This is a genomic window from Rhodopseudomonas sp. P1, assembly GCF_039642825.1.
GTDB lineage: Bacteria > Pseudomonadota > Alphaproteobacteria > Rhizobiales > Xanthobacteraceae > Rhodopseudomonas > Rhodopseudomonas palustris_H.
This window is the reverse complement of the sequence record NZ_CP088006.1, coordinates 2386824-2442950: the sequence shown is the minus strand read 5'-3', so window position 1 is coordinate 2442950 and position 56127 is coordinate 2386824. Positions and strand designations below refer to the sequence as shown.

The following is a 56127-nucleotide window of genomic DNA, read 5'->3' as shown; positions in this document are numbered from 1 at the left end:
GGGTGGGCTCGGCCGCGTCGCGCGGCTGCTGCCGGCCGAACTGCTCGGCTACCTGACGGCGATCCTGCCCCTCGCCTATCTCGGCGCCGACCTGATGGCGGAGCTGCCGGCCGCAGCTGTGATCGTGAAGGTCGCCGCGGCTGCCTGGGTGATGCTGCTGGCGGTGCGGCTGTGGCACCTGAATCCGTCCGGCGCGACCGGCGCCATCACGGCGCGGCGGGTCTATCTGACGACGTTGCTGAACCCCAAGGCGCTGATCTTCGCCCTGGTGCTGCTGCCTACGCCGAGTGAACCCGACTTTGCCGCCAGGCTGATGATGTTCTGCATGATGGTCTTCGCGGTGGCGCTGCTGTGGGGCTTTGCCGGCACCATGACGCAGATCGGCGCCGGCGGCGACGGCCGCCTGAGGCTGACGCAGCGGATCGCTTCGCTATGGCTGGCGCTGGTGTCGCTGTCGCTGATCGCCGGCGCGCTCACCACCGTCTGAACCGCCAGCTGCGTCCTCGCGCGAACTACACCGGCCCGAGCACGCCGTCTTCGCGCATCATTTCGACCAGCATGCCCTCGCGCAGACCGCGATCGGCGACGCGCAGCCGCGGCAGCGGGAACGCCGCGCGGACCGCATCGAGGATGGCGCAGCCAGCCAGCACCAGATCGGCCCGCTCATTACCGATGCAATGGTTATGGGCGCGGTCGTGATAACTCATGCTGCGCAGCTTCTCGACCGTGGCGCTGAGTTCGGCGTCGCTCATCCAGATGCCATCGACCCGCCGCCGGTCGTAGCGGATCAAGTCGAGATACAGACCAGCCAGCGTCGTCACCGTGCCCGAGGTACCGAGCAGGTGCATCCGGTCGAGATCGCCGCCATGCTGTGCGGCGAACGGCGCCACATGCTTGGCAACCTCGGCGACCATCGACGTGTAGGTCTCCGGCGTCACCACCCTGCCACCGAACGCTTCGGCCAGCGTGACGACGCCGAGCGGCACCGACATCCAGGCCTGAATTCGCGGCGGCACGTCGGGCCGATCCGGATCGCGGGCAATCCGCACCAATTCGCTGGAGCCGCCGCCGATATCGAACAGGATGGCACCGCGGCCGTTCGGATCGAGCAAGGGCGAGCAACCGGTCGCGGCGAGGCGCGCTTCGGTTTCGCGGCCGATGATCTCGAGCCGGATGCCGGTGGCGTGCGCGACCCTGTCACAAAACTCGTCGGCATTGCTGGCGGCGCGGCAGGCTTCGGTTGCAATCAGCCGCTGCCGCTTGGCTTTGCGTGCATCGATCTTCTCGCGGCACACCGCGAGCGCCGAAATCGCCCGCCCGATCGCCGCCTCGCTGATCCGGCCGGTGGTGGCAACGCCCTCACCGAGCCGGATGATCCGCGAGAACGAGTCGATCACGCGAAATCCATCGCCCGCCGGCCGCGCGATCAGCAGCCGGCAGTTATTGGTGCCGAGGTCGAGCGCGGCGTAAACGCCGTCGCCGTGGGACGCGGTGGCGTGCTCCTCCTCGGCGATCTCAACGATCGCGTGCGGATCCTCGCCAGGCAGCGAGCCCGGGCGAAGCCGCGTTTCGTCGTCCATCAAATTCGTCTTTCCGCGGCCGTGCACGGCCGACGTCGAAATCATCATTCACGGAAAGTTTAGCAGCGCACCGCCCCGGCGCAACCCACCTGCGGGCGAAGCATGCGGTTTCGTGCGTTGTGGCGTGTGGGCGGCTGCGCTATCCGTTGGGACTATCAGCACTGACATTCCCCGCGCAAAAACGCCGCCCCACGCGGCCTTTCCCCGTCCCGCGCGCCTCTCAAGCCGGAACTCAGCCTCATGCAGGACCGCCCCGCCAACGCGTCGCTCGACACCTCCCTCGCGCTGCACAAATTCGGCGTGGGCCAGCCGGTCCGGCGCAAGGAGGACGAGACGCTGCTGCGCGGCAAGGGCCGCTACACCGACGACTGCAATCTGCCGGGGCAGTTTTACGCCGTGATGGTGCGCAGTCCGCATCCGCACGGCATCATCCGCGGCATCGGCACCGAGGCCGCCAAGGCAATGCCCGGCGTTTGCGCGATCTACACCGGCGCCGACCTCGCCGTCGCCGGCTACGCGCCGTTCAGTTCCGGCCTGCCGCTCAAGAGCCGCGACGGCACGCCGCTGAAGCAAACCCATCACGGCGCGCTGGCCACCGACAAGGTGCGCTTCGTCGGCGAGCCCGTCGCGTTTGTGGTCGCCAAGACGCTGGCGCAGGCGCGCGATGCCGCCGAAGCGGTCGAACTCGACATCGACCCGCTCCCCGCCGTCACCGATGCAGAAGCCGCGATGCAGACAGGCGCGCCGCAGCTCTACGATCACATCGAGAACAACGTCGCGCTCGACTATCACTTCGGCGACACCGCGGCCGTGAACGCAGCCTTCGCCGCGGCCGCGCATGTCACCACGCTGGATATCGAGAACACCCGCGTTGCCGCCGTGCCGATGGAGCCGCGGGTCGGGCTCGCTTCCTACGATCAGCAAAACGGCCGCTACACCATCCAGCTGCCAACCCAGGGCGTCTCCGGCAACCGCAATACGCTGGCCAAACTGCTCGGCGTGCCGACCGACAAGGTGCGGGTGCTGACCGGCCAGGTCGGGGGCTCATTCGGGATGAAGAACATCTCTTACCCCGAGTACATCTGCATTCTGCACGCCGCCAAGGCACTCGGTCGCCCGGTGAAGTGGACCGACGAGCGTTCGACCAGCTTTCTGTCCGACAGCCAGGGCCGCGGCCAGCAGATCCGCGCCGAACTGGCGCTGGATGCCGGCGGACGCTTCCTGGCGATCCGCCTGTCCGGCAGTGGCAATCTCGGCGCCTATATCACCGGCGTCGCGCCGCTGCCGCTGTCGCTCAACACCGGCAAGAACATCGGCAGCGTGTACCGGACGCCGTTGCTCAGCGTCGATATCAAGTGCGTGGTCACCAACGTCACGCTGATGGGCGCCTATCGCGGCGCCGGCCGGCCCGAAGCCAACTACTTCCTGGAGCGGCTAATCGATCGCGCCGCCGACGAGATGGGGATCGACCGCCTCACCTTGCGCAAGCGCAACTTCATCAAGCCGACGCAGATGCCGTTCACCGCCTGCTCCGGCGTCACCTATGACAGCGGCGATTTCGCCGGCGTGTTCGGACAGGCGCTGGAACAGTCCGACTATGACGGCTTCGCCAAGCGCAAGAAGGACGCGCGCAAGGCCGGCAAGCTGCGCGGCATCGCGGTCGGCTCGTATCTCGAAGTGACGGCGCCGCCGAACCCCGAACTCGGCAAGATCGTGTTCGAAGAAGGCGGCACGGTGCGGCTGATCACCGGCACGCTCGACTACGGCCAAGGCCATGCGACGCCGTTCGCGCAGGTGCTCAGCACGTTTCTCGGCGTGCCGTTCGAACGCATCCGGCTCGAGCAGGGCGACAGCGATATCGTCCACACCGGCAACGGCACCGGCGGATCGCGTTCGATCACCGCCAGCGGCATGGCAATCGTCGAGGCGTCGCAGAAGGTGATCGCCAAGGGCAAGAGCGCCGCCGCGCATCTCTTGGAAACCGCCGAAGCCGACATCGAATTTGCCGACGGCCGCTTCACCGTCGCCGGCACCGACCGCAGCATCGGCATCATGGACCTGGCGCAGCGGCTGCGCGGCGCCGAGCTGCCGGACGGCGTCCCCTCCTCGCTCGACGTCGATCACACCACCGAAGGCGTCCCCTCCGCCTTCCCCAACGGCTGCCATGTCGCCGAGGTCGAGATCGATCCGGACACCGGCGTCACCCGCGTGGTGCGCTACACCGCGGTCAACGATTTCGGCACCGTGGTCAATCCAATGATCGTCGCCGGTCAGCTCCATGGCGGCGTCGCCCAAGGCATCGGCCAGGCGCTGATGGAGAAGATCTCGTACAACGCCGACGGCCAGCCGATCACCGGCTCGCTGCAGGACTACGCGTTGCCGCGCGCCGAGGACATCCCGCTGATGACGGTCGGCGACCACCCGGTGCCGGCCAAGACCAATCCGCTCGGCACCAAGGGCTGCGGCGAAGCCGGCTGCGCCGGCTCGCTTGCGACCATCGTCAACGCCACGCTCGATGCGCTGAAGGATTACGGCGTGACGACGCTCGACATGCCGCTGACGCCGGAGAAGGTCTGGCGGGCGATCCATGAGGCGAAAGCGAAAACGGCGGCGTAGGCGCCGCCGCTGCCATCGGCATTTTTGTCGGGCGAGCCTCGCTACGAAGCGTCATGCGCGGGCTCGACCCGCCTGCGCGGCCGTAGCCGCTCCGGCGCGGCGAAGGCCCGCGCATCCATCGCGCGCGTAGCGCGCAACTGACAGCACTTATCGAAGAAGATGGGTCGCCGGGTCGAGCCCGGCGACCACGTCTGTTGTGCTGCGAGGACGCTGCCTCGTCGTCAGGATTTTGCTCTCTACTCCGCCTTCACCAGCGGGCAGCCGCCGTCTTTCAGCGGGCGGAAGGCCTGGTCGCCGGGGACTTCGGCGAGGACTTTGTAGTAGTCCCACGGCGCCTTTGATTCTTCCGGCTTCTTGACCTCGAACAGGAACATCGAGTGCACCATGCGGCCGTCTTCGCGGAGGAAGCCGTTGTCGGTGAAGGCGTCGCGCACCGGCAGTTCGCGCATCTTCGCCAGCACCGTCTTGGTATCCTTGCTGTTCGCTGCCTTCACCGCCTTCAAATAGTGCAGTGTCGCGCTGTAGGTCGCAGCCTGGTTCATCGTCGGCATCCGCTTCATGCGTTCGAAGTACTTCTTGCCGAACTCGCGGGTGCGGTCATTGAGGTCCCAATAATACGCCTCGGTGATGATCAGGCCGTTGGCCATCTTCAGACCCAGGCTATGGATGTCGGAGATGAACATCACGATGCCGGCGAGCTTCTGGCCGCCGGTGACGATGCCGAACTCCGCCGCCTGCTTGATGGTGTTGATGGTGTCGCCGCCGCCATTGGCCATGCCGATGATCTTGGCCTTCGACGACTGCGCCTGCAGCAGGAACGAGGAGAAGTCGGCGTTGTTCAGGGGATGCCGCGCGCTGCCGAGCACCTTGCCGCCCGCCGCCTTCACCACCTCGCCGGTGTCGCGTTCGATCGAATGGCCGAACAGATAGTCCGCGGTGATGAAGAACCAGGTGTCGCCGCCGTTCTTGACGATCGCCGACCCGACGGTGTGGGCGTTCGAATAGGTGTCGTAGGTCCAGTGCGCAGTATAGGGCGAGCACGATTTGCCGGTGATGTCCGACGACGCCGCGTCGGTGACGATCATGATCTTCTCGAACTTCTTCGACATTTCCATCGCGGCAAGCGCGGTGGCCGAGGTCGGCAGGTCGACGATCATGTCGACGTTTTCGTTCTCGTACCATTTGCGCGCCAGCGACGCGGCGATGTCGGGCTTGTTCTGCACGTCCGCCGAGATGAACTCGATCGGCTTGCCGAACATCGTGCCGCCCATTTCCTCGATCGCCATCTTGGCGGCTTCGACGTTGCCCTGGCCTCCGATGTCGGAATACACCGACTGGAAGTCGCCGAGCAGACCGATCTTGAGCGGAGCCTGTTGCTGCGCGAAGGCGGGTACGCCGAGCAGCAGCGGCGCGGCCAGCATCATCGCCGCCGCCCGTTGAACGAGTGTCATGTTTCCTCCGGATGATTTTTTGATTTGTTATCAGTTCGGCCGTATCGCCGGCTCCCGCGCATGAATGGATGTGCCCCCGCCCTCCTGGTTGCTGTGATCGTCGGCAAGCATTCTCGCCGCACTCGCCTGCAAGGCGAGAGGGGCAGAACGTCGCATGACGTCGCCCGCCATCCGCCTGACGGAATAACGTCTGCTACGCGGCCGCCTGCTGCCGCGGGGCGAAGATCGCGACGTGGTGACAATGCGCCACCGGCCGGTCACCATTCGCCACGATCAGCGCGTCGAATTCGGCGAAGCGGTGGCCCTTCTTGTCGTAGTTGGCGACCACCCTGGCCCGCGCGGTGAGCACGTCGTCGCCGCGCGCCGCGGCGAGCAACTGCATCTTCGATCCGACATGGATCCACGGCCCGAGCACGACATTGTCGACCAGCACGCGGTTCATGATCCGCTGCAGCGTGCCGGGATGGATCAAGTCATCGCTTTGGTAGATCGGGTCGGTCTCGCGGATCTCGTCGAGATACGCGCGGAGCTTCGCCCCGCCCCAGCTCACCGGTGCGGTGCCGAACCAGTGGCCTTCGGGAAACGACTCCGCACCGACCGGCGGCCGGGTCGTCGCCGCGGCGGTCTTCGGATAGACGGACAGATCGACCGCTGGCGCCTGCGCCGGCAGTGATGCGCTGCCGGTGGCACAGAGCTCGCCGCGGCTCTCGACCGCGAGCGTGATGGCTTCGCCCTGCTGCTCGCCCGTCACCGTCGCGGTCTCGCCGTCGTACACCGGCTTGACGAACCGCGCCTCGATCAGCCCGCGCTCGAGGAAGTCCCGGCCCCAGCGGGCGACCGGCAGATGCATCATATAGGCCATCACCTCGACCCCCGGCACCAGGCCGCCGGTGAAGCCGAAGCGGCGGGCCACGGTGTCGTCGTGCATCTTGTTTTCGGATTGTTTGGCGGTGTTGAAGGCGCTGACGCGCCAGGGCGCAAGCGATGCGGCCATGGTGTCTCCCGGTTGGCCCGATCTTGTTGGCGATCGTTGCCGGCGATGCTACGCCACTGCGCCGGCAACGCAAGGCCGCCCAGAGAACCGCACACCGCCCGATGACCGACGCCCTCACCCGCATCTATGTCGACGCCGACGCCTGTCCGGTGAAGGACGAGGTGTACAAGGTGGCGGAGCGTCACCATCTTCCGGTGACGGTGGTGGCCGGCGGCTTCATCCGGGTGCCGCAGCATCCGCTGATCGAGCGCGTCGCCGCCGGTTCCGGCATGGATGCGGCCGACGACTGGATTGCGGAGCGGATCAAACCGGGCGATATCGTCATCACCGCGGACATTCCGCTGGCGAGCCGCTGCGTCAAAGCGGGCGCCACCGCGATCGCTCCGAACGGCAAGCCGTTCACCGAGGAGTCGATCGGCATGACGCTGGCGGTGCGCAATCTGATGACCGATCTGCGCTCGACCGGCGAGATCACCGGCGGCCCGCGCGCGTTTTCGCCGCGCGACCGCTCCACCTTTCTTTCGGCGCTCGACAGCGCGATCCGCAGGATCGCGCGCCGCAGGGCCGCTCCGACCTGATGGACCGACCATGGCGCCGCCGCTGATCCAACTGAAAGACATCGCGCTGACCTTCGGCGGCGCCGCGCTGTTCGACGGCGTCGAGCTCGCCGTCTCCGCCGGCGACCGGCTGTGCCTGATCGGCCGCAACGGCTCGGGCAAGTCGACGCTTTTGAAGATCGTCGCCGGCCTGATCGAGCCCGACCGCGGCAGCCGCTTCGTGCAGCCCGGCGCCACCGTGCGCTATCTGCCGCAGGAGCCGGATTTCGACGGCTTCGCCACCACGCTGGCTTATGTCGAGGCCGGGCTCGCGCCGGGCGACGATCACTATCAGGCCGCCTATCTGCTCGAGCAGCTCGGCCTGCACGGCGACGAGAACCCGGCCAACCTCTCCGGCGGCGAAGCCCGGCGCGCGGCGCTGGCGCGAATTCTCGCACCCGATCCCGATATCCTGCTGCTCGACGAGCCGACCAACCATCTCGACCTGACCACGATCGAATGGCTGGAAAACGATCTCGCCCAGCGCAGATGCGCGATCGTGATGATCAGCCACGATCGCCGCTTCCTCACCAACCTGTCGCGCGCCACTGCCTGGCTCGACCGGGGCGTGATCCGCCAGATCGACCGCGGCTTCTCGCAGTTCGAAAGCTGGCGCGACGACGTGCTGGCGGAAGAAGAACGCGATCAGCACAAGCTCGACCGCAAGATCGTGATGGAAGAGCATTGGCTGCGCTACGGCGTCTCCGGCCGCCGCAAGCGCAACGTCAAGCGGCTCGCCGGGCTGCACGAATTGCGCGCCCAGCGCCGCGACTATCGCGGCCCAACTGGCGCCGCCTCGCTCGCCGCTGCGGAAGCCGACAAGTCCGGCAAGCTGGTGATCGAAGCCAAGTCGATCAACAAGGCCTGGGGCGACCGGCCGATCGTCGATGCGTTCTCGATCCGGATCAATCGCGGCGACCGCGTCGGCATCGTCGGCCCGAACGGCGCCGGCAAGACCACGCTGATCAGCCTGCTGACCGGCGCGCTGGCCCCGGACAGCGGCACGGTGCGGCTCGGCACCAATCTGGAGGTCGCTACGCTCGACCAGAGCCGCGACAGCCTGGATCCGAAATCGACGCTCAGCGACGCGCTGACCGGCGGCCGCGGCGACCAGGTGATGGTCGGCGGCAAGCCGCGCCACGTGATCGGCTACATGAAGGACTTCCTGTTCACTCAGGAACAGGCCCGCACCCCGCTGGAGGCGCTGTCCGGCGGCGAACGCGGCCGGCTGATGCTGGCGCGCTCGCTGGCGAAACCGTCGAACCTGTTGGTGCTCGACGAGCCGACCAACGACCTCGACCTCGAAACCCTCGACGTGCTCGAGGAGATGCTCGGCGACTACGACGGCACAGTGATCCTGATCAGCCACGACCGCGACTTCCTCGACCGCGTCGTCACCTCGGTGATCGCGCCGGACGGCGGCGGCAAATGGATCGAATATGCCGGCGGCTATTCCGACATGCTGGCGCAGCGCGGTGCCGACCTGACCCGGCAGCCGGCCAAGGCCGCCGCGGCCGAGCCGACGGCCGCGAAGGCGGCGCCCTCGCCCGCCGCCGCGCCTGCGCCGAAGCGCAAGCTGAGCTTCAACGAGAAGCACGCGCTGGAGACGCTGCCGAAGACCATCGCCAAGCTGGAAGCCGAGATCGCGAGCTTGCAGAAGCAGCTCGACGATCCGCAGCTCTATGCCAAGGACCGCGCCAAGTTCGACAAGGTCTCGGCCGCGATGGCCAAGGCGCACGACGAGCTGCACGCCGCCGAGCAGCGCTGGCTCGAGCTGGAGATGCTGCGCGAAGAGATCGAAAGCGCCTGACCGGGCCTCTTCCGAAGCTTTGAACGGTACTTAATCACCGCACCGACCGAGCGGTTGACTCTGCACGTGCTTGAGTTTATATCTACATCTGTAGATATTAGCCATGACAGCCGCTCCGACCCCTCCCCCTCGCCCACGTGGCCGCCGCCCCTCCGGGGCGCCGAGCGGCCGCGCCGCCCTGCTCACCGCCGCGACTCGCGCCTTCGCCGAACTCGGCTTTGCGCGCGCGGATCTGCGCAGCATCGCCAAAGCCGCTGACGTCGACACCGGGCTGATCCGGATCCATTTCGGCGACAAGGCCGCGCTGTGGCTCGCCTGCCTCGACGCGGTGACCCAGGAGGCCGCGCCGATCATGGCGGTGATGACAAGGCTCTCCACCGAAACCGATCGCCCGGCCTACGACCGGTTGCGCGAGGCGATCGAGACCTTCGTGGCCTTCGGCATCGCCCATCCGGAAGTCCGCCAATTCGTCGCGCAGCACGCCGCTGAAACGCCGGAGCGCGCCGCGCTGCTGATCGATCGGCTCGCCCGGCCCGCTTATCTGTCGATCCGCGACCTGGTGCAGGCCGGCATCGATTGCGGCGTGGTGCGGACGCCGCATCCGGCGCTGTTCTTCCTGCTGCTCAGCAATTCGGTGCATCAGCCGCACTCGGTGCCGGTGCTGCTCAACGAGATCGCGCCGGACATCGCCCCCGCCGAAGCGCCATCCCTGCTGGCGCGCAGCATCGTCGCGACCTTTCTGCATTCCCCCACCTCGTGAAGGACCAGACCATGACTGCTTCAGCCGATCATTCCGCTCGCCGCTTCAGGTTCCGCATCGCCTCGCTCGCGGCCGCAGCGCTGTGCGCGACCGTGACGGTGAACGCGGCCTCGGCGCAGGGTACACCGGAGGAACGCCGCGCCTGCAGGCCCGACGTGGTGCGGCTGTGCCGCTCCAAAATTCCCGATGTGCCGGCCATCACCGCCTGCCTGATCGCCAAGCGCACCCAGCTCAGCCAGGCCTGCTCGCTGGTGATGTTCCCGAACCGCCACAGCGACGCGACGCATAGCCGGGCGAACCGTCCGGTCGTGACGCAATAACCACGCGGCGTCAGGCGCGTTGCAGCCAGCGCAGCGCGCCGCGGCCGGCCATCACGCCGGTCGCAAAGCAGGCCGTGAGCAGATAGCCGCCGGTCGGCGCTTCCCAGTCGAGCATCTCGCCAGCGGCGAACACGCCGGGCAGTTTGCACAGCATGTAGTCCGCGTCGATCTCACCGAGCGCAATGCCGCCCGCGCTCGAGATCGCCTTGGCGATCGGCGCGGTGGCAACTAAGCGCACCGGCACGGCGTTGATCAGCGCGGCGAGCTGATCGGCCGGCAGCGTCGCCAGCGCAACGCCCGTTCCATGCGCGGCTTCCTGCAGCAGACCGATGCCGGCCGGCGACAGCCCCGCGGCTTTGCGCAAATACGTCGACAGCGACTGCTTGCCCCTCGGCTTCGCTAATCGCGCCGCGAGATCAGCCGCGGTGAGATCTGGCCGCAGCGCGATCGACAGCTTCGCTTCGCCGTGCGCCAGGATCGCATCGCGCAACACTGCCGAGATCGCATAGATCGCGCCGCCTTCGATGCCGTCGCGGGTGATCACCGCCTCGCCGCGTACGGCGCGTGCGCCGAACGACAACGCGACGTTCTTCAGCGGCGCGCCCTGATACTTGTCCGCGAACAGCGCCGACCACTGCGCGACGAAGCCGCAATTCGCTGGCCCGAGCGGCGCAATCGTGACGCCTCTGGCGGCGAGCAGATCGCTCCAGCTTCCATCCGAACCGAGCCGCGGCCAGCTGGCGCCGCCGAGCGCCAGCACCATCGCCCGCACCGCGATGCTGCGCGGGCCGTCCGGTGTGTCGAACGACAGCCGCCCCTCGCCGTCCCAGCCGGTCCAGCGATGCTTCAAGCGGAGCTGCACGCCCTGCGCATCGAGCCGGCGCAGCCAGGCGCGCAGCAACGGCGAGGCCTTCATCGCCACCGGAAACACCCGCCCGCTGGAGCCGACGAAGGTCGGCTGCCCGAGATCATCGGCCCAGGCGCGCAGTTGCTCGGGGCCGAACGCCTCGATCGCCGGGGTCAGGTGAGCCTGCGCGGCACCGTAGCGCGCCAGGAAGTCCGGTAGTGCTTCGCTGTGCGTGAGGTTGAGGCCGCCGCGCCCGGCCAGCAGAAACTTCCGCGCCGGTGCACCCATGCCGTCGAACACGATGACACGCATGCCGCCAAGCGCGAGCTGCTCGGCCGCCATCAGCCCGGCCGGCCCGGCGCCGATCACGGCGGCGTCGATGTCGAGAATGTCAGCCACCACGGCTGCCTGCGATGAAAATCATCCGGCGCTTATACACGAACCGGGATCGGCGTAGAGATTCCGGGTTCACGCCTTCGGCGTGGCCCGGAATGACTCGTGGAGAGATAATGCGTCATTCCGGGGCGCTCGCGCTCAGCGAGCGAACCCGGAATCCGGAGCTGTTCTGCGACTCAAACCGAGCCGCAGCCCCTTACATCTTGATGCCGAGCCTCGCCGCGGCCTGCGCCACGTACTTCTGCGTCTGCTGGAACGCACCTTCGAGCGCCTGGGCCTTGGAGTCGTCGCAGATCTCGGCGAAGTGCGCCGCGATCGCGTCGGGGGTCCATTCGGACTCCGGCAGGTTGATGCCCTCGGTCTCGATGATCTTGATCTGCGCGAACGAGCCGGCGCCGGCGCCGAGCGTGGTGCGGGTCGGCGCGTTCTCGCTGAGCAGGAACAGCACCGCGGGCGTAATCGCCTCCGGCTTCATCAGCTGCAGCGCCTGCGGCGGCAGCAGTTCCTCGGTCATGCGGGTCGCCGCGGTCGGCGACACGGTGTTGACGCGGATGTCGGTCTTGCGGCCTTCCTGCGCCAGCACGTTCATCAGCCCGACGATGCCGGCCTTCGCGGCGCCGTAGTTGGCCTGGCCGAAATTGCCGAACATGCCCGACGACGAGGTGGTCAGCACGATGCGGCCGTAGTTGCGCTCCTTCATGCCGTCCCACACCGCCTTGCAGCAGTAGAACGTGCCGGCCAGATGCACGTCGATCACCTTCTGGAAATCGCTCAGCTCCATTTTGCCGAACGACTTGTCGCGCAGGATGCCGGCGTTGGCGACCAGCAGGTCGACGCTGCCCCACTCCTTGGTCGCCTTGGCGACCATCGCCTGGACCTGTTCGTAGTTCGACACGTCGGCGCCGTCGGCCATCGCGGTGCCGCCGGCCTTCTTGATCTCCTCGACCACGGTCTCGGCGGCGGTCATCGAACCGCCGGTGCCGTCACGCGCGCCGCCGAAATCGTTCACCACCACCTTGGCGCCGAGCGCCGCGAGACCCAGCGCATGCGCGCGGCCGAGACCGTTGCCCGCGCCGGTGACGATGGCGACGCGTCCGTCGAACCTGATAGCCATGTGTGTTGCTTCCCCGGATTATTGTTCGAAGTAGATCAGGCCGAGCCAGTCAGCCACGAGGGCCGAGCGCTTCTCGCCCTCGATTTCGACGTTGACGCTGGTACGCGACAACAATTCGCCAGGCTTGCGCACAGTAGCTTCCGCCAGCATGAAGCGGCCGCGCACGCGCGATCCCGCCTTCACCGGCGAGATGAAGCGCAGCCGGTCGAAGCCGTAGTTGACGCCCATGGTGACGCCCTTGATCCTCGGCATCGCCTCGTAGGAGAACACGCTCAGCATCGACAGCGTCAGGAAGCCGTGAGCGATCGTGGTGCCGAACGGCGTATCGCGCGCGGCGCGCTCGGGATCGACGTGGATGTACTGCCAATCCTCGGTGCAGTCGGCGAACTGATCGATCCGCGTCTGATCGAGCACATGCCATTCCGACACGCCGATCTCGGTGCCGACGAGCTTGATATAGGCGTCGAGTTCCAGTTCAGTGCTCATTCCAACCTCGTTGTTCCGCGCTGCACATTCCACATCGCGAAACCCGCGCCAAGCGAAATCTTCGCTTGCCGCGGGTAGGTGAAAATTCCGTATTACGGGAGCAGCGCGACCCGGCCGATCGCCTTGCGGTCGATCAGCAAACGCATCGCCGGTGCCCATTCCGACAGCGGCAAGCGATGCGACACGTTGGGCCGAAGCACGCCGTTGGCGGCAAGCTCGAGCAGCTTGGCGGTGCGCTGCTCGCCGCGCGCCGGATCGCGCCGCACCGCCTCGCCGGCACGGACGCCGATCACGCTCGCGCCCTTCATCAGGATCAGATTGGTGCGCGCGAGCCCAATGCCGCCGGTAAAGCCGACCACCAGCAGCCGCGCGCCCCAATTGATACAGCGCACGCTGTCTTCGAAGATCTGGCCGCCGACCGGATCGAACACCACGTCGGCACCGCGGCCCTCGGTGATGCGCTTCACCGCATCCTTGAACGGTTCGGCGCCGTAGAGGATGCCGTGGTCGGCGCCGCGCTGCCGCGCCACCGCGAGCTTCTCTTCGCTCGACGCCGCCGCGATCACGGTGGCGCCGAGATACTTGCCGACCTCAACCGCCGCGAGCCCGACGCCGCCGCCGGCGCCATGCACCAGCAGAACTTCGCCGGGCTGCAGCTGGCCGCGTTCGACCAGCCCGTGCCAGGCGGTGCCGTGGCCGGCCAGATAAGTCGCAGCTTCGGCGAAATCGAAATTCGCCGGCGCCGGCGTGAGCTGCGAGGCCGCAGCCACCACCTCTTGGGCATAGGCGCCGAACCGAAGCTTGACGATCACCCGATCGCCGAGCTTCACGTTTGCAACATCAGCGCCGAGTTCGATGATCTCGCCGGCCGCTTCCATGCCGGGAATGAACGGCAGCTCCGGCTTGAGCTGATACTCACCGGCGCACATCAGGATGTCGGGGAAGTTGATGCCGGCGGCGCGGATCGCAACCCGCACGTCGCCGGGCTTCAAGTCCTTGCGTTCGATCTCTTCCAGCCGCAGCGACTCGGGAGGTCCGAGTTCGCGGCACACCACAGCCTTCGGCATCAGGCGGCACCCGCCTTGCGGCGCACCAGCGCCTCGCGCACCAGTGGCAGCCGGTCGTTACCAAAATACATATCGGTCTTGTCCACAAAGATGGTCGGCGAGCCGAAGCCGCCGCGTGCCATCACCTCGTCGGTATTGTCCTTAAGCTGGTCCTTGATGCTCTGCTCCCCGATCGCGGCGAAGAATGCCTGCGGGTCGAGGCCGCACCGAGCACAGATGGCGGTCAGCACGTCGTCCTTGGAGATGTCCTGATCGTCGCCCCAGTACGCTTCGAACACCGCGGTCGCAAACGGCACCATCGCGTCGGGCTTGTCGCGCAGCAACCAGAGACAGCCGCGCATCGCCTTGACGCTGTTCACCGGAAACACGCTGGGCGGCATCTTGATCGGAAGGCCCGCCGAGCGCGCCCAATCCGACAGGTCCTTGACCATGTAGCGCGCCTTCAGCGGCACCGGCGTCTTGCGGGATTCGTACACGCTCGGATTGACCGAGTTGAAGATGCCGCCGACCAGGATCGGCCGCCAGATGATCTCCTCGCCCAACTCCTTCGCCAGCGGCTGGATGTTGTGAAAGGCGAGATACGTCCACGGACTGGAGCAGTCGAAGAAGAATTCGAGCATCGGGATTTCCTCCATTGTTGTTATTGATTGTCTCTCAACTCGTCATTCCGGGGCGCTCGCACCAGCGAGCGAACCCGGAATCCATACTCCCTGGCCTCTCGATCAAGCACAGCGCAACCGATGCCCTGCTCAACCGCCAACGCTGCAGCGTATGGATTCCGGGCTCGCGCAGCTTCGCCGCGCGCCCCGGAATGACGAACGCCGAAGCTGTATAAGCGGCGATCACTGCTGCTGCGCGCTCTGCGCCTGGGCGTCCGCATGCGCCGGCTTGTCGACGCCGAACAGCAGTTTGCGGGCCTGCTCGTCCATCGGCTTTTTGTCCTCCTTGCCGAGGGCGAGACCGGCCTGCAGCTTGGGCCGGGCGCGCAACGTCGCGTACCAGCGCTTGATGTTGGGATAGTCGTCGAGCGTCAAGCCCTGCGCCTTGTGGGTCATGATCCAGGGAAAGCAGGCGATGTCGGCGATCGAGTAGTCGCCGGCGATATAGTCGCGATCGGCCAGCCGCTGATCGAGCACGCCGTACAGCCGCTTCGCTTCGCGGCTGTAGCGGTCGATCGCGTACGGAATCTTCTCCGGCGCATACAGCAGGAAGTGGCCGTTCTGCCCGAGCATCGGCCCGAGCCCGGCCATCTGCCACATCAGCCACTGCATCACCTCAAACCGCTCCCGCGTCTCGGTCGGCATCAGCTGCCCGGATTTTTCCGCCAGATAGATCAGGATCGCCCCGCTCTCGAACACCGACAGCGGCGCGCCGCCGCCAGTCGGCGCGTGATCGACAATCGCCGGCATTCGTCCGTTGGGGCTGAGCTTGAGGAATTCCGGCTGGTGCTGATCGCCTCGGCCGAGCTGCATCGGCACCACCTTGTAAGGCAGGCCGCACTCTTCGAGCATGATCGAGATCTTCCAGCCGTTCGGCGTCGGCGCGTAATACAGATCGATCATGGCGGCAGGGTCCTCTTGACGGGTTTGCGTCGATCCTAGCCCGGCTTCGGCCGGCTTGTCACCTCGGTCTCGCACTGCTGTACGCCCCGCCGCGGACGTGGCACAGAGGGCGTCAATCAGGCCCATGTCAGGCTGCAGGGAGAGAACACGATGCTGTTTCCGACCACGATCGCCGGCTCGTTGCCGAAACCGGAATGGCTGGCCGAGCCCAACAAGCTGTGGGCGCCGTGGAAATCGACGGGCGCTGAGCTGCTTCGCGCCAAGCGCGACGCCACCATCCTGGCGCTGAAGCTGCAGGAAGACTCAGGGATCGACATCGTCACCGAGGGCGAACAGGCGCGGCAGCATTTCGTTCACGGCTTCCTCGAAGCCGTCGAGGGCATCGACTTCGCCCACAAGGTCGAAATGGGCATCCGCAACGATCGCTACAAAGCGATGGTGCCGCAGGTGGTGGCGCCGCTGCGGCTGAAGGGCCGCGTTCACGGCTTCGAAGGGCAGATCGCGCGCGCGCATAGCACCCACAAGATCAAGTTCACCCTGCCCGGCCCGATGACGATCATCGACACCATCGCCGATCGCTACTACGGCGACCGCGTCAAGATGGCGTTCGCCTTCGCCGAGCTGCTCAACGAGGAAGCCAAGGCGCTGCAGGCCGACGGCATCGACATGATCCAGTTCGACGAACCGGCGTTCAATGTCTACATGAGCGAGGCTGCCGACTGGGGCGTCAAGGCGCTGGAGCGCGCCGCGCAGGACCTGACCTGCGCCACCGCCGTCCACATCTGCTACGGCTACGGCATCAAGGCCAACACCGATTGGAAGGAAACGCTCGGCGCCGAGTGGCGGCAATACGAGGACATCTTCCCGGCGATCGACGCCAGCTCGATCCAGCAGGTCGCGGTCGAATGCCGCAATTCGAAAGTGCCGCTGGAACTGTTGTCGCTGCTGAAGGGCAAGATCGTCCAGGCTGGCGTCATCGATGTCGCCAGCGACGAGGTCGAGACCGCCGAAGACGTCTGCGCCACGATCGAAGCGGTGATGCAGCACGTGCCGAAGAGCAACATCATCGCCACCACAAACTGCGGCATGGCCCCGATGCGGCGGGAGATCGCCGAGGCAAAGCTATTTGCGCTCGGCGCGGGAGCGGAATTGGCACGGCAGCGGTTTGCGTAGTGAGCTTAACTCGCCGAGCGCAACGCATTATTGCCCGCTCTTTTGTCATTCCGGGGCGCGCGTAGCGCGAACCCGGAATCCATACCCCCAGTGAAAATGTAGCTCGAAGCCCGCGCCGCAGTGCTCAATCACATGCACAGGGGGTATGGATTCCGGGCTCGCTCGCTGCGCGAGCGCCCCGGAATGACGTGGTTAGTTTGTGCGTGCACTTGGATGCAGTGCGGGTTGATAGCCGGCTTCAAGAGCCCTTAGCGTGGATGGTGGCGTGAGGAGGACGAGAAGATCCTGCAAGCCGTCCATCACCACCGCTTCGACCGGCTGATAACCCTGAAACGACCACTGCAGCAGCACGCCCCGCGTGACCAGATAGGCAATGCCGGTGCAGCTACCATCGTGGACGCTGGCATCGTCGTGCTTTCCGTCCACCACCATCGCCCCATCCGGCAACTCGCTCACCGCGCATGCCAGTGGATGCAGTCGCTTGGCTTTGCCGTCGAGCCGTTCGCGATGCAATGTGGCGTCGATCTGTTTGGCGCTGACTTGCTCGAGCCCGTTGCCGCGCGCCCAGGCGGCGGCGAAGGCATTCGCGTCGGTGCGGCGGCAGTAGTAGCAAGGCCGATGCCCGGCCGCGAGCGCGGTCGCCTCGTCGAGAAAGAACAGCTCGGTCCAGCTCCGCGTCGCCATCACGTCGCGGCGGCGGCCGCGGAACTCGCAGGTGCACGTGATCCAAGCGGGACTCGACCAGCGCCTGTTCAGCAGCGTCTTAGTTGCCGGATCATGGATGATGCCGCGATTGCCGGTGAACATTCCGCGGCTCGCCACCGCGACGATCTCGCCGAACGGCGTCACGCGGTTTTGCAGCGGCATGGTCCCTCCGCGCGTCATTGCGAGGAGCAAAGCGAGAAAGCAATCCAGACGGTTCGTGCTCGGAACTGGATTGCTTCGCTTCGCTCGCAATGACGGTGTGTTTGCTTCAACCCGCCCCGTCCTTGAGCGGCGGCTGGAAGCTCAGCCCGGTGTCCCAGGGGAAGAAGATCCAGGTGTCCTGCGACACTTCGGTGATGAAGGTGTCGACCAAGGGACGGCCTTTCGGCTTGGCATAGACCGCCGCGAAATGCGCGTCGGGCAGCATCGACCGCACCATCCGGCCGGTCTTGCCGGTGTCGACCAGGTCGTCGATGATCAGCAGGCCCTTGCCGGTGCCGCCGCCCAGCGTGGCGGTCTGATCGGAGACGCCCTTGAGCACCTGCAGCTCGCCCTGCTTGTCGTGCTCGTAGCTGGCGATGCACACCGTGTCGATCACCCGCAGGCCGAGCTCACGCGCGACGATCGCGGCCGGCACCAGACCGCCGCGGGTGATGGCGATCACCGCATGGAACGGCCCGAGTTCGTTGAGCCGCCAGCTCAGCGCCCGGCAATCACGATGAAACTGATCCCATGACACCGGAAACGGACGCCCTGCCCGCTTCTGTTCACTCGGTTCGCTTTGCGTCATCCACTCACTCCGACTATTCCGTCATTGCGCGCACCCGGATCGGCGTATTGCGCCGTCCTGAGCACCGGCTCAGCGAAACAATCCGGAGCCACGGTGCACGCGGTTCTGGATGGCTTCGTCGTTCCGCTCCTCGCGATGACGGGACCTACTTGTCCTGGTTCACTTTGGGGCCTGCAGGTCCGCCAGCATCTGCTTCACGGCGGCCATCGCCTGCTGCAGCTTTTCCGGATCGCGCGAGCGCACCACCAGATTGGTGTTCGGCTTGCGCTCCTCGTCGAGGAACGGATAGCTGCCGATCATCGTATCCGGATGCGCGGCGGCGATCTCACGCAGCGGGCCGCCGATGTCGCCCTCGCGCGCGTTGGCCTTCACCGTCTCCGACAGCATCCGCACGCCGGACTTCAGCCGCGGCGCCACGATGTCCATCATCGCCTGCATGATCGACGGCACGCCGGCCATGACGATGACGTTGCCGATCTTGAAACCAGGCGCGATGATGGTCGCGCTCTGGATCAGCTCGGCGCCATCCGGGATCCGCGCCATCCGCAGCCGAGCCTCGTTGAGCTCGGCTTCGGAGAACCGTTCGCGGAACCGGGCCACCACCTCGGGGTGATAGCCGATCTCGACGCCGAACGCCTTGGCGACGCAGTCGGCGGTGATGTCGTCATGGGTCGGTCCGATGCCGCCGGTGGTGAACACGTAGGTGTAGCGGCTGCGTAACGCGTCCAGCGCCTCGATGATCGCGGCCTCGTCGTCGGCCACCACGCGAACCTCGCGCAAATCGATCGCGATGTTGGTCAGGTACTCGGCGATGAAGCCGATGTTCTTGTCCTTGGTCCGGCCCGACAGAATCTCGTCGCCGATCACCAGGATACCCGCCGTAACGATCTCGCTCATGAATGCTTCCGTTTCCCCGCTGCTACCTGCCGGCGACAAGCTCTGCCCGTTCCGAAGACGCCTGCCGCTGAATTGAGCAACACGCCGCCTGAATTGCGGGCAACATTGTGAACCCGCGGTCAAAAACCGTCCACTCCTTCCATATCGTGCTGGCCCGGCCCTTGCTACTGCTGTGTTCCATGCTGCACTCTACGCAGCATTGTGGGGAATCAGACTGGTTTCATGGCAGTTGCGTTTGATGAAATGAACGGCCCCGGCGGCGATGTTCGCGCGGCCTATCAGGAATTGTCCCGCTGGCTCGGCGAAACGCCGCCCGAAGCCCTGACCCATCGACGCCAGGAAGCCGAGCTGCTGTTTCGCCGCATCGGCATCACCTTCGCGGTGTATGGCGACGCGGAAGCGCAAGAGCGGCTGATCCCGTTCGACGTCATCCCGCGCATTCTGTCGGCGCAGGAATGGGCGCGGATGGAGCTCGGGCTGAAGCAGCGCGTCCGCGCGCTCAACATGTTCCTGCGCGACATCTATCACGGCCGCGACATCCTGCGCGCCGGCGTGATCCCTGACGACCTGATCTTCCAGAACCCGGTGTTCCGCCCGGAGATGAACGGCCAGGCGGTGCCGCACGACGTCTACGTCCATATCGCCGGCATCGACATCGTCCGGGTCGACGACGAGCATTTCTACGTGCTGGAGGACAATGCGCGGACGCCGTCGGGCGTCTCCTACATGCTGGAAAACCGCGAGATCATGATGCGGCTGTTTCCGGATCTGTTCGCGCGGCACCGCATCGCGCCGGTCGAGCGCTATCCGGACGAACTCCTGACCGCGCTGCGCTCGGTGGCTCCCGCACATTCGTCGTCGGAACCGACCGTGGCGCTGATGACGCCGGGCGTGTTCAATTCCGCCTATTACGAGCACTCGTTCCTCGCCGACAAGCTCGGCATCGAGCTGGTCGAAGGCCGCGACATCGTCGTCAAGAACGACGAGGTGTTCATGCGCACCACCGAAGGGCTGAAACGGGTCGACGTGATCTATCGCCGGGTCGACGACGATTTCATCGATCCTTTGACCTTCCGCCCGGATTCGGTGCTCGGCGTGCCCGGGCTGATGTCGGCCTATCGGGCCGGTAACGTCACGCTCGCCAACGCGGTCGGCACCGGCATCGCCGACGACAAGGCGGTGTACAGCTATATGCCGGACATCGTGAAATTCTATCTGGACGAAGAACCGATCCTGAAGAACGTCCCGACTTGGCGCTGCCGCGAGCCGAGCGACCTGGCCTACGTGCTCGACCATCTGTCCGAGCTGGTGGTCAAGGAAGTCCACGGCTCCGGCGGCTACGGGATGCTGATCGGCCCCACTGCCACCAAGGCGACGATCGAAGCGTTCCGCGAGAAGCTGAAGCGCGAGCCGGAGGGCTTCATCGCCCAACCGACGCTCGCGCTCTCCACCTGCCCCACCTGCACCGAAGCCGGCCTCGCCCCGCGCCACGTCGACCTGCGGCCGTTCGTGCTCACCGGCCGCGACCGCATCACCGTGGTGCCCGGCGGCCTGACCCGCGTCGCGCTGCAGGAAGGCTCGCTGGTGGTGAACTCCAGCCAGGGCGGCGGCACCAAGGACACCTGGGTGCTGGATGAGTAGGTTCGCAACATCGGAGGCGTCATTGCGAGCGAAGCGAAGCAATCCATGGCGCCACGCTCGGCAAGCTGGATTGCTTCGTCGCTCCGCTCCTCGCAATGACGGAATGAGTCATGCTGTCCCGTACCGCTGAAAACCTGTTCTGGCTGTCCCGCTACGTCGAGCGCGCCGAATATCTGGCGCGGACCATCGAGGCGACGCTGCGCGTCACCGCGCTGCCGAACACCTATTCGGGCCAGGGCAACGAATGGGATTCGGCGCTGCTGACCGCCGGCGTCAGCGCCAGCTTCTATGCGCAGTACGACGAGGCCAACGAGCCCAACGTCGTCGAATTCCTGTCGATGTCGACCTCCAACCCGTCCTCGATCCGCAACTGCATCGAAGCGGCGCGGCTGAACGCACGCTCGGTGCGCACCGCGCTGACGGGCGCGATGTGGGACACCATCAACTCGGCCTGGATCGAGCTGCAGGAAAACTGGAGCAAGGGTGCCAAGACCCGCGAGCAGCTGACGCAATTCCTGCGCTTCGTGCAGGAGACCTCGCTGCGGTTCGACGGCTCGGCCTATCGCACCATGCTGCGCAACGATGCCTATTGGTTCTCCCGGCTCGGCGTGCATCTCGAGCGCGCCGACAACACCGCCCGGATTCTCGACGTCAAATATCACCTGCTGCTGCCCGAAGAGGAGCACGTCGGCGGTCCGCTCGACTATTATCAGTGGTCGTCGATCCTGCGCTCGGTGTCGGCACTGACCGCGTATCACTGGGTGTATCGCGAGACGCTGAAGCCGTGGCTGATCGCCGACCTCTTGATCCTCAACGACAGCCTGCCGCGGTCACTCGCTTCGTGCTACGGCAATCTGGTGCGCAACCTCGACCAGATCGGCGTCGCCTATGGCCGCCAGGGCCCCTCCCAGCGCCATGCCCGCGCCATCCGCAACCGGCTGGAACACTCCAACATGGACGACATATTCCAGCGCGGCGTCCACGAATTCATCCAGGAATTCATCGCCGACAACAGCCGGCTCGGCGAAATCGTCGCCAAGCAGTATCTTATCTGATCGAGCACAGGCGCGCGCCCTGCCCGCCGCCGCAACCGGACTCTGGACGCCATGCGCCTGCGCATCACGCACACCACCAACTATCACTATGAGCCGCCCGCCACCGGCGTGATCCAGGTGCTGCGGATCACGCCGAGCAGCCACGACGGGCAGTACGTCGCCGAATGGCAGATCGACATCTCCTCCGACACCCGGCTGGACATGCATTACGACGCGTTCGGCAACATCACCCATGTGCTGACGGTCGGCACCACTGAAGACCTCACCATCACAGCCGAGGGGCTGATCGAGACCTCCGACACCGGCGGCGTGCTGAAGGGCGCCGACGAGCGGTTTCCGCCGCAGCTGTTTCTGCGCCCGACCGAGCTGACCGATCTGGCGCCGCCGATGCAGGCGCTGGCGCGCGAGCTGCGCGGCGACGGCAGCGGCGATACGATCGGCTTCCTGCATGCGCTGATGACGGCGATCAACAAGCACATCACCTTCGACGACGACCCGACCCATTCCGGCACCACGGCGTCCGAAGCCTTCACGCTGCGCCGCGGCGTCTGCCAGGACTACGCGCATGTGTTCATCGCCTGCGCACGCGCCGGCGGCGTGCCGGCCCGGTTCGTCTCCGGACATTTCCTGCGCGCTGACGGCGTGGTGCACCAGCCCGCCGGCCACGCCTGGGCCGAAGCCTATGTGCCGGGTCTGGGCTGGGTCGGATTCGATCCGGCCAACGGCATCTGCACCACCGACGCCCATGCCCGCGTCGCAATCGGCCTCGACTATCTCGGCGCCGCCCCGGTGCGCGGCACCCGCTATGGCGGCGGCCTCGAGACGCTGACGGTGTCGGTGAAGGTCGATCAGGCCGGCCGGCAGTTTCAGTCGCAGTAGCTTACGCCCTTCGGGGGCTGGACCGCCGGCGCGGATGGGCTAGTGTCCCGCAGCCGGCCGCCTTCTGCGCGGCCGCGCTTTCCTTCAGACCGGTGTTCGAGGACGAGATGACCTATTGCTGTGGAGTTCTGGTGCGTGAAGGCCTGGTGATGGTCGCCGACACCCGCACCAATGCCGGACTCGACAACATCTCGACCTTCCGCAAGCTGCATGTCTTCAGCAAACCGGGCGACCGCATCCTGGCGGTGGCGAGCGCCGGCAATCTGTCGATCAGCCAGTCGGTGCTGTCGACCCTCACCGAGGGCCTGGAGAACACCGAGACCGGCGAGCGCGAGACTCTGATCAGCGCCTCAAGCATGTTTCAGGCGGCGCAGCTGATCGGGCGCGCGATCCGCCACGTCAACGCCACCGAGGCGCAGGCGCTCAAGGCGGAAGACATCAACTACGAAGTGTCGTTCCTGTTCGGCGGCCAGATCAAGGGCGAGCGGATGCGCCTGTTCATGATCTACCCGGCCGGCAATTTCATCGAATGCACCATCGACACGCCGTATTTGCAGATCGGCGAGCACAAATACGGCAAGCCGGTGCTCGACCGTGCCATCACCTACGACATCGAACTGTACGAGTCGCTGAAGACCAGCCTGATCTCGATGGATTCGACGATGCGCTCCAATCTCGGCGTCGGCCTGCCGATCGACGTGCTGGTGGTGCGCACCGATGTCTGCGATGCCGATCTCAACCACCGCATCGAGGCGGGCGAGCCGTATTTCCACGACCTCCGCTCGCGCTGGTCCGCCGCCCTTCGCGCCGCCCACAAGAACATCCCGCGCCCGCCCTACAAGGATCAGGCGTGAGGCACCGGGCGCGAGATGATGACCGTCAAGACTGCGACCTGGCGCCGCATGACGCCCGCCGATCTGTCCGCCGTCAACGCGATCGCCGCGGTGGTGCATGCGGCCTATCCTGAAGACGCCGCGGTGTTCGCCGAGCGGCTGGCGCTGCATCCGGGCGGCTGCTTCGTGCTCGAAACGGCTGATGGCCTCGGCGGCTATCTGATCAGCCACCCGTGGCATTTCAAGCAGCCGCCGGCGCTCAACGCGTTACTCGGCCGCATTCCCCAGCCGGCCTCGACCTATTATCTGCACGACATCGCGCTGCTTCCCGAAGCGCGTGGTGGCGGCGCGGCCGCGACCATTCTCTCAACGCTGGAACAGCATGCCGTCGAGACTGCGGACAACATCTCGCTGGTCGCTGTTGGCGGCACCGTTCGGTTTTGGCAGCGACTGGGCTTCGAACCAATCGACAGCAAAGAGCTCTCCCAAAAGCTCGCCAGCTACGGCGCCGACGCACGCTACATGGGTCGTCCAGCCAAACTCGGATGAATCGCGGGTCTTCTTGATACTAAGGAGCAACCGCGGTCGAAGGGGATGCAGGTCGATCGAGACCGAGCACAGCGGTCGTTCCGTACAGCTCGCGAATGCGCATCTTTGGAACAGTCAGCAAAGACATTCCAGCCTGATTAACTCTCCTTTTCATTCGTATTGGCGATCATTTTCAATTCGACTTACCTCAATGATAGGTTGTCGGCCGACATCACAAGCATACTGAGTTGCGACAATACCTTGAGAGACGTGAGAATGACCAACGGCGAACGGCTGGAAATCGTGCAGACGGAAGAGCGCCTGCAGGAAATCGGCCCCGCCTGGGAGGCGCTGTGGGAACACACCGGCGCCGTCGTATTTCAGAGCCACGCTTGGATCGCAGCTTGGTGGGGTGCGCTTCCCGATCGGGAACGGCGGAGCCTGTTTATCGTCCTTGCGTGGCGCGGCGACACTCTAGAGGCCGTCCTGCCGCTTGCGATCTGTCGCCAGCATGGCGTCCGCGTCCTCGAATGGGCCGCCAAGGACTATTCCGACTACTGCGATGCCCTTCTGCGCCCAACCGCCGACCCGTCGGTGCTCGAACGGATGTGGGACTACAGCCACGCGCACGGCGGCTTCGATGCTGTTTACCTCGGCCATCTCCTGCCAACGGCTGCAGTGCGGACACTCGCCAACGATAAATCTGGATATCGCCGCGCGCTGCGCCCGCACTATCGGCAAGCCACCAGTCTCCGCGTCGTCGGCCCATGGGCCAGCAGTCAGGCGTGGTTCGATGCGCAGTCCGGAAATGCGCGTCGAAACTATCGCCGCTCGCTGAAAAGCCTGTCGGAAGGTGCAAAAGTCGAATTCCGCCTGCTGTCGCCCGAGGAGCCGATTGGCCCTGCGGTGCGGCGCTGTGCCGACCTGAAGCGTGCCTGGTGCGAGCGGAACGGTCTGGTGGCGCCGCTGTTCGATGAGGGCTCGCCGATGCTGGAGACGCTTGCGCAAGTGCTCGCCGACAAAGGACTGCTTCGGGTGTTCGTGCTTGAGCGAGACGGCGTGATCGTCGCCATGACGATCAATCTGATGCAGCACGATACGATGATGGCTTACGTTACGACGTACGACGCCGCCTTCGATCGCAGCTCGCCCGGCTATATCCTGCTGTTCGACTACATCCGTTGGTCGATCGATCACGGCGCCACGACGATCGACTTTCTCTGTGGCGACGAGGATTACAAATATCGCTTTGCCAATCAGCAGGTGACCTTGGCGTCGTTTGTCGCCGGGCGAACTCTTCTCGGCGAGGCGGCGCTGCGATCGGACCGCGCTTGGCACACGCTGCAGACCTATCGAGGGCGGATGCAGAGCGGGCTGTCGAGGGCCAAACGATTCTTGGATAAAAGGCCGGCAAGCCAAGCTGCTGCCGATCGATAATCCGATTTGCTTGTTGCCCGAGCAGACAACGTCTACGATCGCGGCGACATCCAACAAGAAACAACATCGGGAAGACGCCAATGCCCACCACCAAGATCGCCCTCGTCACCGGCGCTGGCACCGGCGTCGGCCGTGCCGCGGCGCTGGCGCTGATGCAGGCCGGATTCACCGTGGTGCTGGCCGGGCGCCGGCTGCAACTGCTGCAGGAGACCCAGAAGCTCGGCGCCGAATTCGGTGAGAGCCTGCCGGTTGTCGCCGACATGGCCGATCCGGCATCGATCGCCACGCTGTTCGACACCACCGTGCAGCGCTACGGCCGTCTCGACGTGCTGTTCAACAACGCCGGCATCGGCGCCCCGCCGGTGCCATTCGAAGATCTGCCGCTGGAGCAGTGGCAGGCGGTGGTGACGACCAACCTCACCGCGCCGTTCCTGTGCACCCAGCACGCGTTCCGCATTATGAAGGATCAGACCCCGCGCGGCGGCCGTATCATCAACAACGGCTCGATCTCGGCGCACGCGCCGCGGCCGTTCTCGGCCGCCTACACCGCCACCAAGCACGCGATCAGCGGTCTGACCAAGGCCAGCAATCTCGACGGCCGCGCCTACGACATCGCGGTCGGCCAGATCGACATCGGCAACGCGGCCACGCCGATGACCGATCGCATGGTACAAGGCGTGCTGCAGCCCGACGGCCGCACCATCGCCGAGCCGCGGATGGATGCGAAGGCGGTCGGCGATGCGGTGGCTTACATGGCAGGCTTGCCGCTCGACGCCAACGTCCTGTTCATGACGGTGATGGCGACCAAGATGCCATTCGTCGGACGCGGCTGAGCCGCGTCCCTCCGGGATCTAACATGCGGACATCGTTCAGGACCTTCCGACGACTAGGACTGCTCGGCATGCTGGCTGGCATTGCGCTGGTTGCAGGCGTCGCGCCGCCGCGGGCCGACGACACTGCCGAGACACTGCGCCTCGCGGTCGGCGGCGAAGCCAGCTTCAGCCTGAAAGAGAATCCGTCGACCGGCTATCGCTGGCATCTCGACACCAAAGCGAGCCGCAATCTCGACCTGATCGAGATTTCCGATGCTGGTTACCGCCAGGGCGGCGGCGATGTCGTCCACCAGCCGATGGTCGGCGTCCCCGGCACCCGGTCGTTCCGCATCATCGCCCGCAAGGACGGCACCGCCACCGCGGTGTTCGATTACTTGCGCGACTGGGAGAACCAGGCCCCGGCGCAGCGCCACACCGTCACGGTCGAGATCGCGCCACGCTGACCGCAGCTACTCGCCGCCGGTGCGAATGAAGTCGGCGATGCGTTCGTTCTTACGCAGCTCCGCAACATCGTCCGCCGTCGGCAATTGCGGCCGGTCACGCGTGACATTGACGACGCAGAGAAAGCCAAGGCAGTCGCCGCGATTGGCACGAAACTGATGCCAGGTCATCGGCGGGATGAACACCAAATCGCCATGCCCGACATCGCTGATCGTGTCGCCGACCAGGCACTGCCCGCGCCCGCGATGGATCATCACCGCATGCACATGGGCGTGACGCTCCAGCGTCGAATAGCCGCCCTCGTCGACTTCAAAATAGCGCCACTCGCAGGCGAGATTCGGATCAGAGAATAGAAGCTGCCGCGAGACGTCCTGGAACGGCGCCTCGGCGGTTTGCTTGTACGGCATCACCGCGACGCCATCCCAGCGGCCCGGGGCAGTCTGCGCGCGGACACCAGGGCGCTCGCCCGCGGTCGGGTGCGGCGTTGCTGAATCGTCATTGGCCATGGCTTGCCACCTCCGCGGTGAACCGCGCCGCCTGCTCGATCAGTTGCTCGCCCGCCGCCAGCAGGCTGCCGCCGATCAGCAGCATCACGTCGGAGCCGTAGAATGCCAGCAGTTCGTGGATGCGATCAATCGCGATACCGCCGGCCGGCACCGGCAGGCACGGCTTCAGATCGTACCAGTCGCGCCGCGCCGCGTCCGCCAGCGCGCTACAGGTCTCCGGCGTGTAGGCGAACCGGCCGCCGTGATGCGGGAAGATCGTCGCATCCGCCCCGAGCAGCCTGAACAGTTTGCCAAGCAGCAGATCGGGCGCGATCCGCTGCGCACCGGCCAGCGACGGATGCGCCAGCATGACCAACCCTTCCGCCTCTTTGGCGATCAGGTGGAAGTTGGCCAGCCCAATGATCATCGGCATCAGCATCACCGCGGACAGGCCTTCGCGGCGGACAATGTCGAGCTGCCGCCGCATGTCGTCGAGCGAACCGGAGACATGCGGCGCGTACAGCGTCGCGGCGCCCCGAGAGTCGCAGGCCTCGCGCACCGCGCGAGCCACCGCCGGCACCCGTGCCGAAAACGGACTGAACGCCTGATCGGCAATGCCGTGGTCGTCCTTGATCAGATCGACACCACCGAGCGCCAGCCGGTGCGCCAGCCCAGCCAGTGCCTCCGGCGCCAGTCCCTGCGGCTTCAGCGCCGACGCAGTCAGCGCCCGCCGCGGCGTGCCGAGCTTGGCGCGAAGACCGGCGATGCCGAGCCTCGGCCCACCGAAGGCGGCCGGATAGGCCGGCGGCAGTTCGACGTCGGCCAGCGTCACGTCGGGCTGGATCGAACTGTTGCCGAACAGCATGTTGATGAGCTGTCCGGGCTCGGCCGGCGCCGTCGCGCTCGCCAGGCTGACCTGCACCGAAAAACGAGCCTCGCCGATCGGCGTGATCGCCTCGACCCGGCCGACGATCTCCTCGCGGATCCGCTGCTCCGTAACCGCCGCCAGCGGACACTCGACGCTCTGCTCGATCGCCAGCGCTTCGGCCCGGGCAGCGATCTCCCCCGGCGCCGAGGCGACCTGATAGGTGACGATAATCCGCTCGCTCATGTTCAATCCGATATCGGGAAGTCCGAGGTGTCGGCCTTGTCTAGCACAACCCGTTCGGCCGCACTGTCGCCGCCCACGACGAAGCCAAGATGACGGCCGCGCCCCAGCGGCCCGCGCTTTAGTCGACTTGCCAGCGCGCCCTGCCCTGGCCTACCCATCGGCTTCGGCTCGGGGGACGACATGCTTCAACTGCAATCCGGATTCGGCGTGTTCGCGCTGCTGATGCTCGCCTGGGCATTCGGCGAGAATCGCGACCGCGTGTCGGTGCGGCAGGTCGCGATCGGGCTCGGCATCACGCTTTTGACTGCGGTGGCGATGCTGAAGCTGCCCGGCGCCGCTCAGGCGTTCAGCGCGATCAACGATGCAGTCGGCGTGATCTCGGCGGCGAGCCGGGCCGGCACCTCGTTCGCGTTCGGCTATCTCGGCGGCGCGCCGGCACCATTCGACATCAAGGCGCCGGGAGCCGATTTCATCCTCGCGTTTCAGGCGCTGCCGGTGGTGCTGGTGATGAGCGTGCTGACCACGCTGTTGTTCTATTGGCGGATCCTCCCGCCGGTGGTGCGGGGCATGGCCTGGCTGCTCAAGCGCACGCTCGGCGTCGGCGGCGCGGTCGGGCTATCGACCGCCGCCAATGTGTTTCTCGGCATGGTCGAAGCGCCGCTGTTCATCCGCCCCTATCTGGCGCAGCTCACCCGCAGCGAACTGTTTCTGGTGATGACCGGCGGCATGGCCGGCATCGCCGGCACCGTGCTGGTGCTGTACGCCACGCTGCTGGCGCCGGTGCTGCCCGACGCCGCCGCGCACTTCGTCATCGCCTCGGTGCTCGGCGCGCCGGCCGCGATTCTGGTCAGTCTGATCATGGTGCCGGAGACCGAAGCGCGCGCAACCGGCGGCGAACTCGCCGACCCCGGCCAGATCGCGGTCAGCAGCATGGATGCAATCGTCAAGGGCACCGCAGCCGGCCTCGAACTGCTGCTCAACATCATCGCGATGCTGATCGTGCTGGTGGCGCTGGTGTATCTCGGTAACGCCGTGCTCGGCCTGCTGCCGCATGTCGGCGGTGAAGCGATCACGCTGCAGCGGCTGCTCGGCTATCTGATGGCGCCGGTGTGCTGGCTGCTCGGCCTGCCATGGGATCAGGCGGTCACCGCCGGTTCGCTGATGGGGATCAAGACCGTCCTCAACGAGCTGATCGCTTATGTCGAGCTGGCAAAGCTGCCGCCCGATGCGCTCGACCCGCGCTCGAAGCTGATCATGCTGTACGCGATGTGCGGCTTCGCCAATTTCGGCAGCCTCGGCATCATGCTGGGCGGCCTGACCGCAATGGCCCCGCAGCGCCGCGAAGAGATCGCAGCCCTCGGCCTGCGCTCGATCGTGTCCGGCACACTGACCACCTGCTTGATGGGTGCGGTGGTGGGGCTATTGACGTAGTCTTGCGCACTGCGATCAGTTTTTCGACGCTCACCAACATCGGCACAACTAATCTCGGCCGCTGTGGAAACAGCGCCGTAACCGTATCGCGGTAACTGTCGCAATCGATCCCTGCTCAACGTGCCGCTCTGCCGCTACGACCGCGGCGCGCGGCAATGGTCGCCCTATCCGCTGCCGGCCGACGAAGGGACCGCCGACCGGCAATAACGAAGTCAGTGCAATCTGAAGACACCGTCGATCGCGCGCAGCTCGGCCGGCTTGATCAGCTTGGAATGCGCGACGGTGACGGCGAACAGCGGCCCCTCGAGCTTCGCCTTCCAGAAACTGAGAAAGTCATTCAGGGCGGGGAAATCGGGCGCCAGGTCGTAGTCCTGCCACGTGTAGCTCTGCAGCAGCCACTGCCGGTCGGGGCGGCGATAGAGAATCTCGGCCGTCGTCAGACCGTAGCCGAGCACCTGCTTCCTGAAGTCTTCAGAAACTGCACCTCGTTCGACCATAAATCCTCCTTCCCGAACCAGCATTCCGCAACAGTTCGCGACCGGGATTGCCTGGGAATGCCGTCCTTCCGTCTGCTGTCCCCGCGGTGCTGGGCTCCGGTCTTCACTTGCCCACCCCGCGCACCTGAAAATGTGACGCATCTGGACTGGGCATCTCAAGTCAAAAATCGACGGCAGATGCGGAAAAATGCAGCCTTAGCAGCGACTTAATACAAGTGCTAACAGGGGCACCAAGGGCACGGGATCGTCGGGGCTTGATTGTCGCCGCATCGTCGTTCACGGTGTTTGGCAGATGTTCCGCGCGAGTGCTAAAAATTTCGCGCGCAGCCCTTGTCTCCCGAAAACCCTCGACTATCTCGTCCGTGTCGCGCTGGCACTCAATGTCCGCGACTGCCAATATTTCGATTTCTGAAACAAGTTCAGACACTTAGGAGGACTTGCATGAACTTCCGTCCGCTTCACGACCGCGTCGTGGTCAAGCGCATCGACGCCGAAGAGAAGACCGCCGGCGGTATCATCATTCCTGACACGGCCAAGGAAAAGCCCTCGCAGGGCGAAGTCGTTGCCGTCGGCCCGGGTGGCCGCGACGAAGCCGGCAAGCTGATCCCGATCGACCTCAAGGTCGGTGACCGCGTGCTGTTCGGCAAGTGGAGCGGCACCGAGGTCAAGATCGACGGCAAAGAGCTGCTGATCATGAAGGAAAGCGACATCATGGGCGTCATCACCGACGCCGGCGCCAAGAAGAAGGCCGCCTGAGCCTTTGGCTGTCCCTCACCCTGAGGAGCGCCTGCAAGGCGCGTCTCGAAGGGTGAGCTCCACACGCTGAGACCGCTCATCCTTCGAGATGCGGACCTGCGGTCCGCTCCTCAGGATGAGGAGACAACGATCCAACCCAAGGGAAACCTCTTATGTCCGCTAAAGAAGTCAAATTCGGCGTCGACGCCCGCGACCGCATGCTGCGCGGCGTGGACATTCTCGCCAACGCCGTGAAGGTCACGCTGGGTCCGAAGGGCCGCAACGTCGTCCTCGACAAGTCGTTCGGCGCGCCGCGCATCACCAAGGACGGCGTCACCGTCGCCAAGGACATCGAGCTCGACGACAAGTTCGAGAACATGGGCGCCCAGATGGTGCGCGAAGTCGCCTCGAAGTCGGCCGACGCCGCCGGTGACGGCACCACCACCGCGACCGTGCTGGCCCAGGCGATCGTCCGCGAAGGCGCCAAGGCGGTTGCCGCCGGCATGAACCCGATGGATCTGAAGCGCGGTATCGACCTCGCGGTGGAAGCCGTCGTCGCCGACCTCGTCAAGAACTCCAAGAAGGTCACCTCGAACGACGAAATCGCTCAGGTCGGCACCATCTCGGCCAACGGCGACTCGGAGATCGGCAAGTTCCTCGCCGACGCGATGAAGAAGGTCGGCAACGAGGGTGTGATCACCGTCGAGGAAGCCAAGTCGCTCGAGACCGAACTCGATGTCGTCGAGGGCATGCAGTTCGACCGCGGCTACATCTCGCCCTACTTCGTCACCAACGCCGACAAGATGCGCGTTGAATTCGACGACGCCTACATCCTGATCAACGAGAAGAAGCTCTCCAACCTCAACGAGCTGTTGCCGCTGCTCGAAGCCGTGGTGCAGACCGGCAAGCCGCTGGTGATCGTCGCCGAAGACGTCGAAGGCGAAGCCCTCGCCACCCTCGTCGTCAACCGTCTGCGCGGCGGCCTCAAGGTCGCGGCCGTCAAGGCGCCGGGCTTCGGTGACCGCCGCAAGGCCATGCTGCAGGACATCGCGATCCTGACCGGCGGCCAGGCGATCTCGGAAGACCTCGGCATCAAGATGGAGAACGTCACCCTGCAGATGCTGGGTCGCGCCAAGAAGGTGATGATCGACAAGGAGAACACCACGATCGTCAACGGCGCCGGCAAGAAGGCCGACATCGAAGCCCGCGTCGCGCAGATCAAGGCGCAGATCGAGGAGACCACCTCGGACTACGACCGCGAGAAGCTGCAGGAGCGTCTGGCCAAGCTCGCCGGCGGCGTCGCGGTGATCCGCGTCGGCGGCGCGACCGAGGTCGAGGTGAAGGAGCGCAAGGATCGCGTTGATGACGCGATGCACGCCACCCGCGCCGCGGTCGAGGAAGGCATCGTCCCGGGCGGCGGCGTCGCTCTGCTGCGCGCTTCCGAGCAGCTCAAGGGCCTCAAGACCAAGAACGACGACCAGAAGACCGGCGTCGAGATCGTGCGTCGCGCCCTCTCCGCCCCGGCCCGTCAGATCGCCATCAACGCCGGCGAAGACGGCTCGGTGATCGTCGGCAAGGTGCTCGAGAAGGAGCAGTACGCGTTCGGCTTCGACTCGCAGTCGGGCGAATACGGCGACCTGGTCAAGAAGGGCATCATCGACCCGACCAAGGTGGTGCGCACCGCGATCCAGAACGCCGCCTCGGTGGCCGCGCTGCTGATCACCACCGAAGCGATGATCGCCGAACTGCCGAAGAAGAACGCCGGCGGCCCCGCGATGCCCCCGGGCGGCGGCATGGGCGGCATGGACTTCTAAGTCCAGCGACCTTCGCAAAGACGATGAAGCCCGGCGGAAACGCCGGGCTTTTTTTGTTCGGCTATCAAATTCCAATCTCTCGTTCGTCATTCCGGGGCGCGCGAAGCGCGAGCCCGGAACCCATACTCGCTGTGCTAGCGGTCAAGCACAGCCGTCGATGCGTTCTTGATCCAGCTTGAACTCCAGTGGTTAAGGATTTCGGGCCCGCGAGCTTTCGCTCGCGTCTGGGAATGACGATCTCGAAGATTGTCGCATTTACTCCAAGAGCGCGCACCATCGCGCGATCCGCGCTACAGAGGGCGCTCCCTCTCACCACCGCCCGAGCGAACCCATCCATGGCCAAATCAGCAAATTATATCGACAGGCTCGACGACGCGCTGGAGGCGCTCGGCCCCGACGCCATGCTGGTCGAGGAACTCGACGGCTTCGTTGCCGGCCTGCTGCTGTGTCCCGAGCCGATCAAGCCCGGCGACTGGCTGCCGACGGTCTGGCAGGTCGGTGACGCTCCCTCGCCGCTGACCGATCCCGCGCACGCCAACCGCGTGTTCGCGCTGATCGTGCAGTACTACAATTCGGTCGCCCGGACGCTGTCGGACCACCCCGAGCGCTACCAGCCGCTGCTGCCGGTCGATCCCGAAAGCGGCGAATTGGTGTGGCAGGTCTGGATCGACGGCTTCGCGGCAGCGACCGACCTGCGGCCCGAGACGTGGAGCCGCCTGGACGATGCCGACGAAGCGACGACGGCCGCGTTCAACGGGCTGCTCGATCTGATCGAGATTGCCGACGCTGAGGCGAACGCCGAAGCGGACAGTCCGCCCAGCGATCGCCCCGCAATCACCGCGCCGAACTCCGACCAGATCGCCGGCTGGATCCTGACGCTGAACCGCTGGCGCATCGCCCATGACCCGGCGCGGCGCGAGATCGAATGGGGACCGCCCTCAGCGGCACGCAAAGTCGGCCGCAACGACCCCTGCCCCTGCGGCTCGGGCAAGAAGTACAAACGCTGCTGCGGGATGACCTGAAGCACCGCGGTGCGGCGGCCGCCGGACGATCGCTCATCCGGCAGCCGCGTTGTCGGCTCAGAACGAGACGCGGAGGTTGGCGCGGACGCCGTGGTCAGAGATGCTTGAGCCGACCTGTCCGGAGTAGTTGACGCTGAGCGCGGTGCTCGGATTGAGCGCGGTGCCGAGGCCGGCTTCGAACACAGCAGCGTCCTTTGCCAGCGGAAGACCCGATACCGTGAACGCATTGCCGGTCGCAAACGCGTTCGTGGCGGTGGGGATCACGGTGTTCATCGTGTGCCGCCAGCCGACCATGCCGCTCGCCGTCACGGCGGTGGTGCCGAGCGTCAGCGCACCGTTGGCACGCAGGCCGAGTGTCGAGAACGTCGCATCGACATTGTCGCCAGCGCTGCGGAGCGCAGCCGCCCCGCCCCGCTCGGTGAAGCCGGAGGTGTCGAGGCTGACATAAGCAAGGCCGGCGAACGGCTGCAGCGCGGCGCGGCCGAGTTCGACGGTGTAACCGACATCGCCATAGACCTGCGTGGTGCGGGCGTTGTAGTCCGCGGTCAGCCGGTCCGAGAAGCCGGTCAGCGCCACGGTGCGGCTCGACGACAGATTATGCCAGGCGTGATTGGCGCCGAAGCTGACCGCCAGCGCGTTCCAGGCCCGGCCGCCGTAGACGCCGACACTGTAGGTGTCGCCCGTCACCGAACCGCGGCCGCCGTCGAGATTGATCGAGGTCGACCCATAGCCGCCGACCACGCCGAGCCGCAGCGCGTTGAACAATTCGCCATCGGCACCGAACAGTACGCCGCCGGCGTTGCGACGCACGTCTGCGGCATTGCCATTGCCATCAGCCTTCGCCCACGAGCCATAGGCGCGCGCCCATACCGCCGTGGCAGGTCCGCGCAGCGCGGACTGCACCTGCCGCGAGGTCGCTTCGCGCACGAACCGGCTGTCGTCGAGCAGCGCTGTCTTGGCCGATGCGAAGGCCTCGCCCGAGAGCTGATCGAACGCCGCCCGTGCCGCAGTGTCGGTCGGCGACGCCGCGACGCCGGCACGAAGACCGCCGCTACTCCCCATCGCCTGCAGCACGCCTGCGGTGGCGCGCTGATTGGCGGTCAGAGCCACCTCAGTGAAGCCGCGGGTCTGCACCGCCTGCAGATAGACGTTGTTCGGATCGTAGTTGGCGATCAGCGAATAGAACGCCGACACGCTGGTGTCGCCGGTGAGGACGTAGGTGCCGTTGACGCCGCCTGCGGCGGTCAGCACGGTGTAGCGCGCATCCAGCGCGTAAGGCGAAGCGCCATACTTGGTGAGCTTCAGGATCGCGCCAGGCGCAATCGTCGCGGTGCCGCCGACCGCGATCCGGTCCGACACCGTGCTGCCGGGTACCAGCTCAGCATTGTAGGTCGAGCCGGCCGCCTGCTGATAATTGCCGGTCACCGTCAGCGTACCGGGGCTGTTGCCGGGCGCGACTGTTGCACCGGCCTGGGCGTCGACGCCGCCGACCGTGCCGGAGCCGGTCAGCACCGCGCCGCTTTCCACCGCCATCACCGCGCCGATCACGCCGGTCATGGTCAGGATGCCGCCGCTCACCTGCATCGTGCCGGTGAACTGCGAAGAATCGCCTGTCAGCGTGGTGCGGCCGGCAATTGCTTGGATCGAGCCGTTGCCGATGATGTCGGACGCCAGCGTGTAGTTGGACGAGGTGTGGTTGAAGACGAGCTGACCGGTGCCGCTGCCGAACACGATGCGGGGCGCGGTGATCGTGCCCGGCGCGGCGGCCGCCTGCCCGCTCCCCGCACCGATCGCGAGCACGCCTTGCCCCTGGGTGTCGTAGCCGATCCGGATCTCGTTGTCGGCCTTGAGCTCGGCGCCGTTCGACACCACCACGGTGCCGTTGCCATTGAAGCCGGCATAGACATTCCCTGGGGCGTTGCCGGCGACATTGGCTTTAGCCCACAGGCGTGTGCCGTCCCCGGAAACGTTGATGGTACCTTGCGAATGCGGGTCCATGCCGGCACCAATGGAAGCTGATGTGACCACAGCGCCATCGGTCACGTTCAGAATGCCGTTGCCGTTCATCGGATCGACGTCGCGTCCCCCGTTCTGGCCGCCAACATAGATCCGCTCAGCGACATCGACGATCGTGCCGCGGCCCGAGATGTTCATGGTCGTGAGATTGCTGCCATCCGGTCCTACATAGATGCCGCTGGCATAGAGATAGGCTCCGTTCAGGACGTTGACGGTGCCGCCGGAAGGACTCAGCCACGCCGCAGCGCTCGAATTGTTCGGATCACCGATCTCAACATGGGTGCCGGCATCCCGGATGGTGACCTCGGCTCCGGCGCCGGTGTAGATGCCGGTATTGCGGATATAAGCAGCCGCGCCGTTTGAAATCGTCAGGCTGCCGGTCGCCCCCGCGGTGCGCGCGATATCGATGCCGGCGGTGCTGGTCCACACGGTCTGCGGTCCGGTCACCACCAGCGAGCCATTGCCGCCGCTGCCCGCTTGCCAGCTCGCGGTGGAAAGTCCCAGCCGCCGGGTGGTCAGCGAGGCGCCGTTCGACACATTGATACTGCCGACGCCGCCATCGCGGCCGACGCTCACCTCGTTGGTGTCGGTCCAGCTCGCTCCTGCGCCGCTGAGGGTAACGCTGCCGTTGGCTCCGGCACCGTCGCCGACCGTAACGGCCGTGCTGGGAGTGGAGGAAATGCTGCCGCTGCTGCAAGTGAGGCCGGTCGTATTGCCGGAGATCGCGCAATCCGCCAGCGCCGGGGCACTGCCGAGCACCCCCACCGCCAGAAGCGGCGCGAGCGACGTCGTGAGCAGCAGTTGCTTTTTCATCGTGACTTCCAAGAACAAGAGGGAGATCGGAGCGGAAGGTCGCTGCGGGAGCAGCGGCTTCAACACGGCGTCGAGGACGACGCCGCCAGCAAACAGAATGGCAGCCGGTCGAGACCGGCGGCATTTGGACAAAGCTTCGCCGCTCAGACCGAGGCGGTCTGTTGAAGCCGGATGTCGGAAGAGCGTTGGAGCGAACCGCTAAGCGTTCGTTCGACCGCGCAATGTGTCGTGCAAGTCGAGACCTGCCAGCTGCGGACTAAACGTTGCTGCCCTCGATCGGCGCAGAAATCGGCAACGCCTGCGTGCAATGAGCGAAAGCGTCCTGCAACGCTTTGAAAATGATCTTGTTGCCAGTCGCCATCTTGGCCCCCGCCGACCGTCTCTTTTTGAACATTGCTTTTTGTTTAATTGGGTGGGTTCCATCACGCAACAACATACCTGCCGCTTCAGACTGTCGCAGGTTTGCTCTGCGGATTCTTGTGGATGTTTGCCTCACGGCGCCGCGCGATTTGCCGCTGTGTAGAACGGCGCTGGGCAATAGGCGCCGCCTTATACTGATTCCCTGTCGCCGCTCGCGGTTTGCGCCTCGTATATCGTCGGCCTGCGTACGATGATGTACCAACGTCGGACAGAATCACTCGGCGCACTCGATGCAACGCGCAATCGATGACGACATTGCAGCCGGTGCCGCCCCTTTCGCAGACTCGCTGCGATGAAGTCGATTGATCGCCCTACTCCTCCGCATGTTTCAGGATCGCCTTGAGCAGCCCGGGAAAGCGCGCGTTGACGTCGGCTTCGCGCACGACGTTGCGGTGTTCGACGCCCCTCTTGGTGGTGCGGATCAAACCCGCTTCACGCAGCACGCGGAAGTGGTTCGACAATGTCGACTTCGGAATGTCAGGGCACGGTGCCGCCGCGACGCAGGACATGCAGTCGCCTTCCTGAAGCAGCGCCTTGACGATGCGCAGCCGCATTGGATCCGCCAGCGCGGCAAGCACGCCGGCGAGCGAGATGTCCTCGCGTGCGGGATGAACGAACTGCACCATGAAAAAGATATAGGCGCCCCCTTGATCTGGTTCAATAGTTCTATACTTCCGAACTACTGAACCGAAGGCCACCCGTCAGCGGTGGCCGCAGCTCCGATCAGGAACCGAACGATCATGACCAAGACACTGCAAGGCAAAGTGGCGCTGGTGACCGGCGCATCGAAGGGCATCGGCGCGGAGATCGCGCTGAAGCTCGCGGCAGAAGGCGCGGCAGTCGCCGTCAACTACGCGTCCAGCAAACAGGGCGCAGACGACGTCGTTCACAAGATCACTGCGCAGGGCGGCAAGGCGATCGCGGTCGGCGGCAGTGTCGCCGATCCCAAGGCTGCGCAGGCGATCGTCGACGCGACCGTGGCGGCGTTCGGCCCGATCGACGTGCTGGTCAACAATGCCGGCGTCTATGAATTCGGCGCGCTCGATGCGATCACGCCGGAGCACTTCCACCGCCAGTTCGACGTCAACGTGCTCGGCCTGCTGCTGGTGACGCAGGCGGCGGCGCGGCAGTTCAAAGACGGCGGCAGCGTCGTCAACATCTCATCCGGGGTCTCGACGATCGCGATGCCGAACACCGCGGTGTACGGCGCCACCAAGGCGTCGGTCGACCTGATCACGGCGGTGCTGGCGAAGGAATTGGCGTCGCGCAAGATCCGCGTCAACGCGGTCAACCCCGGCATGGTGGTCACCGAAGGCGTCAAAGCTGCGGGCTTCCACGACGGCGAGATGCGAAAGCAGGTCGAAGCGATCACCCCGCTCGGCCGTGTCGGCGAAGCCGCCGAGATCGCCTCGGTCGTGGCTTTCCTCGCCTCAGACGGCGCCTCTTACGTGACGGGCGAGACCCTGCACGTCACCGGCGGCCTGAAGTAAGCGCTCCGGCTACGCTCAAAGCTCTGGCGGCAGCGCCGGAGCTTACTTGCCGCTCGGTCATGCTTCGAGTTGCGTCAGCTGTCGCACCGATCTGCGACGAGGCGCCGCGCCCCGCGAACCAAACGCGTTGCTCGTCGTTGCAGCCTACCGGCCATCTTGGACATCGAGGCCGAAGAGGAGAACGCGTGTGAAGACAACTGCCTTTGCTGCCGCCGCTGCGCTGTTTCTGGGTCTTGGAGCGCTCAGTGCTCCCGCCTCTGCCGCCACGCCCGCCCGGGCCTCGCAGCCGCTGGTCGCCGCTCCGATGACCGACGTTTCAGCGCAGCGCTACGTCGAGCGGCGGCGGGTGATCCGCCGTGGCCCGCACTGCACCGTACGAAAGGTCGTCACCCGCGGTCCGCACGGCCATCGCGTGGTTCGCACCACCCGCGTCTGCCGCTGATCGGCGAAGCGGCAACGGCGTTAAAGCTCGCAGCGAAACAAGAGGGCGGATCTCGATCCGCCCTCTTCGCATTTCAGACGCTGACCTTAAGCCTTCTTCACCAGCGATCGAAGTTGCGGCCGACGCGGCTGTCGTCGTCGACCTGCTGGAAGTCTTGGGGAGCCTGACGGCGCACCGTGCGGAGCGGCCGCTGGTTGTTGGTCTTCGGCGGATTGAACACCACGTAACAGGCCGGGCTCAGCCGCGGCCCAGCCTCACGCAGGCAGCTTTCGATTCGAGACGCGTCGGGAATGAACTGGCCGCAGAGTCGGAAGGCGTCGGGCGTGCAGGCTTCGCGCTGCGCGGCCGTGCCTTGATCCTGCGCGACGGCGGAGCCGCCAGCGGCGACGGTGAACGCGAACACGGCAGCAGACAAGCGTGGGGTCATGGTCGATCTCCCTTTGATCGACCAAGTGCCAGCCCGGCCAACTGGTTCCGGCCGGAGCGTTCACGGATTGTGGAGAGAAGGCAGTTTGGGCGCGCCGCTCGCGGCGGCGACCCGGGCTACGTGGTGGGTCAGCCTGATCAGGTAAGGCTGCCGACCACCACCAGGCGCTTGACCTCGCCGCGTTTGAACGCCTGCAGGAACGCGTTGTAGTCCTTGAACGAGACGCAGCCGTTGGAGTCGCCGCGCGGCCCGAGCATGTAGGTGTGAGCCAGCAGACCGGTGCGGCCGTAGATCACGTCCTCGCCGCCGACCGGCGTGAGCCGGATCGCGGCAACGCCGTGGAACAGCTTCTCGCGCATCTTCAGGTCGTAAATGTGCGGCGGGGTGGCGCCCTGCATCTTCACGCTGACGTGGCGCGGGTCGTCCATCCGGGCGCCGAGGCCGGAATGCGCCTCGAGCTTGGAGCCGTCCGGCATGTACACCATCTTGGCGGTGATGTCGTAGACGGCGGTGTAGCGATCTTCGTCGGAGGGATTGAAGGCGCTGTCGCGAACCTGACCAACGTCCATGTCGCTGGTGTCGGCCGAGGCGTAAGCGAGCGCCGGGCTGTCGACCTTGCCGAACAGCTTCTCGAAGAAGCTCGACTTGTGGTTTTGCGCGGACATCAGGATCGCCGACTTGGCGCGGGCGACCAGGGCTTCGTGGCTGAAGGGGTTGCGCGACGGATTGCGCGGGGTGACGGCAGCGACCGACTTGGTGCGCTGCGGCGGCAGCGGCACGTTCATCGCTTCCTTCACCGGCGACGGCGGCGGTGCGACCCCGACCTTGGCGTCGTCCTCGGTTTCGGCCGCCGCGGGACGATTTTGGCCGGGCTGTTTGAACCGATCGGGCTGGAAGCCGAACGAATAGGAAGGATCGAGCAGAGCGTAATAGCGATGGCCGGTCTTGGCGGGCTCGGAGGCCTGGACGCTGGCGGTGACCGGAACGTCGGTCGGATCGGCGGACGCGACCTGGACGCCCTTGCTCTCTTGGCTCTTGAAGGCGGATTTCAGCGCTAGCGAAGCCATCAGTTGCGGCGCGGCCTCGGCGGCGGCGGCGAGCGGTTCGAACCGTGCGGAGAACGAGGTGCGTTCGATCGAGGAGCGCGTGCTCTGATCGTCACGCAAAGAGCCGACGGTCGGATAGATGCTGGCGCCGACGGTGTTGGCATAAACCGTCCAGACGCAACCGATCACCGGCAGCGCGATTCCGATCGCGCCGAGCGATTTCCGAAACCCCATGTAGCGGGCCCCACGTTGGTTGGACAGCGATCGCCGCCCCGTGCCGACTGTCATTCGCTCACTTCCCGACTTTCCCCATCGGTCAGCGGCGAACCAAGATACCGCATACAGATGTGGCAGAACAGAGGAGCGCGATTAAGGCGGGTTTTAGTTAAATGCAGTTTAAGCGGCCTCGAATGGGAACCATGCTCCGTTATGGTTAACGGATAGTTACGGCCTCTCCGCGCATCTTTTTGATGTCATATCAATAGTTTACTTGAAATCGCGCGACGCCGGAGGTCGCGACTCCTGCCCGCCAAGTCCGCTGAATTCCAATCCTCGTAATACTACGCGGGATCGGGCCGGCCGGACCGGCCCCCGCTTCCGCGGCCCTTCGGCGCAGGACGGCACGACTCGCCGGCCATGGCATACCGGTTGCATCTGAGCCGCGTTCTTACGTTTTGAGGCCCAGAATGTCAGCTTCCTTCGATCGTTATGTCAGCTTCAAACACTGCGACTGGGAGGGTCGCTCCGAGCGGGTGATGCAGCGGCTCCAGCGCCATGTCGATGCCGGGGAGAACCCGTTCTGGGCGTACTTCGCCCAGAAGCGCGTCGAGCTGCGCGACAAGCAGGGTCTCGACGACCTGCGCATCCTCCACAATTATCTGCCGACGCTGCGCGAGCTGCTCGAAGACAATGGCGACCTCGAAACTCTCGAGATGCTGGAAGATCTCGAGGCCAACCTGATGTGAGCCGGTAAGCACCGCCGCAACGGCTCAGGTGTAACGCAAGCGTGGGTACCAATCGACGCCCCGCCCCTCCGGGGTGGAGTCGAAGATAGTCCACAGTGGCATCAGGTCCGGGGCCCCGCGCGGGTCCTGGCCCGGATCGGACGTCGCACCGGTCATCTCGCCTCCCAGAAGTGCCGGATCGTACCGTCGCGGCGCGTGAAGACGTTGAACGCCGGCACCTCGTCGCCGCTGGGCGTGATGGCATGATAGTCGTTGCTGAACGCATCAGTCAGGTCGGTAAACAACGGCAGATGATGCCAGCCGCGCTGCCGCTTGAACGCCACCAAACGATCGATCGGCGACCGCGCGACGACTGCCAGCGCCACCCGCAGGGTGATGTCCGGCACCTCGCCGTCCCAGGCGCTCAGCAGCGAGGTGCACATCGGGCACGGCTCGGCGCGCTGCGGGCCGTACATGAAGTTGTAAACGACGAGGCTTTGCTTGCCGCCGAACAGGCCGGCGAGGTCGGTCCGCCCGCCGTCGCCTTCGAAAGCGTAGGGCTTTGTGACCTCGCCGCCCGGCGGCAGCTGCCGGCGCTGCGCGGCAACGCGCTCGATGTGACGGCGCAGTTCGATCTCTTCGGCGAGCAGCGCCTCGCGCGCGCGGCGATACTCGGCACTCTCATTCGGATAGCGCACGCCGCTGGCACGGGCGAGTTCGATCGCAGGCTTCAGGGTCATGACGGCTCCTTCAGTCCATGGTGTCTCCATGGGACGAACGAGCACACGCCAATCCGACAGCCGCCAAACAACCGCCGGTCGGGAACCGGCTAGGTCGAGCGACCGGACGCCGTGAGGAAATCGAAGTCGCAGCCCTCGTCGGCCTGCAACACCGCGTCGTGGAACAACTGCGCGTAGCCGCGTGCCGGGCGGGTTGCAGCAGTCACCGGCAGCGCCGCGCGGCGGCGGATGAGCTCTGCGTCGTCGACCAACAGGTCGATCCGGCGCGCGGCGACGTCGAGGGCGATCCGGTCGCCGGTCTGCACCAGCGCCAGCGGTCCGCCCTCGGCACTCTCCGGCGTGATGTGCAACACGATGGTGCCGAACGCAGTGCCGCTCATCCGCGCGTCCGAGATCCGCACCATATCCTTCACCCCTGCCCGCGCCAGCTTCAGCGGGATCGGCAGATAGCCGGCCTCCGGCATCCCGGGCGCGCCCTTCGGTCCGGCATTGCGCAGCACCAGCACGTCGTCGGCGGCAACGTCGAGATCGGGATCGTCGATCCGCCGCGCCATGTCCTCCAGCGTTTCGAACACCACCGCGCGGCCGGTGTGCTGCAGCAGGCCGGGCGATGCCGCGGCGTGTTTGATCAGGGCGCCGCGCGGCGCCAGATTGCCGTGCAGCACCGCAAGCCCACCCTCGCCGCGGATCGGATTATCGCGCGAGCGGATCACGTCCTGGCCCGGCACGTCCTCGGCCTGCGCCACCACCTCACGCAGCGTCGCGCCGGTCACAGTGCTGGCGTCGAGTTCGATCAGATCACCGAGCTGCGCCATCAGCTTCGGCACGCCGCCGGCGTGGTGGAAGTGTTCCATGTAGTGCGCGCCGGACGGCTTGAGATCGACCAGCACCGGCACCTGGCGGCCGATCGCGTCGAACTCGTCGAGATCGATCCGATGCGGCACACGGCCGGCGATCGCGGTGAGATGGATCAGTCCGTTGGTCGATCCGCCGATCGCCTGCAGCACCACTTGCGCGTTACGAAACGCCGCCGGCGTCAGAAGCTCACTGGGGCGCGGCCCCTTGGCCTTGGCCATCGCGGCGGCGACACGTCCGCTGGCCTCCGCCGAGCGGAAGCGCTCGGCATGCGGCGCCGGGATCGTCGCGCTCATCGGCAGCGACAGCCCCATTGCCTCGATCATGCAGGCCATCGTCGACGCGGTGCCCATCACCATGCAGGTGCCAACCGACGGCGCCAGCCGGCCGTTGACCGCCTCGATCTCGGCATCGTCGATTTCGCCGGCGCGATACTTCGCCCACAGCCGCCGGCAGTCGGTGCAGGCGCCAAGTACCTCGCCTTTGTGATGCCCGACCACCATCGGCCCGACCGGGATCACCACCGTCGGCAGATCGGCCGACACCGCGGCCATCACTTGCGCCGGCAGCGTCTTGTCGCAGCCGCCGATCACCACCACCGCGTCCATCGGCTGGGCGCGGATCATCTCCTCGGTGTCCATCGCCATCAGGTTGCGCAAGTACATCGAGGTCGGATGCGCAAAACTCTCGGCGATCGAGATGGTCGGAAACACCATCGGCATCGCGCCGGCCAGCATGACGCCGCGCTTCACCGCCTCGATGATCTGCGGTGCGTTGCCGTGGCAGGGATTGTAGTCGCTGTGGGTGTTGGTGATGCCGACGATCGGCCGGTCGAGCGCGTCGTCCGAATAGCCCATCGCCTTGATGAAGGCTTTGCGCAGGAACAGCGAGAATCCTGAATCGCCGTAAGCTGTCAGTCCCTTGCGCAATCCGTCGGCCATGTTCCGTCCCGCAGCAGTTTCGCTGCACTTGAGGGACGGCAGACGCCGATGTCAATCGCGGAGGGTCAGGTGATCACCTTGGCCACAACCAACGCGATCAGAATCGCGACGCCGCTGAGGGCAATGGTCAGGAACTGACGTCGATGGGAAACGGAAAGCAACGGGTTCATCGGATCCTTCGCCCTCGTTCGGGCGAGTCGATCGCCCCGGAGCCGCGGCACTTAAGCTCCTTTTAACGACGGTAAGATGAAACAACTACTCGGACGACTACCGGACCGCGCCCTCGGCGGTGCGGCGGTCCCTCGGCAGCAAAGACGGCGCGGCCGTCCCTAAGGTTGTTGTGACACCGGTCCCAGTGGAGCTGCGGCCGGTCGAGGTGCCGAAGCCGCCTTCTGGGCCCAACGGCCGAACAAACGTTGGCCGGGAATTTCAACCAGCCGTCTGGTCAGCGCCGAGAGGCCGATGACGATCCCGATGTAGGCCACGAAGATCGCGTCCAGCACGTAGACGTTCAGGTTGGCGATCACCTTTACCGGTTCGCCGTCGTGGATCTGTTCCACGAGCAAAGGGCGCCCGATCAATTTCTGCCCGATCGTCGCAGCGGTCATGATCATCAAAGCCACGAAGGCATGCACCATGTAGATCGAATACGACAGCTCGCCGAGCTTGACGAACACCGGCCACTTCAACATCCGCGAGACCAGTCCGCGCTCGTAAGCGAAGATCAGCACGGTGACGCCGAACAGCAGAGGCGCAGCCAGCGACAGCGGTCCTCTCCCGGCGGCAACGACGAAACCGCAGACCAATGCGACGATGCCGAGCTCGATCGCTGTGCCGAAACGCCGGCTGGGTGCAGCCTTCGCGGTCCGGTAGATCAGGTAGGTCAGATGGCCCACCGTGAAGCCGTACAGACAGCGAAACAGTCCGAAGTCGTAGGTGGTTTCGATCCCGTGCTTTGAAAACGACGCCACGACCGCAGCCGCGAGCAGCCCGACCGCGGCCAGCACAAACGTCCGCCACCGCGGCATGGTGAGCGCGATCAGGCCGAAGACGAGGTAGGTCCAGTATTCCGCCCCGATGCTCCAGCTTGGGAAATTCCAGGTCAGCTTGTCCGAGACATTCACCGCCTGCAGCAGCAGCAACTGCGCCGGAATCGCGACCAGCGGCCGATAGCCTTCTGCGGCGAACGGCGCGTGTCCGGTCTTGAAGCCGATCGCCATTGCCAGCGCGAAATTGACGGCCTCGGCCAGCACGAACGCCGCCAGCACGACGACGTGCAAAGGCCAGATCCGCCCCAGCCGCTTGATCGCGAAGGCGGTGAACTCCGAGCCCGTGTTGAGGCGCCCGAGATACGCGTGGGTGATCACAAAGCCGCTGAGCACGAAGAAGAAGTCGACGAACAGAAATGCGTTTCTGATCAGCGGAACGTCGTGAATGTGGCCGAGCACACTGAGATGAAACAGCGCGACCAAGATCGCGCACAGGCCACGCCAACTGTCGAGCGCGCCGAAATGAATGGTGTCGGTTCGTAGCGTCACGGCCATTGGAGCAGCAATGGCAGGCGTTCGAACCCGGATCAATGCACGAACGTATTAATCATTAACCCCGCGGCGATGCCGGAACCACACGGTCCCGGCATCGCGCGGTCGCAGTTATGCGGCGTTGAAGCCGGCGATTGCCTTGACCTCGAGATATTCTTCGAGACCGAACTTGCCCCACTCGCGGCCGTTGCCCGACTGCTTGTAGCCACCGAACGGCGCGGTGCGTTCGTTGGGCACGCCCTGCAGGTTGACGTTGCCGGCGCGGATCTTGCGGCCGACCGCGCGGGCGCGGTCAACCGAGCCGGCCGAGACGTAACCGGCCAGACCATACGGCGTGTCGTTGGCGAGCTCGACCGCCTCGTTCTCGTCCTTGGCGCCCATGATCACCAACACCGGCCCGAAGATTTCTTCGCGCGCGATGGTCATGTCCTTGGTGACGTCGGCGAACACCGTCGGGCGTACATAGAAGCCCTTGTTGACGCCTTCCGGCAGGCCCGGACCGCCGGCGACCAGGGTGGCGCCCTCCTCGATGCCCTTGTTGATCAGCGCCTGGATCTTGTCCCACTGGATGCGGTTGACGACCGGACCGATGGTGGTGCCTTCGCCGCGCGGATCGCCCGCCTTGGTCTTCTCGGCGACGCCCTTGGCGATCGCCGCGACCTCCTTCATCTTCGACAGCGGCACGATCATCCGGCTCGGCGCGTTGCACGACTGACCGGAGTTGTTGAACATATGCATCACGCCACCGGTCACCGCCTTGGTCAGGTCGGCGTCCTCCAAGATGACGTTCGGCGACTTGCCACCAAGCTCCTGGCTGACGCGCTTCACCGTCGGCGCCGCACGCTGGGCGACGTCGATGCCGGCGCGGGTCGAACCCGTGAACGAGATCATGTCGATGTCGGGATGTTCGCTCATCGCCGCGCCGACCTCTGGACCGAGGCCGTTGACGAGGTTGAACACACCCTTCGGCACGCCGGCTTCGTGCAGGATTTCGGCGAACAGCAGCGCCGAGGTCGGGGTGAATTCGCTCGGCTTCAGCACCATGGTGCAGCCGGCCGCGATCGCCGGCGCGACTTTGCAGGCGATCTGATTGAGCGGCCAGTTCCACGGCGTGATCATGCCGACGACGCCGATCGGCTCACGCACGATCATCGCCGAGCCGAGCGGCTCCTCGAACTGATAGTTCTTCAGAACATCGAGCGTCGACATGATGTGACCGAGGCCGGCGCCGGCCTGCATCTTTTCGGCCATCGGCAACGGCGCGCCCATCTCGTCGGAGATCGCGGCGCCGATTTCCTTCATCCGGCTCTTGTAGCTCGCGACCACCTTTTCCAGTAGCGCGATGCGCTCTTCGCGGCTGGTCACCGAGAACGTTTCGAACGCGCGCTTGGCAGCGGCGACCGCCTTGTCGACGTCGGCCTTGGAGCCGAGCGCAACCTCATACATCGCCTCTTCGGTGGCGGGATTGACGACCGGCGTCGACTTCTTGACGACGGGATCGACCCAGGCGCCATCGATGTAGAACTGCATGCGGTTGACCATCGGAACCTCTTGCTTAATCGCGGGTGGTTGGTGGTGAGTGTGATCAGGATCGGCGCCGTCGCGCGAGGCCCTCGCCTCGGTACGAACGGTCCGAAAAATCGACCACCGCCATATGCGGGAACGGCATATAAAATCACCGACACGAGCGGAGCAAGGCGTCCTCGCACAATTGCGCGTGTGTGGCGTGATCGAGAAAGATCTTCTACCACTGCACGGAAATTGCGACGATCCTGTTGCGGCGCAGCATCAAACCGCTTGCGCCAACGGTGTCGACGCGAGCGCTTCGCCGGTGGTCAGATCGCGGTAATGCGCGATCGGTTGCGGCCTGCCGATCAGATAGCCCTGTACCTCGTCGCAGCCGGCCTGAGCCAGGAAGGCGAGCTGTTTCTCGGTCTCGACGCCCTCGGCGATCACCGGCAGTTTCAGCGTCCGTGCCAGGCTGAGGATCGCCTCGACAATCGCGGCCGATTCCGGATTGGTCTCGAGCTTCCGGGTGAAGGCCTGATCGATCTTGATCTTGTCGAACGGAAACGACTGCAGATACGACAGCGACGAGTAGCCGGCGCCGAAATCATCCATGGCGACGCGCACGCCGAGATTTTTGATCTTGCGCAGGATCGCGATCGCGCCGGCGAAATCATCGATCAGCACGCCTTCGGTGATTTCGATCTCGAGCCGCGACGGCTCGAGTCCAGTCTCCAGCAAAATCTGCAGGATCAGTGCCGGCACATCGAAGCGGCGGAAGTCGAGCGGCGAGAAGTTGACGGCGATCGCCAGCGGCTTAGCCCATGACGCCGCTTCGGCGCAGACGCTGCGCAGTACCCATTCGTCGATCGGGCCGATCTGGCCGGTCTCTTCCGCGAGAGGCACGAACAGCGCCGGCGACACCATGCCGCGCACCGGATGGCGCCAGCGCAGCAGCGCTTCGAAGCCGACGATCTCGCCGGAGGTGCTGGCCTGCGGCTGGTAGTGGATTTCAAACTGCCGCTGCTCAAGCGCCACCGCGAGCTCCCGCTGCAGCGCGCGCTTTTCACGGATCTGCAGGTCCATCGCCGGCTCGAACAGGCATACCGTGCCGCGCTGCTCGGTCTTGGCACGATACAGTGCGACGTCGGCGTGAGCGATCAACGTATCGGCGTCATCGCCGTCGCGCGGATAGACGCTGACGCCGGCAGTTGCGCCGACGCGGATGTGATGGCCATCGACTTCGAACTCGGTATCGCACAGCTCGGCGAGCTGCCGACAGATATCCTGGATCGAATCGGCCGCGGCATCGGGCGGAGTGACGATCGAGAACTCGTCGCCGCCCGGCCGTGCCAGGAAGCCCCAATGGCAGGTGTCGGCGAGGCGGCGCGCCATCTCGGCCAACACCGCGTCTCCGACCGCCTGGCCGAATACGTCGTTGATCTCCTTGAAACGGTCGATGCCGAGCCGGATCACCGCGAAGCTGCCGTCGAAGCGGCGCGCCTGTTCGACGCTCTGCACGATGCGGTCGTTGAACGCGGCGCGGTTCGGCAGACCGGTGGCGACGTCGTGCAGCGCCAGATAAGCGAAGCGCTGCTCGGCCTGCTTGTGATCGGTGACGTCGCTGTGTTTGGCGATCCAGCCGCCATTCGGCAGGCGCCTCAGATCGATCCGGATATGCCGGCCGTCTCGCAGTTCGGCCACCAGGCCGGCCGGCCCGCCCGAGGCGAGCGCGGCGCCGAGTTCAATCAGTTGCCGCTTGTCGCTGACGAAGTTGCCGGAATTCCGCATCACCGCCAGCGTGCGACGCAGGCAGTGACCAGCGATCTCGCGGCCCGGCGGGATCGCATAGATGTCGAGGAAGGCCTCGTTCCAGAGCTGCAGCCGCCCATCGGCGTCAAACAGACAGAAGCCGCGCGCCGCATCATTGAGGATTGCGTCCAGCACCATGTCGCGTTCGGCCAAGGTCAGTTGGGTGCGGCGGCCTGCGATCGAACTCAGCCACACCGCCAGGCTGGCAAAACCAGTGGTCGCGATCACCGAGCCGATCATGAGCGCCAGCGCGATGGTCGGCGCGAGCGGCGCATCTGAGGCCGCAAGCAGCGCCAGCGCCGCAACAGCCATAACTGAACTGATCGAGGCAAAGCCGGTGGCGACGATCCAGTATCGGCGTCCCTTGCCCTCGCTAACCCGGATGCTGCGCAGCCCGCCATATGCAGCGACGGCACCCAGCGCGCACAGCACGGCGGCCAGGGTGATCATCCCCCAGGTGTGGGCATCGGGTGCGGAAGGAAGTTCGGCCATCTGCAATCGGAACCTGCTTTCGCTTCGCACTCTGGCATCGTGGTTTTGCCTAAAGCTTAAAGCGATCGCTGAATTGACCGCAGCCGTCGCGGCCGAACGCCGCGCGACATCCGCTACTCATCATCGCTGGAATATTGCTACGTGTAGATAGCAGTCAACAACAACGAGAAGTCGCATAGTTCGCGTTCGCGCGCGGATAGCTCAGGGGCTCGGATACGGCTCCGAGGGCAGTTCCTGCTGCTTGCGGCGTAGCCGCTCGCGCTGTGCGGTGTAGATGCCGCTGCCGATGATCACCGCGGCGCCGACAAACGTCCAGACGTCGGGCACCTCGCCGAACACGCCAAAGCCGAGAAACGCGACCCAGACAAGCTGGCTGTAGGTGAACGGCGCCAGCACCGAGGCGTCGGCATAGCGATAGGCCAGCACGACCACCCACTGCCCCATGGTCGAGGCGAGCCCGACCAGCAGGCCGATGCCGATGTCCTGCCAGGTCGGCGTCACCCAGACGAACGGCACCACCGCGCTGAGCGTGATGAAGCCGACCAACGCCGAGAACGACATCGTGACCACCGCGCGATCGGCACCGCTGATCATCCGCGTCAAGGTAAGCGTCAGCGCCCAACCGAATGCCGACAGGATCGGCAGCAGCACCGCAGGATCGAACGCGGCCGAGCCGGGCCTAATCACGATCAGCACGCCGACCAGGCCGACCAGCGTCGCGATCCAGCGCCGGATGCCGACGTGCTCGGCGAGCAGCGGGATCGACAGCGCGGTGACAAACAGCGGCGCCACGAACGACGTCGCCGAGGCTTCCGCGATCGGCAGGAACTGCAGGCTGGTGATGAACAGCACCGAGGATGACACCAGCGCCAGCGCCCGCAGCACCTGCAGCTTCGGCCGCACCGAGCGCAGCGGCGATTCCTTGGAGGCGAGCGCCACCGGGATCATGATCAGCAGGAACACCAGAAACCGAATCCAGCCGATCTCGATCGGCGGCAGCGTGCGGCCGAGATACTTCGCCAGTGTATCTGAACAGGCGAGAAACACCGTCGAGCCGACGATCAGCGCGATGCCGCGCAGCGGATGGTCGGCGTGGCGGTGAGTGAGCCGGCGCACGGCGTCGTTGCTTGGCGAGGTGACGGTCAAGGCTGGATAACGCTTTGGAGATGGCTGGAGGCGGGACACGTCCGCGGACGGAGGTCCCCATCAACTAATAATCCGACAAAACGATGTTCGGCGCGCCAGGACAAGTCCCGAAATTGGGACTCGGTCATGCGAAAGGCCGAAAAGCGCCTGCGCGGTGGGCTTGTGTCGCCTCGCCTGCGCTTTGCTCACAGCATCGGCAGGCTGGCGGGCTCCGGGCCGAGTGGACAGGCCTGATTGATCGCGTCGATCTCCTCATCGCTGAGCCGCAGCGCGAGGGCCGCCGCATTGTCCGCGGCGTGGGCCGGATTGCCGGCTTTCGGGATCGCAAACACCGACGGCCGCCGGGTCAGAAACGCCAGTGCCACTTGCCGCGGCGTCGCGCCATGGGCGTCGGCGATGCTCTGCAGCAGCCGGCCCGCCGCGCTACGCGGCGCCGGAAATTCGTCGTGACCGAACGGCGAATAGGCCGTCACCGCGACGCCATGAGCCTCGCACCACGGAATAACGGTGTGCTCGATCGCCCGTTCGAGCAGATGATACAGCACCTGATTGCAGGCGATCTTGCCCTCTCCGGCGAGCCTGTGCAGCTCGCGCAGGTCGCCGGCGTCGAAATTGCTGACGCCCCAGGACAGAATCTTGCCGGCGGCGACCAGCTCCTCGAACGCCGCGACCGTCTCGCTGAGCTGATAATGCCCACGCCAATGCAGCAGGTAGCAGTCGAGCCGATCGGTGCGGAGCCGCGCCAGCGAGCGCTCGCAGGCCGCGACGGTGCCGCGGCGGGAGGCGTTGCTCGGTAACACTTTCGAAACCAAGAACACCTCGTCGCGCCGACCGGCAATCGCTTCGGCGACCAGAGGCTCGGCGTCGCCGTACATCTCGGCAGTGTCGATGTGCGTCAGGCCGAGATCGAGGCCGCGCCGCAGCGCGGCGAGCGCCGACGCGCGGTCACCCTGGTCGATATACCAGGTGCCCTGCCCGATCGGCGCAAGCTTCGGCCCCATCCGGCCGAATCTGCGCATGTCCCCAGTCACCATCCACTCCCATCACGATCACGCCGTGCTGGCCATCATCGGCCGCGGCGCGGCGCCTTGGCCCAGCTTCAGCCGGAACTCGTAGGTCATCAAATGCCACGGCCCCGAGGCTTCGCGACCGTCGGGCATCACCGCATCGTTGCGCAATTCAACGTTCGAAATCAGCTCGTCCTTGACTCCGAAGACGACGTCGGACTCCAGATATTTATCACCTTCGATGAAAACATGGGTGACCAGCGGCTCGAAGCCAGGGGCGCTGACCAGAAAATGCACATGGGCCGGCCGCATCGGGTGCCTGTGGGCCGCCAGGATCAGGTCACCGACCGGACCATCGATCGGGATCGGATAGCTGCAAGGCAGGATGGTGCGGAACGCCACCCGACCATCCGCGTCGGTCGCGAACCGCGCCCGCAGCGATGCGCCCTGCTCGGCATAGCCGGGCTTCTGGGAATCGTAGAAGCCGTCATCGTCAGCGTGCCAGACGTCGACGGCGGCGTTGACAACCGGTGCGCCGTCGAGGTCGGTGACACGGGCCGTGACATACATCGGCTCACCGTCAACGCCTTCGGCAATGTCGGCGCCATGCGGCATCGGCTTGTGCTCGCCGACATAGAACGGGCCGAGCACCGTCGTCTGCGTCGCGCCGGCGCGATCTCGGTGATTGACGGCATCGACCAGCATCGAGACCCCGAGCACGTCAGACAGCAGGATGAATTCCTGCCGGCTCGGCGTGCATTTCTGCCCCGTCCGGGTGAGGAAATCGATCGCCTTCTCCCATTCCTCGAAGGTCAGGCCGGTGCGGCGGACGTAGTCGTGCAGCGAGCGCACCAGCTCGCGCATCAACAGCTTCATGCGCGGATCGGGGGTTTCGTCGAAGCTCTTGACGACCGCCTCGGTGAGGTCGGTCTCGTCGAATTGAGGCATGTCCCGCTCAATGGTCGTTGGAGAGGCGGCGACGGTACACCATGCTTCCGGCCGTGGTAAGCGCCGCCACGGAAGGCGGGCATGCATGGAAGCACAGACGTCGGCGCATCGCGCGCCGCATGGCGCCGATAGAACGCGTCACGGTTTTCCGATATCAAGGGCGCCCGAGCGAACCATCTCAGAATCCGGGACCGTCAACCGGACGATCCACGATCTTTAAGGAGTGAAGCGATGCCGAGCCAAGCCGCCGTAGCCCAATCCTCGACGCCGACAATCGGATCGGCCGCCAGCGCCGGCATGTCCGAGGCCGCGCTGCGCCGGATCGACGATCATCTGCAGCGGCTGTATCTCGATTCCGGCAAGCTGCCCGGCACCCAGACACTGGTGTATCGTCGCGGCCAGATCGTGTACCAGTCCTCGCTCGGCTTCGCCGACGTCGAACGCAAAGTCGCGGTGCGCGACGACACCATCTTCCGCATCTATTCGATGACCAAGCCGATCACCTCGGTGGCATTGATGATGCTGTTCGAGGAAGGCCGGGTGCAGCTCGACGATCCGGTGGTGAAGTACATTCCGCAATGGGCCAATCTCGGCGTGTTCCAGGCCGGCATCGCGCCATATTTCCTGACCAAGCCGCCGGCGCGGCCGATGCAGGTGGTCGACCTGCTGCGCCACACCTCCGGCCTGACCTATGGCTTCCAGAATCGCACCAATATCGACGCCGCCTATCGCGACAAAGGCATCGGCGCCTTCGAGAAGGCCGGCACGCTGGATTCCTGGATCGCCGATCTGGCGCAGATCCCGCTGGAATTCTCGCCGGGCGATGCCTGGAACTACTCGGTGTCGACCGACATCGTCGGCTACATCGTCCAGAAGATCAGCGGCATGCCGTTCGAGCAGTTCGTCAAGCAGCGCATCCTCGATCCGCTCGGCATGACTGACACCGACTTCTACGTGCCGGCCGCCAAGGCGCAGCGGCTCGCCGCCTGCTACACCGCCGACGGCAAGGGCGGCATGACGCTGTCGGACGATCCGGCAACCTCGAGCTTCCTCGCCCCGCCCGCGCTGATCTCCGGCGGCGGCGGGCTGGTGTCGACCACCGCCGACTATCTCACCTTCTGCCGTGCGCTGCTCAACGGCGGCGAACTCGGCGGCGTCCGGCTGCTCGGGCCGAAGACGCTGAAGCTGATGACCAGCAATCATTTGCCCGGCAACCGCGACCTCACCCAGATGTCGCTGTCGATGTTCTCCGAAGCGACCAATGCCGGCATCGGCTTCGGCCTCGGCTTCGCCGTCAACATGAATCCGGCGCTGACGCTGCTGCCGGGCTCGGCCGGTGAATTCTATTGGGGCGGCGCCGCCTCGACGGCGTTCTGGGTCGACCCGGCCGAAGAGCTGATCACCATCTTCATGACCCAGCTGATCCCCTCCAGCGCCTACCCGATCCGCCGCGAGTTGCGCACCCTGGTGTACAGCGCGATCACCGAGAGCAATCTTTAGATCGCAGCCTGTCCTCTCGTCATCCAGAGAAGCGAAGCGACGAAGCAATCCCGCTCTGCTCGAAACTGGATTGCTTCGCTCGGAACGACCGAGCTAATCGCGCACATGCACGACGGCGATATCGTCGGCGTAGAGCCGGCGCCAGCCCGGCCGTTCGTCCATCTGCCGGACGGCAGGCGCGCTAGGCGGCAGCATCGTCGCATCGATGTCGTTGTCGTTCAGCATGCGGTCGAGCGCGGCGGGATCGCGCCCTGCAGTGGCGCGGATCATGTCCATCACCCGCGCCTCGCCGTACAGCTCGGCACGGCCGTCGATGAACACCGGCACGTGGCGCGAGATCAGATAGCCGCCGAAGATGTAGGCGTTGAAGATCCGCTTGGCGCCGTGTGCCTGCACGGCGGCCAGTGCCCGCTCCGGCACCTGGGACTCGTCGAAGCGATAATGCAGCCGCGGCGCCGCGGCGACCGTGGCCGCGATGATTGCGATCACCGCGACGACGCCGGCCCAGGCCGGCGGAGCGAGATCAGGCTTCGCCTCGGCCGACTTGCGCCCAAGCCCGAGCTGCAGCGCCCACGGCCGCGCCGCGATCATCGGGACCAGGAGAGCGTAGTGTTCGATGCTGCGGACATGGGCGAGCGCCATATGCACCAGCCCGAGCACCAACAGCAGCCGCGGCCACGGCAGTGTCAGCCCGCGCGCAAGGGCGATGCCGAACAGCGTCAGCAGGCTGGCTTCGAAGGTGCCGAACTTGGAGAAATCCGACGACGCCCACTCGCCGAGCGTCGACAGCACTTCGCCGAGGCTGAGGATCTTGGTGGCTGCCAGCAGCGTGCCCCAGCCATAAGGCGTGGCGCAACAGGCGGTGACGGCAGCGACGCCGAACGCGGCCCAGCGCAGTGCCAGCGACCATCGGCGCTGCGGCTCGGCCTGGCGCAGCGCCTCCACTCCCAACGGGCCGATCAGCATCAGTCCGAACACGAAGCCGCCATGCAGATTGGCCCACAGCATCATCACCAGCAGCAGCGCCCAGGGCGGCGCAGCTTTCCGATCGGCTGCATCGATCAGGCCGATGAACCAGGCCACCATGACGGGAAGCGTCAGCATGTGCGGCCGTGCCAGCACGTGCGGCATGATCAGCACCATCACGGCGAGCGCCAGCGCCGACGTCACCAGCGCGGAGGCGTAGCGCTCGAGGTAAGCGGTGAACATTGCCAGCGCCGCCGCGACCGCGAGTGCGGTGACGATCACCGGCCCGGCCCAACCGGCCTGCATCGCCAGCGCAAAGATCACCTGCGCCAGCCACGAGCTCGACTGCCACGGCTCGCCGGCCTTGCTGAACGAGAAGCTGTCGACCGTCGGCACCGTGCCGTGGGCCAAAATCCAGCGCCCGGTTTCGATCTGCCAGTAGCTGTCGGAATCCTGCAGCAGGCTGTCGCCGAACAGCAGCAGGAAGACGAGCACGCCGGTGCCGACCAGCAGCGGCAGCACGAAGCTGCGCGCGCCGGCGGTCTCGGTCAAATGGATCGCCGGAACGGTCAAGGAGCGGCTCTTTCCGATCGGAAGCAACGTTCCGGAAATCGAACCACAACCGCCGATAATATCCGGTAAAGCTACAGGCCCCGGCGTTCAGATCTTGTTAACCCTCAGATCTTGCGGTCGCGGCCCTGCCAGAACGGATCGCGCACCGCGCGGCGCAGCAGCTTGCCGACCGGGCTCTTCGGCACCTCGTCGATGAACCGCACCTGCTTCGGCACTTTGTAGCTCGCCACCCGCTCGCGCGCGAAAGCGATCAGCTCGGCTTCCTCGGCACTGGCGCCGGCGCGCAATGCCACGAAGGCCGCGACGCTCTCGCCCCATTTATCGTCGGGTAGCCCGACCACCACCACCTCGCGCACCGCCGGATGCGCCGCAAGCGCGTCCTCGACCTCGCGCGGATACACGTTGTAGCCGCCCGACACGATCATGTCCGAAGTGCGGTCGACCAGATACAGATAGCCGTCCTCGTCGAAGCGACCGACGTCGCGGGTGCGCAGCCAGCCGTCGGGCAGGAACATCTGCGCGTTCAATTCGGGCGCGTTGTAATAGCCCTTCATCGCAAACGGCGTGCGCAGCGCAATCTCACCGGCCTCGCCCGG

At 65.6% G+C, this 56127-nt stretch carries 52 protein-coding genes and 1 pseudogene (2 of these 53 running past the window's edge); 23 read left to right on the top strand and 30 right to left on the bottom strand.

The window, feature by feature from the left end; genetic code table 11:
- Window positions 1–487, top strand: the 3' portion of a protein-coding gene (locus LRC39_RS11335; protein WP_346297322.1) for a hypothetical protein. 89 nt of this gene lie to the left of the window's left edge; 487 of the gene's 576 nt are visible here — the last part of the coding sequence; its start codon lies off the left edge, out of view; its stop codon occupies window positions 485–487.
- A gap of 25 nt (window positions 488–512) precedes the next feature.
- On the opposite strand, the gene LRC39_RS11330 is transcribed toward LRC39_RS11335, so the two are convergent.
- Window positions 513–1580 carry a Ppx/GppA phosphatase family protein gene (locus LRC39_RS11330; RefSeq protein ID WP_346297321.1) on the bottom strand — a complete coding sequence of 356 codons (1068 nt, stop codon included), beginning with the start codon at window positions 1578–1580 and terminating at the stop codon, window positions 513–515.
- Window positions 1581–1820: 240 nt separating this feature from the next.
- On the opposite strand from LRC39_RS11330, the gene LRC39_RS11325 reads away from it, so the two are divergent.
- Entirely contained in the window at window positions 1821–4196 is a 2376-nt protein-coding gene (locus tag LRC39_RS11325; RefSeq protein WP_346297320.1) for a xanthine dehydrogenase family protein molybdopterin-binding subunit, read from the top strand.
- Between the two features lie 236 nt (window positions 4197–4432).
- Here the strand turns inward: LRC39_RS11325 and LRC39_RS11320 are convergent, their stop codons facing one another.
- On the bottom strand, window positions 4433–5647 hold the full coding sequence (locus tag LRC39_RS11320) for an ABC transporter substrate-binding protein (protein WP_346297319.1): 1215 nt from the start codon (window positions 5645–5647) through the stop codon (window positions 4433–4435).
- A 193-nt stretch (window positions 5648–5840) separates the two neighbouring features.
- Window positions 5841–6641 carry a hypothetical protein gene (locus LRC39_RS11315; protein ID WP_346297318.1) on the bottom strand — a complete coding sequence of 267 codons (801 nt, stop codon included), beginning with the start codon at window positions 6639–6641 and terminating at the stop codon, window positions 5841–5843.
- A gap of 101 nt (window positions 6642–6742) precedes the next feature.
- On the opposite strand from LRC39_RS11315, the gene LRC39_RS11310 reads away from it, so the two are divergent.
- From LRC39_RS11310 to LRC39_RS11295, 4 genes are all read left to right on the top strand, one after another.
- Entirely contained in the window at window positions 6743–7219 is a 477-nt protein-coding gene (locus tag LRC39_RS11310) for a YaiI/YqxD family protein (protein ID WP_107346561.1), read from the top strand.
- Between the two features lie 10 nt (window positions 7220–7229).
- The gene (locus LRC39_RS11305; RefSeq protein ID WP_346297317.1) at window positions 7230–9047 is read left to right on the top strand and encodes an ABC-F family ATP-binding cassette domain-containing protein; all 1818 of its coding nucleotides are present in this window, start codon (window positions 7230–7232) and stop codon (window positions 9045–9047) included.
- Window positions 9048–9150: 103 nt separating this feature from the next.
- Window positions 9151–9807, top strand: a complete 657-nt coding sequence (locus tag LRC39_RS11300; RefSeq protein ID WP_346297316.1) for a TetR/AcrR family transcriptional regulator — start codon at window positions 9151–9153, stop codon at window positions 9805–9807.
- Between the two features lie 11 nt (window positions 9808–9818).
- Window positions 9819–10127: a hypothetical protein gene (locus LRC39_RS11295; RefSeq protein ID WP_346297315.1), complete on the top strand. Its 309-nt coding sequence runs from the start codon at window positions 9819–9821 to the stop codon at window positions 10125–10127.
- Window positions 10128–10137: 10 nt separating this feature from the next.
- Here the strand turns inward: LRC39_RS11295 and LRC39_RS11290 are convergent, their stop codons facing one another.
- The 6 genes from LRC39_RS11290 to LRC39_RS11265 all read right to left on the bottom strand — a co-directional run bounded on the left by LRC39_RS11290 (window position 10138) and on the right by LRC39_RS11265 (window position 15599).
- The gene (locus LRC39_RS11290) at window positions 10138–11373 is read right to left on the bottom strand and encodes an NAD(P)/FAD-dependent oxidoreductase (protein WP_346297314.1); all 1236 of its coding nucleotides are present in this window, start codon (window positions 11371–11373) and stop codon (window positions 10138–10140) included.
- A 193-nt stretch (window positions 11374–11566) separates the two neighbouring features.
- Entirely contained in the window at window positions 11567–12484 is a 918-nt protein-coding gene (locus tag LRC39_RS11285) for an SDR family NAD(P)-dependent oxidoreductase (protein ID WP_346297313.1), read from the bottom strand.
- Window positions 12485–12502: 18 nt separating this feature from the next.
- Entirely contained in the window at window positions 12503–12970 is a 468-nt protein-coding gene (locus LRC39_RS11280; RefSeq protein WP_346297312.1) for a MaoC family dehydratase, read from the bottom strand.
- A 92-nt stretch (window positions 12971–13062) separates the two neighbouring features.
- Window positions 13063–14037, bottom strand: a complete 975-nt coding sequence (locus LRC39_RS11275) for an NADPH:quinone oxidoreductase family protein (protein ID WP_346297311.1) — start codon at window positions 14035–14037, stop codon at window positions 13063–13065.
- On the bottom strand, window positions 14037–14657 hold the full coding sequence (locus LRC39_RS11270; protein ID WP_346297310.1) for a 2-hydroxychromene-2-carboxylate isomerase: 621 nt from the start codon (window positions 14655–14657) through the stop codon (window positions 14037–14039). The genes LRC39_RS11275 and LRC39_RS11270 overlap by 1 nt, the downstream gene beginning before the upstream one ends.
- A 222-nt stretch (window positions 14658–14879) precedes the next feature.
- A complete protein-coding gene (locus LRC39_RS11265; protein ID WP_346297309.1) occupies window positions 14880–15599 on the bottom strand; it encodes a glutathione binding-like protein in 720 nt (239 codons plus the stop codon).
- A gap of 150 nt (window positions 15600–15749) precedes the next feature.
- Between LRC39_RS11265 and LRC39_RS11260 the strand changes: the two genes are divergently transcribed.
- The gene (locus tag LRC39_RS11260; protein WP_164636152.1) at window positions 15750–16772 is read left to right on the top strand and encodes a methionine synthase; all 1023 of its coding nucleotides are present in this window, start codon (window positions 15750–15752) and stop codon (window positions 16770–16772) included.
- Window positions 16773–16964: 192 nt separating this feature from the next.
- Here the strand turns inward: LRC39_RS11260 and LRC39_RS11255 are convergent, their stop codons facing one another.
- The 3 genes from LRC39_RS11255 to LRC39_RS11245 all read right to left on the bottom strand — a co-directional run bounded on the left by LRC39_RS11255 (window position 16965) and on the right by LRC39_RS11245 (window position 19164).
- On the bottom strand, window positions 16965–17639 hold the full coding sequence (locus LRC39_RS11255; protein ID WP_346297308.1) for a hypothetical protein: 675 nt from the start codon (window positions 17637–17639) through the stop codon (window positions 16965–16967).
- Between the two features lie 106 nt (window positions 17640–17745).
- Entirely contained in the window at window positions 17746–18267 is a 522-nt protein-coding gene (gene gpt, locus LRC39_RS11250; RefSeq protein WP_164571590.1) for a xanthine phosphoribosyltransferase, read from the bottom strand.
- 159 nt (window positions 18268–18426) lie between these two features.
- Complete coding sequence (locus tag LRC39_RS11245) at window positions 18427–19164, bottom strand: competence/damage-inducible protein A (protein ID WP_264055278.1); 738 nt, start codon at window positions 19162–19164, stop codon at window positions 18427–18429.
- A 222-nt stretch (window positions 19165–19386) separates the two neighbouring features.
- On the opposite strand from LRC39_RS11245, the gene LRC39_RS11240 reads away from it, so the two are divergent.
- The 8 genes from LRC39_RS11240 (at window position 19387) to LRC39_RS11205 (ending at window position 26813) form a co-directional block, all read left to right on the top strand.
- Window positions 19387–20805: a circularly permuted type 2 ATP-grasp protein gene (locus LRC39_RS11240; RefSeq protein WP_346297307.1), complete on the top strand. Its 1419-nt coding sequence runs from the start codon at window positions 19387–19389 to the stop codon at window positions 20803–20805.
- A gap of 110 nt (window positions 20806–20915) precedes the next feature.
- Window positions 20916–21860, top strand: coding sequence for an alpha-E domain-containing protein (locus LRC39_RS11235; RefSeq protein WP_263991521.1), 945 nt, complete (start codon window positions 20916–20918; stop codon window positions 21858–21860).
- A gap of 51 nt (window positions 21861–21911) precedes the next feature.
- Window positions 21912–22739, top strand: coding sequence for a transglutaminase family protein (locus LRC39_RS11230; RefSeq protein WP_346297306.1), 828 nt, complete (start codon window positions 21912–21914; stop codon window positions 22737–22739).
- Window positions 22740–22846: 107 nt separating this feature from the next.
- Window positions 22847–23593, top strand: coding sequence for a peptidase (locus LRC39_RS11225; protein ID WP_346297305.1), 747 nt, complete (start codon window positions 22847–22849; stop codon window positions 23591–23593).
- 18 nt (window positions 23594–23611) lie between these two features.
- Entirely contained in the window at window positions 23612–24121 is a 510-nt protein-coding gene (locus LRC39_RS11220; RefSeq protein WP_346297304.1) for a GNAT family N-acetyltransferase, read from the top strand.
- 255 nt (window positions 24122–24376) lie between these two features.
- Window positions 24377–25537: a GNAT family N-acetyltransferase gene (locus tag LRC39_RS11215; RefSeq protein WP_346297303.1), complete on the top strand. Its 1161-nt coding sequence runs from the start codon at window positions 24377–24379 to the stop codon at window positions 25535–25537.
- A gap of 80 nt (window positions 25538–25617) precedes the next feature.
- Window positions 25618–26370: an SDR family oxidoreductase gene (locus LRC39_RS11210; RefSeq protein ID WP_346297302.1), complete on the top strand. Its 753-nt coding sequence runs from the start codon at window positions 25618–25620 to the stop codon at window positions 26368–26370.
- A gap of 68 nt (window positions 26371–26438) precedes the next feature.
- Entirely contained in the window at window positions 26439–26813 is a 375-nt protein-coding gene (locus LRC39_RS11205; protein WP_346297301.1) for a protease inhibitor I42 family protein, read from the top strand.
- 6 nt (window positions 26814–26819) lie between these two features.
- Here the strand turns inward: LRC39_RS11205 and LRC39_RS11200 are convergent, their stop codons facing one another.
- Window positions 26820–27317, bottom strand: coding sequence for a cupin domain-containing protein (locus tag LRC39_RS11200; protein WP_346297300.1), 498 nt, complete (start codon window positions 27315–27317; stop codon window positions 26820–26822).
- Window positions 27307–28407 (bottom strand): RuBisCO large subunit C-terminal-like domain-containing protein, encoded by a 1101-nt coding sequence (locus tag LRC39_RS11195; RefSeq protein WP_346297299.1) that lies wholly within the window; start codon window positions 28405–28407, stop codon window positions 27307–27309. The genes LRC39_RS11200 and LRC39_RS11195 overlap by 11 nt, the downstream gene beginning before the upstream one ends.
- Before the next feature lie 180 nt (window positions 28408–28587).
- Between LRC39_RS11195 and LRC39_RS11190 the strand changes: the two genes are divergently transcribed.
- Entirely contained in the window at window positions 28588–29838 is a 1251-nt protein-coding gene (locus LRC39_RS11190; RefSeq protein WP_346297298.1) for a NupC/NupG family nucleoside CNT transporter, read from the top strand.
- A gap of 212 nt (window positions 29839–30050) precedes the next feature.
- Here the strand turns inward: LRC39_RS11190 and LRC39_RS11185 are convergent, their stop codons facing one another.
- Window positions 30051–30335 (bottom strand): usg protein, encoded by a 285-nt coding sequence (locus LRC39_RS11185; RefSeq protein WP_264055468.1) that lies wholly within the window; start codon window positions 30333–30335, stop codon window positions 30051–30053.
- A 441-nt stretch (window positions 30336–30776) separates the two neighbouring features.
- Here LRC39_RS11185 and groES point away from each other — a divergent pair, with 441 nt between their 5' ends.
- The 3 genes from groES to LRC39_RS11170 all read left to right on the top strand — a co-directional run bounded on the left by groES (window position 30777) and on the right by LRC39_RS11170 (window position 33906).
- Complete coding sequence (gene groES, locus LRC39_RS11180; protein WP_013503045.1) at window positions 30777–31091, top strand: co-chaperone GroES; 315 nt, start codon at window positions 30777–30779, stop codon at window positions 31089–31091.
- Window positions 31092–31243: 152 nt separating this feature from the next.
- Window positions 31244–32884, top strand: coding sequence for a chaperonin GroEL (gene groL / locus LRC39_RS11175; RefSeq protein WP_107344129.1), 1641 nt, complete (start codon window positions 31244–31246; stop codon window positions 32882–32884).
- A 335-nt stretch (window positions 32885–33219) separates the two neighbouring features.
- Window positions 33220–33906 carry a UPF0149 family protein gene (locus tag LRC39_RS11170; protein WP_346297297.1) on the top strand — a complete coding sequence of 229 codons (687 nt, stop codon included), beginning with the start codon at window positions 33220–33222 and terminating at the stop codon, window positions 33904–33906.
- 57 nt (window positions 33907–33963) lie between these two features.
- Here LRC39_RS11170 and LRC39_RS11165 read toward each other — a convergent pair whose 3' ends face one another.
- The 3 genes from LRC39_RS11165 to LRC39_RS11155 form a co-directional block, all read right to left on the bottom strand.
- Window positions 33964–36735 carry an autotransporter outer membrane beta-barrel domain-containing protein gene (locus LRC39_RS11165; RefSeq protein WP_346297296.1) on the bottom strand — a complete coding sequence of 924 codons (2772 nt, stop codon included), beginning with the start codon at window positions 36733–36735 and terminating at the stop codon, window positions 33964–33966.
- A 256-nt stretch (window positions 36736–36991) separates the two neighbouring features.
- Window positions 36992–37171, bottom strand: coding sequence for a hypothetical protein (locus LRC39_RS11160; protein WP_346297295.1), 180 nt, complete (start codon window positions 37169–37171; stop codon window positions 36992–36994).
- A gap of 295 nt (window positions 37172–37466) precedes the next feature.
- Window positions 37467–37781, bottom strand: a complete 315-nt coding sequence (locus LRC39_RS11155; protein WP_346297294.1) for an ArsR/SmtB family transcription factor — start codon at window positions 37779–37781, stop codon at window positions 37467–37469.
- Window positions 37782–37895: 114 nt separating this feature from the next.
- Between LRC39_RS11155 and LRC39_RS11150 the strand changes: the two genes are divergently transcribed.
- Together LRC39_RS11150 and LRC39_RS11145 are read left to right on the top strand one after the other, a co-directional pair.
- Window positions 37896–38645 carry an SDR family NAD(P)-dependent oxidoreductase gene (locus LRC39_RS11150; RefSeq protein ID WP_346297293.1) on the top strand — a complete coding sequence of 250 codons (750 nt, stop codon included), beginning with the start codon at window positions 37896–37898 and terminating at the stop codon, window positions 38643–38645.
- Between the two features lie 187 nt (window positions 38646–38832).
- On the top strand, window positions 38833–39087 hold the full coding sequence (locus LRC39_RS11145; RefSeq protein ID WP_264055266.1) for a hypothetical protein: 255 nt from the start codon (window positions 38833–38835) through the stop codon (window positions 39085–39087).
- Between the two features lie 97 nt (window positions 39088–39184).
- Here LRC39_RS11145 and LRC39_RS11140 read toward each other — a convergent pair whose 3' ends face one another.
- Window positions 39185–39514, bottom strand: a complete 330-nt coding sequence (locus LRC39_RS11140; protein WP_107344123.1) for a hypothetical protein — start codon at window positions 39512–39514, stop codon at window positions 39185–39187.
- 137 nt (window positions 39515–39651) lie between these two features.
- On the bottom strand, window positions 39652–40848 hold the full coding sequence (locus LRC39_RS11135; protein WP_107344122.1) for a DUF2778 domain-containing protein: 1197 nt from the start codon (window positions 40846–40848) through the stop codon (window positions 39652–39654).
- Between the two features lie 398 nt (window positions 40849–41246).
- Here LRC39_RS11135 and cowN point away from each other — a divergent pair, with 398 nt between their 5' ends.
- Window positions 41247–41525, top strand: a complete 279-nt coding sequence (gene cowN / locus LRC39_RS11130; protein ID WP_107344121.1) for a N(2)-fixation sustaining protein CowN — start codon at window positions 41247–41249, stop codon at window positions 41523–41525.
- A gap of 24 nt (window positions 41526–41549) precedes the next feature.
- On the opposite strand, the pseudogene LRC39_RS11125 reads toward cowN, so the two are convergent.
- The 8 genes and pseudogenes from LRC39_RS11125 to LRC39_RS11090 all read right to left on the bottom strand — a co-directional run bounded on the left by LRC39_RS11125 (window position 41550) and on the right by LRC39_RS11090 (window position 52492).
- Window positions 41550–42244 (bottom strand): annotated as a pseudogene (locus tag LRC39_RS11125) (DUF899 family protein).
- An 89-nt stretch (window positions 42245–42333) separates the two neighbouring features.
- On the bottom strand, window positions 42334–44040 hold the full coding sequence (locus LRC39_RS11120) for an IlvD/Edd family dehydratase (RefSeq protein WP_346297292.1): 1707 nt from the start codon (window positions 44038–44040) through the stop codon (window positions 42334–42336).
- A gap of 329 nt (window positions 44041–44369) precedes the next feature.
- Window positions 44370–45584, bottom strand: a complete 1215-nt coding sequence (locus tag LRC39_RS11115) for an acyltransferase family protein (RefSeq protein WP_346297291.1) — start codon at window positions 45582–45584, stop codon at window positions 44370–44372.
- A gap of 108 nt (window positions 45585–45692) precedes the next feature.
- Window positions 45693–47123, bottom strand: coding sequence for an aldehyde dehydrogenase family protein (locus LRC39_RS11110; protein ID WP_346297290.1), 1431 nt, complete (start codon window positions 47121–47123; stop codon window positions 45693–45695).
- A gap of 246 nt (window positions 47124–47369) precedes the next feature.
- Complete coding sequence (locus tag LRC39_RS11105) at window positions 47370–49391, bottom strand: putative bifunctional diguanylate cyclase/phosphodiesterase (RefSeq protein ID WP_346297289.1); 2022 nt, start codon at window positions 49389–49391, stop codon at window positions 47370–47372.
- A 201-nt stretch (window positions 49392–49592) separates the two neighbouring features.
- Window positions 49593–50537, bottom strand: coding sequence for a DMT family transporter (locus LRC39_RS11100; protein WP_107344117.1), 945 nt, complete (start codon window positions 50535–50537; stop codon window positions 49593–49595).
- Between the two features lie 185 nt (window positions 50538–50722).
- Complete coding sequence (locus LRC39_RS11095) at window positions 50723–51556, bottom strand: aldo/keto reductase (RefSeq protein ID WP_346297288.1); 834 nt, start codon at window positions 51554–51556, stop codon at window positions 50723–50725.
- 30 nt (window positions 51557–51586) lie between these two features.
- Complete coding sequence (locus LRC39_RS11090; RefSeq protein ID WP_346297287.1) at window positions 51587–52492, bottom strand: intradiol ring-cleavage dioxygenase; 906 nt, start codon at window positions 52490–52492, stop codon at window positions 51587–51589.
- Between the two features lie 231 nt (window positions 52493–52723).
- Between LRC39_RS11090 and LRC39_RS11085 the strand changes: the two genes are divergently transcribed.
- Entirely contained in the window at window positions 52724–53992 is a 1269-nt protein-coding gene (locus LRC39_RS11085) for a serine hydrolase domain-containing protein (RefSeq protein WP_346297286.1), read from the top strand.
- Between the two features lie 93 nt (window positions 53993–54085).
- Here LRC39_RS11085 and LRC39_RS11080 read toward each other — a convergent pair whose 3' ends face one another.
- Window positions 54086–55531: a hypothetical protein gene (locus LRC39_RS11080; protein WP_346297285.1), complete on the bottom strand. Its 1446-nt coding sequence runs from the start codon at window positions 55529–55531 to the stop codon at window positions 54086–54088.
- Window positions 55532–55635: 104 nt separating this feature from the next.
- Window positions 55636–56127, bottom strand: the end of a protein-coding gene (locus tag LRC39_RS11075) for an AMP-binding protein (RefSeq protein WP_346297284.1). Its footprint extends 1047 nt past the window's final position; only the last 492 of its 1539 coding nucleotides appear in the window; the start codon falls outside the window, past its right edge — the gene reads right to left on this strand; it ends in the stop codon at window positions 55636–55638.

Excerpts from the sequence above, each read along its gene's own strand:
- LRC39_RS11170 (WP_346297297.1), top strand. The coding sequence starts at position 33,220 with ATGGCCAAATCAGCAAATTATATCGACAGGCTCGACGACGCGCTGGAG.
- LRC39_RS11285 (WP_346297313.1), bottom strand. The coding sequence starts at position 12,484 with ATGGCTATCAGGTTCGACGGACGCGTCGCCATCGTCACCGGCGCGGGC.
- LRC39_RS11305 (WP_346297317.1), top strand. The coding sequence starts at position 7,230 with ATGGCGCCGCCGCTGATCCAACTGAAAGACATCGCGCTGACCTTCGGC.
- LRC39_RS11280 (WP_346297312.1), bottom strand. The coding sequence starts at position 12,970 with ATGAGCACTGAACTGGAACTCGACGCCTATATCAAGCTCGTCGGCACC.
- LRC39_RS11200 (WP_346297300.1), bottom strand. The coding sequence starts at position 27,317 with ATGGCCAATGACGATTCAGCAACGCCGCACCCGACCGCGGGCGAGCGC.
- LRC39_RS11315 (WP_346297318.1), bottom strand. The coding sequence starts at position 6,641 with ATGGCCGCATCGCTTGCGCCCTGGCGCGTCAGCGCCTTCAACACCGCC.
- LRC39_RS11215 (WP_346297303.1), top strand. The coding sequence starts at position 24,377 with ATGACCAACGGCGAACGGCTGGAAATCGTGCAGACGGAAGAGCGCCTG.
- LRC39_RS11245 (WP_264055278.1), bottom strand. The coding sequence starts at position 19,164 with ATGAGCGAGATCGTTACGGCGGGTATCCTGGTGATCGGCGACGAGATT.
- LRC39_RS11210 (WP_346297302.1), top strand. The coding sequence starts at position 25,618 with ATGCCCACCACCAAGATCGCCCTCGTCACCGGCGCTGGCACCGGCGTC.
- LRC39_RS11195 (WP_346297299.1), bottom strand. The coding sequence starts at position 28,407 with ATGAGCGAGCGGATTATCGTCACCTATCAGGTCGCCTCGGCGCCGGGG.
- LRC39_RS11325 (WP_346297320.1), top strand. The coding sequence starts at position 1,821 with ATGCAGGACCGCCCCGCCAACGCGTCGCTCGACACCTCCCTCGCGCTG.
- LRC39_RS11090 (WP_346297287.1), bottom strand. The coding sequence starts at position 52,492 with ATGCCTCAATTCGACGAGACCGACCTCACCGAGGCGGTCGTCAAGAGC.
- LRC39_RS11085 (WP_346297286.1), top strand. The coding sequence starts at position 52,724 with ATGCCGAGCCAAGCCGCCGTAGCCCAATCCTCGACGCCGACAATCGGA.
- LRC39_RS11110 (WP_346297290.1), bottom strand. The coding sequence starts at position 47,123 with ATGGTCAACCGCATGCAGTTCTACATCGATGGCGCCTGGGTCGATCCC.
- LRC39_RS11160 (WP_346297295.1), bottom strand. The coding sequence starts at position 37,171 with ATGTTGTTGCGTGATGGAACCCACCCAATTAAACAAAAAGCAATGTTC.
- LRC39_RS11105 (WP_346297289.1), bottom strand. The coding sequence starts at position 49,391 with ATGGCCGAACTTCCTTCCGCACCCGATGCCCACACCTGGGGGATGATC.
- LRC39_RS11330 (WP_346297321.1), bottom strand. The coding sequence starts at position 1,580 with ATGGACGACGAAACGCGGCTTCGCCCGGGCTCGCTGCCTGGCGAGGAT.
- LRC39_RS11230 (WP_346297306.1), top strand. The coding sequence starts at position 21,912 with ATGCGCCTGCGCATCACGCACACCACCAACTATCACTATGAGCCGCCC.
- LRC39_RS11185 (WP_264055468.1), bottom strand. The coding sequence starts at position 30,335 with ATGGTCGAACGAGGTGCAGTTTCTGAAGACTTCAGGAAGCAGGTGCTC.
- gpt (WP_164571590.1), bottom strand. The coding sequence starts at position 18,267 with ATGACGCAAAGCGAACCGAGTGAACAGAAGCGGGCAGGGCGTCCGTTT.
- LRC39_RS11240 (WP_346297307.1), top strand. The coding sequence starts at position 19,387 with ATGGCAGTTGCGTTTGATGAAATGAACGGCCCCGGCGGCGATGTTCGC.
- LRC39_RS11095 (WP_346297288.1), bottom strand. The coding sequence starts at position 51,556 with ATGCGCAGATTCGGCCGGATGGGGCCGAAGCTTGCGCCGATCGGGCAG.
- LRC39_RS11300 (WP_346297316.1), top strand. The coding sequence starts at position 9,151 with ATGACAGCCGCTCCGACCCCTCCCCCTCGCCCACGTGGCCGCCGCCCC.
- LRC39_RS11135 (WP_107344122.1), bottom strand. The coding sequence starts at position 40,848 with ATGACAGTCGGCACGGGGCGGCGATCGCTGTCCAACCAACGTGGGGCC.
- LRC39_RS11265 (WP_346297309.1), bottom strand. The coding sequence starts at position 15,599 with ATGATCGATCTGTATTACGCGCCGACGCCGAACGGCTGGAAGATCTCG.
- LRC39_RS11155 (WP_346297294.1), bottom strand. The coding sequence starts at position 37,781 with ATGGTGCAGTTCGTTCATCCCGCACGCGAGGACATCTCGCTCGCCGGC.
- LRC39_RS11225 (WP_346297305.1), top strand. The coding sequence starts at position 22,847 with ATGACCTATTGCTGTGGAGTTCTGGTGCGTGAAGGCCTGGTGATGGTC.
- LRC39_RS11165 (WP_346297296.1), bottom strand. The coding sequence starts at position 36,735 with ATGAAAAAGCAACTGCTGCTCACGACGTCGCTCGCGCCGCTTCTGGCG.
- LRC39_RS11255 (WP_346297308.1), bottom strand. The coding sequence starts at position 17,639 with ATGCCGCTGCAAAACCGCGTGACGCCGTTCGGCGAGATCGTCGCGGTG.
- LRC39_RS11140 (WP_107344123.1), bottom strand. The coding sequence starts at position 39,514 with ATGACCCCACGCTTGTCTGCTGCCGTGTTCGCGTTCACCGTCGCCGCT.
- LRC39_RS11220 (WP_346297304.1), top strand. The coding sequence starts at position 23,612 with ATGACCGTCAAGACTGCGACCTGGCGCCGCATGACGCCCGCCGATCTG.
- LRC39_RS11320 (WP_346297319.1), bottom strand. The coding sequence starts at position 5,647 with ATGACACTCGTTCAACGGGCGGCGGCGATGATGCTGGCCGCGCCGCTG.
- LRC39_RS11310 (WP_107346561.1), top strand. The coding sequence starts at position 6,743 with ATGACCGACGCCCTCACCCGCATCTATGTCGACGCCGACGCCTGTCCG.
- LRC39_RS11235 (WP_263991521.1), top strand. The coding sequence starts at position 20,916 with ATGCTGTCCCGTACCGCTGAAAACCTGTTCTGGCTGTCCCGCTACGTC.
- LRC39_RS11295 (WP_346297315.1), top strand. The coding sequence starts at position 9,819 with ATGACTGCTTCAGCCGATCATTCCGCTCGCCGCTTCAGGTTCCGCATC.
- LRC39_RS11115 (WP_346297291.1), bottom strand. The coding sequence starts at position 45,584 with ATGGCCGTGACGCTACGAACCGACACCATTCATTTCGGCGCGCTCGAC.
- LRC39_RS11120 (WP_346297292.1), bottom strand. The coding sequence starts at position 44,040 with ATGGCCGACGGATTGCGCAAGGGACTGACAGCTTACGGCGATTCAGGA.
- cowN (WP_107344121.1), top strand. The coding sequence starts at position 41,247 with ATGTCAGCTTCCTTCGATCGTTATGTCAGCTTCAAACACTGCGACTGG.
- LRC39_RS11190 (WP_346297298.1), top strand. The coding sequence starts at position 28,588 with ATGCTTCAACTGCAATCCGGATTCGGCGTGTTCGCGCTGCTGATGCTC.
- groES (WP_013503045.1), top strand. The coding sequence starts at position 30,777 with ATGAACTTCCGTCCGCTTCACGACCGCGTCGTGGTCAAGCGCATCGAC.
- LRC39_RS11150 (WP_346297293.1), top strand. The coding sequence starts at position 37,896 with ATGACCAAGACACTGCAAGGCAAAGTGGCGCTGGTGACCGGCGCATCG.
- groL (WP_107344129.1), top strand. The coding sequence starts at position 31,244 with ATGTCCGCTAAAGAAGTCAAATTCGGCGTCGACGCCCGCGACCGCATG.
- LRC39_RS11270 (WP_346297310.1), bottom strand. The coding sequence starts at position 14,657 with ATGCTCGAATTCTTCTTCGACTGCTCCAGTCCGTGGACGTATCTCGCC.
- LRC39_RS11260 (WP_164636152.1), top strand. The coding sequence starts at position 15,750 with ATGCTGTTTCCGACCACGATCGCCGGCTCGTTGCCGAAACCGGAATGG.
- LRC39_RS11275 (WP_346297311.1), bottom strand. The coding sequence starts at position 14,037 with ATGCCGAAGGCTGTGGTGTGCCGCGAACTCGGACCTCCCGAGTCGCTG.
- LRC39_RS11205 (WP_346297301.1), top strand. The coding sequence starts at position 26,439 with ATGCTGGCTGGCATTGCGCTGGTTGCAGGCGTCGCGCCGCCGCGGGCC.